Annotated in this window: 51 protein-coding genes and 2 pseudogenes (1 of these 53 cut by a window edge); 24 read left to right on the top strand and 29 right to left on the bottom strand. The window is 75.3% G+C overall.

What is annotated here, in order from left to right:
• The 4 genes from OO48_RS10680 to OO48_RS10665 form a co-directional block, all read left to right on the top strand.
• A protein-coding gene (locus OO48_RS10680) for a Zn-ribbon domain-containing OB-fold protein (RefSeq protein ID WP_051731986.1) crosses the window boundary here: on the top strand, window positions 1-263 show its 3' portion. 133 nt of this gene lie to the left of the window's left edge; only the last 263 of its 396 coding nucleotides appear in the window; its start codon lies beyond the left edge, outside the window; it ends in the stop codon at window positions 261-263.
• 240 nt (window positions 264-503) lie between these two features.
• Window positions 504-1,910, top strand: a complete 1,407-nt coding sequence (locus tag OO48_RS35035) for a hypothetical protein (protein WP_167346437.1) — start codon at window positions 504-506, stop codon at window positions 1,908-1,910.
• Window positions 1,911-2,010: 100 nt separating this feature from the next.
• Window positions 2,011-2,382 (top strand): tetratricopeptide repeat protein, encoded by a 372-nt coding sequence (locus OO48_RS10670; protein WP_051731984.1) that lies wholly within the window; start codon window positions 2,011-2,013, stop codon window positions 2,380-2,382.
• Window positions 2,383-2,522: 140 nt separating this feature from the next.
• The gene (locus OO48_RS10665) at window positions 2,523-2,948 is read left to right on the top strand and encodes an SRPBCC family protein (protein WP_033214567.1); all 426 of its coding nucleotides are present in this window, start codon (window positions 2,523-2,525) and stop codon (window positions 2,946-2,948) included.
• A 42-nt stretch (window positions 2,949-2,990) separates the two neighbouring features.
• Here OO48_RS10665 and OO48_RS10660 read toward each other — a convergent pair whose 3' ends face one another.
• Entirely contained in the window at window positions 2,991-5,012 is a 2,022-nt protein-coding gene (locus tag OO48_RS10660; protein ID WP_033214565.1) for a SpoIIE family protein phosphatase, read from the bottom strand.
• 547 nt (window positions 5,013-5,559) lie between these two features.
• On the opposite strand from OO48_RS10660, the gene OO48_RS10655 reads away from it, so the two are divergent.
• On the top strand, window positions 5,560-5,919 hold the full coding sequence (locus OO48_RS10655) for a 5-carboxymethyl-2-hydroxymuconate Delta-isomerase (RefSeq protein ID WP_033214563.1): 360 nt from the start codon (window positions 5,560-5,562) through the stop codon (window positions 5,917-5,919).
• A 100-nt stretch (window positions 5,920-6,019) separates the two neighbouring features.
• Here the strand turns inward: OO48_RS10655 and OO48_RS36105 are convergent, their stop codons facing one another.
• Together OO48_RS36105 and OO48_RS10650 are read right to left on the bottom strand one after the other, a co-directional pair.
• Window positions 6,020-6,370 (bottom strand): VOC family protein, encoded by a 351-nt coding sequence (locus OO48_RS36105; RefSeq protein WP_081952037.1) that lies wholly within the window; start codon window positions 6,368-6,370, stop codon window positions 6,020-6,022.
• A gap of 12 nt (window positions 6,371-6,382) precedes the next feature.
• Window positions 6,383-7,030: pseudogene (locus OO48_RS10650) on the bottom strand (TetR/AcrR family transcriptional regulator); the annotation flags it as partial.
• Window positions 7,031-7,223: 193 nt separating this feature from the next.
• Here OO48_RS10650 and OO48_RS38180 point away from each other — a divergent pair.
• Window positions 7,224-7,394, top strand: coding sequence for a hypothetical protein (locus OO48_RS38180; protein ID WP_157845424.1), 171 nt, complete (start codon window positions 7,224-7,226; stop codon window positions 7,392-7,394).
• A gap of 41 nt (window positions 7,395-7,435) precedes the next feature.
• Here OO48_RS38180 and OO48_RS10645 read toward each other — a convergent pair whose 3' ends face one another.
• From OO48_RS10645 to OO48_RS10635, 3 genes are all read right to left on the bottom strand, one after another.
• On the bottom strand, window positions 7,436-9,148 hold the full coding sequence (locus OO48_RS10645) for a DUF6297 family protein (protein ID WP_245194586.1): 1,713 nt from the start codon (window positions 9,146-9,148) through the stop codon (window positions 7,436-7,438).
• Entirely contained in the window at window positions 9,145-9,888 is a 744-nt protein-coding gene (locus OO48_RS10640; RefSeq protein ID WP_033214561.1) for an ABC transporter ATP-binding protein, read from the bottom strand. The genes OO48_RS10645 and OO48_RS10640 overlap by 4 nt, the downstream gene beginning before the upstream one ends.
• Before the next feature lie 83 nt (window positions 9,889-9,971).
• Window positions 9,972-10,820, bottom strand: coding sequence for an alpha/beta fold hydrolase (locus OO48_RS10635; RefSeq protein WP_033214560.1), 849 nt, complete (start codon window positions 10,818-10,820; stop codon window positions 9,972-9,974).
• A gap of 120 nt (window positions 10,821-10,940) precedes the next feature.
• Between OO48_RS10635 and OO48_RS10630 the strand changes: the two genes are divergently transcribed.
• Together OO48_RS10630 and OO48_RS10625 are read left to right on the top strand one after the other, a co-directional pair.
• Complete coding sequence (locus OO48_RS10630) at window positions 10,941-11,459, top strand: MarR family winged helix-turn-helix transcriptional regulator (RefSeq protein WP_051731983.1); 519 nt, start codon at window positions 10,941-10,943, stop codon at window positions 11,457-11,459.
• Window positions 11,443-11,820, top strand: a complete 378-nt coding sequence (locus OO48_RS10625) for a hypothetical protein (protein ID WP_051731982.1) — start codon at window positions 11,443-11,445, stop codon at window positions 11,818-11,820. The genes OO48_RS10630 and OO48_RS10625 overlap by 17 nt, the downstream gene beginning before the upstream one ends.
• A gap of 161 nt (window positions 11,821-11,981) precedes the next feature.
• Here OO48_RS10625 and OO48_RS10620 read toward each other — a convergent pair whose 3' ends face one another.
• Window positions 11,982-13,196 (bottom strand): glycoside hydrolase family 6 protein, encoded by a 1,215-nt coding sequence (locus OO48_RS10620; protein ID WP_033214558.1) that lies wholly within the window; start codon window positions 13,194-13,196, stop codon window positions 11,982-11,984.
• Window positions 13,197-13,429: 233 nt separating this feature from the next.
• On the opposite strand from OO48_RS10620, the pseudogene OO48_RS34350 reads away from it, so the two are divergent.
• Window positions 13,430-14,241, top strand: a pseudogene (locus OO48_RS34350) (questin oxidase family protein).
• A 98-nt stretch (window positions 14,242-14,339) separates the two neighbouring features.
• Complete coding sequence (locus tag OO48_RS10610; RefSeq protein WP_157845422.1) at window positions 14,340-14,777, top strand: hypothetical protein; 438 nt, start codon at window positions 14,340-14,342, stop codon at window positions 14,775-14,777.
• A gap of 527 nt (window positions 14,778-15,304) precedes the next feature.
• Here OO48_RS10610 and OO48_RS10605 read toward each other — a convergent pair.
• The 3 genes from OO48_RS10605 to OO48_RS10595 all read right to left on the bottom strand — a co-directional run bounded on the left by OO48_RS10605 (window position 15,305) and on the right by OO48_RS10595 (window position 18,776).
• Window positions 15,305-15,877, bottom strand: a complete 573-nt coding sequence (locus tag OO48_RS10605; RefSeq protein ID WP_425338530.1) for an isochorismatase family protein — start codon at window positions 15,875-15,877, stop codon at window positions 15,305-15,307.
• Window positions 15,874-17,253: an MFS transporter gene (locus OO48_RS10600; protein WP_063830656.1), complete on the bottom strand. Its 1,380-nt coding sequence runs from the start codon at window positions 17,251-17,253 to the stop codon at window positions 15,874-15,876. Before OO48_RS10600 ends, OO48_RS10605 begins: the two co-directional genes overlap by 4 nt.
• A 248-nt stretch (window positions 17,254-17,501) precedes the next feature.
• Window positions 17,502-18,776 carry a metallophosphoesterase gene (locus OO48_RS10595; RefSeq protein ID WP_033214556.1) on the bottom strand — a complete coding sequence of 425 codons (1,275 nt, stop codon included), beginning with the start codon at window positions 18,774-18,776 and terminating at the stop codon, window positions 17,502-17,504.
• A 527-nt stretch (window positions 18,777-19,303) separates the two neighbouring features.
• Between OO48_RS10595 and OO48_RS39200 the strand changes: the two genes are divergently transcribed.
• From OO48_RS39200 to OO48_RS39195, 3 genes are all read left to right on the top strand, one after another.
• Window positions 19,304-20,197 (top strand): aggregation-promoting factor C-terminal-like domain-containing protein, encoded by an 894-nt coding sequence (locus tag OO48_RS39200; RefSeq protein WP_051731981.1) that lies wholly within the window; start codon window positions 19,304-19,306, stop codon window positions 20,195-20,197.
• Window positions 20,198-20,434: 237 nt separating this feature from the next.
• Entirely contained in the window at window positions 20,435-21,430 is a 996-nt protein-coding gene (locus OO48_RS10585) for a glycosyltransferase family 2 protein (RefSeq protein ID WP_157845421.1), read from the top strand.
• Between the two features lie 194 nt (window positions 21,431-21,624).
• Complete coding sequence (locus tag OO48_RS39195; RefSeq protein ID WP_051731979.1) at window positions 21,625-22,461, top strand: hypothetical protein; 837 nt, start codon at window positions 21,625-21,627, stop codon at window positions 22,459-22,461.
• Between the two features lie 75 nt (window positions 22,462-22,536).
• On the opposite strand, the gene OO48_RS10575 is transcribed toward OO48_RS39195, so the two are convergent.
• From OO48_RS10575 to OO48_RS10560, 4 genes are all read right to left on the bottom strand, one after another.
• Window positions 22,537-23,064: a GNAT family N-acetyltransferase gene (locus OO48_RS10575; RefSeq protein WP_033214555.1), complete on the bottom strand. Its 528-nt coding sequence runs from the start codon at window positions 23,062-23,064 to the stop codon at window positions 22,537-22,539.
• A 127-nt stretch (window positions 23,065-23,191) separates the two neighbouring features.
• A complete protein-coding gene (locus OO48_RS10570; RefSeq protein ID WP_157845420.1) occupies window positions 23,192-23,626 on the bottom strand; it encodes a hypothetical protein in 435 nt (144 codons plus the stop codon).
• 66 nt (window positions 23,627-23,692) lie between these two features.
• Entirely contained in the window at window positions 23,693-24,691 is a 999-nt protein-coding gene (locus OO48_RS10565) for a Gfo/Idh/MocA family protein (protein ID WP_033214551.1), read from the bottom strand.
• Window positions 24,692-24,921: 230 nt separating this feature from the next.
• Window positions 24,922-26,025 (bottom strand): PP2C family protein-serine/threonine phosphatase, encoded by a 1,104-nt coding sequence (locus OO48_RS10560; RefSeq protein WP_245194585.1) that lies wholly within the window; start codon window positions 26,023-26,025, stop codon window positions 24,922-24,924.
• 99 nt (window positions 26,026-26,124) lie between these two features.
• Here OO48_RS10560 and OO48_RS10555 point away from each other — a divergent pair, with 99 nt between their 5' ends.
• Together OO48_RS10555 and OO48_RS10550 are read left to right on the top strand one after the other, a co-directional pair.
• A complete protein-coding gene (locus tag OO48_RS10555) occupies window positions 26,125-26,574 on the top strand; it encodes a PaaI family thioesterase (RefSeq protein ID WP_051731978.1) in 450 nt (149 codons plus the stop codon).
• Window positions 26,575-26,716: 142 nt separating this feature from the next.
• Window positions 26,717-27,643, top strand: a complete 927-nt coding sequence (locus OO48_RS10550) for an SGNH/GDSL hydrolase family protein (RefSeq protein WP_051731977.1) — start codon at window positions 26,717-26,719, stop codon at window positions 27,641-27,643.
• Between the two features lie 19 nt (window positions 27,644-27,662).
• Here OO48_RS10550 and OO48_RS10545 read toward each other — a convergent pair whose 3' ends face one another.
• The 5 genes from OO48_RS10545 to OO48_RS10525 all read right to left on the bottom strand — a co-directional run bounded on the left by OO48_RS10545 (window position 27,663) and on the right by OO48_RS10525 (window position 30,616).
• Window positions 27,663-28,538 carry a class I SAM-dependent methyltransferase gene (locus OO48_RS10545; RefSeq protein ID WP_033214550.1) on the bottom strand — a complete coding sequence of 292 codons (876 nt, stop codon included), beginning with the start codon at window positions 28,536-28,538 and terminating at the stop codon, window positions 27,663-27,665.
• Window positions 28,525-28,893 (bottom strand): VOC family protein, encoded by a 369-nt coding sequence (locus tag OO48_RS10540; RefSeq protein ID WP_033214548.1) that lies wholly within the window; start codon window positions 28,891-28,893, stop codon window positions 28,525-28,527. The genes OO48_RS10545 and OO48_RS10540 overlap by 14 nt, the downstream gene beginning before the upstream one ends.
• Window positions 28,894-28,895: 2 nt before the next feature.
• Window positions 28,896-29,084, bottom strand: coding sequence for a ribbon-helix-helix domain-containing protein (locus tag OO48_RS10535; RefSeq protein ID WP_033214547.1), 189 nt, complete (start codon window positions 29,082-29,084; stop codon window positions 28,896-28,898).
• 83 nt (window positions 29,085-29,167) lie between these two features.
• On the bottom strand, window positions 29,168-29,590 hold the full coding sequence (locus tag OO48_RS10530) for a CBS domain-containing protein (protein ID WP_033214544.1): 423 nt from the start codon (window positions 29,588-29,590) through the stop codon (window positions 29,168-29,170).
• 108 nt (window positions 29,591-29,698) lie between these two features.
• Window positions 29,699-30,616, bottom strand: coding sequence for a slipin family protein (locus OO48_RS10525; protein ID WP_106970290.1), 918 nt, complete (start codon window positions 30,614-30,616; stop codon window positions 29,699-29,701).
• A 108-nt stretch (window positions 30,617-30,724) separates the two neighbouring features.
• On the opposite strand from OO48_RS10525, the gene OO48_RS10520 reads away from it, so the two are divergent.
• Entirely contained in the window at window positions 30,725-31,489 is a 765-nt protein-coding gene (locus OO48_RS10520; protein ID WP_033214542.1) for a uracil-DNA glycosylase, read from the top strand.
• Between the two features lie 29 nt (window positions 31,490-31,518).
• Here the strand turns inward: OO48_RS10520 and OO48_RS10515 are convergent, their stop codons facing one another.
• Window positions 31,519-32,376, bottom strand: a complete 858-nt coding sequence (locus OO48_RS10515) for a CHAD domain-containing protein (RefSeq protein WP_051731976.1) — start codon at window positions 32,374-32,376, stop codon at window positions 31,519-31,521.
• Window positions 32,377-32,506: 130 nt separating this feature from the next.
• Here OO48_RS10515 and OO48_RS10510 point away from each other — a divergent pair, with 130 nt between their 5' ends.
• Together OO48_RS10510 and OO48_RS10505 are read left to right on the top strand one after the other, a co-directional pair.
• Complete coding sequence (locus OO48_RS10510) at window positions 32,507-33,193, top strand: MBL fold metallo-hydrolase (RefSeq protein ID WP_033214627.1); 687 nt, start codon at window positions 32,507-32,509, stop codon at window positions 33,191-33,193.
• Window positions 33,194-33,573: 380 nt separating this feature from the next.
• Window positions 33,574-33,798, top strand: coding sequence for a hypothetical protein (locus OO48_RS10505; RefSeq protein ID WP_033214540.1), 225 nt, complete (start codon window positions 33,574-33,576; stop codon window positions 33,796-33,798).
• Window positions 33,799-33,867: 69 nt separating this feature from the next.
• Here the strand turns inward: OO48_RS10505 and OO48_RS10500 are convergent, their stop codons facing one another.
• From OO48_RS10500 to OO48_RS10465, 8 genes are all read right to left on the bottom strand, one after another.
• Window positions 33,868-34,851 carry an acetylxylan esterase gene (locus OO48_RS10500; protein WP_033214538.1) on the bottom strand — a complete coding sequence of 328 codons (984 nt, stop codon included), beginning with the start codon at window positions 34,849-34,851 and terminating at the stop codon, window positions 33,868-33,870.
• 6 nt (window positions 34,852-34,857) lie between these two features.
• The gene (locus OO48_RS10495; protein ID WP_033214535.1) at window positions 34,858-37,047 is read right to left on the bottom strand and encodes a glycosyl hydrolase family 95 catalytic domain-containing protein; all 2,190 of its coding nucleotides are present in this window, start codon (window positions 37,045-37,047) and stop codon (window positions 34,858-34,860) included.
• Window positions 37,044-39,044, bottom strand: coding sequence for a beta-galactosidase (locus tag OO48_RS10490; RefSeq protein ID WP_033214532.1), 2,001 nt, complete (start codon window positions 39,042-39,044; stop codon window positions 37,044-37,046). Before OO48_RS10490 ends, OO48_RS10495 begins: the two co-directional genes overlap by 4 nt.
• Window positions 39,045-39,062: 18 nt before the next feature.
• Complete coding sequence (locus tag OO48_RS10485; protein ID WP_033214530.1) at window positions 39,063-40,547, bottom strand: glycoside hydrolase family 43 protein; 1,485 nt, start codon at window positions 40,545-40,547, stop codon at window positions 39,063-39,065.
• 6 nt (window positions 40,548-40,553) lie between these two features.
• Window positions 40,554-41,600, bottom strand: coding sequence for a LacI family DNA-binding transcriptional regulator (locus OO48_RS10480; protein WP_033214528.1), 1,047 nt, complete (start codon window positions 41,598-41,600; stop codon window positions 40,554-40,556).
• 105 nt (window positions 41,601-41,705) lie between these two features.
• A complete protein-coding gene (locus OO48_RS10475; RefSeq protein ID WP_033214526.1) occupies window positions 41,706-42,701 on the bottom strand; it encodes a carbohydrate ABC transporter permease in 996 nt (331 codons plus the stop codon).
• The gene (locus OO48_RS10470; RefSeq protein ID WP_245194584.1) at window positions 42,698-43,693 is read right to left on the bottom strand and encodes an ABC transporter permease; all 996 of its coding nucleotides are present in this window, start codon (window positions 43,691-43,693) and stop codon (window positions 42,698-42,700) included. Before OO48_RS10470 ends, OO48_RS10475 begins: the two co-directional genes overlap by 4 nt.
• The gene (locus OO48_RS10465) at window positions 43,690-45,372 is read right to left on the bottom strand and encodes a type 2 periplasmic-binding domain-containing protein (protein WP_063830655.1); all 1,683 of its coding nucleotides are present in this window, start codon (window positions 45,370-45,372) and stop codon (window positions 43,690-43,692) included. Before OO48_RS10465 ends, OO48_RS10470 begins: the two co-directional genes overlap by 4 nt.
• A 228-nt stretch (window positions 45,373-45,600) precedes the next feature.
• Between OO48_RS10465 and OO48_RS10455 the strand changes: the two genes are divergently transcribed.
• The 3 genes from OO48_RS10455 to OO48_RS10445 all read left to right on the top strand — a co-directional run bounded on the left by OO48_RS10455 (window position 45,601) and on the right by OO48_RS10445 (window position 52,029).
• On the top strand, window positions 45,601-48,453 hold the full coding sequence (locus tag OO48_RS10455; protein WP_033214622.1) for a glycoside hydrolase family 3 protein: 2,853 nt from the start codon (window positions 45,601-45,603) through the stop codon (window positions 48,451-48,453).
• A 144-nt stretch (window positions 48,454-48,597) separates the two neighbouring features.
• Window positions 48,598-50,868, top strand: coding sequence for an alpha-xylosidase (yicI, locus tag OO48_RS10450; RefSeq protein ID WP_033214519.1), 2,271 nt, complete (start codon window positions 48,598-48,600; stop codon window positions 50,866-50,868).
• A gap of 99 nt (window positions 50,869-50,967) precedes the next feature.
• The gene (locus tag OO48_RS10445; protein ID WP_033214621.1) at window positions 50,968-52,029 is read left to right on the top strand and encodes a helix-turn-helix transcriptional regulator; all 1,062 of its coding nucleotides are present in this window, start codon (window positions 50,968-50,970) and stop codon (window positions 52,027-52,029) included.
• Here OO48_RS10445 and OO48_RS10440 read toward each other — a convergent pair.
• Complete coding sequence (locus OO48_RS10440) at window positions 52,020-53,000, bottom strand: SDR family oxidoreductase (protein ID WP_033214517.1); 981 nt, start codon at window positions 52,998-53,000, stop codon at window positions 52,020-52,022. The two genes, OO48_RS10445 and OO48_RS10440, sit on opposite strands and share 10 nt — an antisense overlap.
• 118 nt (window positions 53,001-53,118) lie before the next feature.
• Between OO48_RS10440 and OO48_RS10435 the strand changes: the two genes are divergently transcribed.
• The 3 genes from OO48_RS10435 (at window position 53,119) to OO48_RS10425 (ending at window position 56,145) form a co-directional block, all read left to right on the top strand.
• Window positions 53,119-53,700, top strand: coding sequence for an MBL fold metallo-hydrolase (locus OO48_RS10435; RefSeq protein WP_051731975.1), 582 nt, complete (start codon window positions 53,119-53,121; stop codon window positions 53,698-53,700).
• 65 nt (window positions 53,701-53,765) lie between these two features.
• Window positions 53,766-55,307, top strand: coding sequence for an MFS transporter (locus OO48_RS10430; protein WP_033214513.1), 1,542 nt, complete (start codon window positions 53,766-53,768; stop codon window positions 55,305-55,307).
• 88 nt (window positions 55,308-55,395) lie between these two features.
• Window positions 55,396-56,145 carry a TetR/AcrR family transcriptional regulator gene (locus OO48_RS10425; protein WP_033214511.1) on the top strand — a complete coding sequence of 250 codons (750 nt, stop codon included), beginning with the start codon at window positions 55,396-55,398 and terminating at the stop codon, window positions 56,143-56,145.
• The last annotated feature ends 31 nt before the right edge of the window (window positions 56,146-56,176 follow it).

Here is a 56,176-nt window from a genome sequence, read left to right as displayed (position 1 = left end):
TGCTGTGCCCGGTGTGCGGCTCGGCCGACCTGACGCCCGCGCGGGCCTGCGGCCAGGGCACCGTGCAGCGCCTGCTGCGGCCGACCCGGCGCGGCGCGCAGCCGGGACGGCCCTACCTGATCGTGCTGGACGAGGGGTTCACCGTGCAGGCCGCGGTGCTCGGCGGGCTGCCGGGGGCGGTGCCGATCGGCGCCCGGGTGCACCTGGTGGCCAGCGAGGAGGGCGGCCGGGTGCTGACCTTCCGCCTCGCGTCCCGGCTCTGAGCGGCCCCCGCCCGCTCCCCCGGCCCCGGGCCGCCGCCCCACCGGCGCCCGGTCCGCGCCCCCGTCCACTGGCACCGGGTGCCACCGGACGGGGGCGCTCCTCCTTCGGACATCCGTGCCGTGCGCACGCTTTCGACATCCCGTGCCCCAGCTGTGCCTGCCTGGCGGGAACCGGTGCACGCACCGCCGCCGCGCGGGTAGGGTCGATGGCGTTTGTCGTTCCGGGGGAGGTACTCGCACGTGCTCGATCTGAGCGCAGATCAGTCGGCCGCCCGCTGGCGCCCGTTGTCGGGGCCGCCGCCCGCCCGGGCCTGGCGCAGCGGCCTGGCGGCCAATCCGGGGGCCCCGGCCGAGGTGCTGGGCCGGCTGCTGGAGGACGGCGCGGAGCCCGGCTGGCTGGCCCGCCGGCCCGAGCTGCCGGCGCCGGTGCTGGAGGCCGCCCGGCAGCACCCGCAGTGGACGGTGCGGGCCGCGCTGGCCGAGCGCCCGGGCCTGCCGGCGCCGGTGCTGGCGGCACTGGCGGGCGACCGGGAGCGCCGGGTGCGCCGGGCCGCCGCGTCGGCGGCGCACCGCACGGCGCTGCCGCCGGCCGCGCTGGCGGAGCTGGCCGCCGACCGCGACCCGGACACCCGCCGCCGGGTGCCGGGCTGCGCGGGCCTGCCGCCGGAGCTGCTGGTGGAGCTGGCGCAGGACACCTCGCCGCTGGTGCGGGCCGCCGCGGTGCGGGCGGACTCCTGGTCGCGGCTGCCGCCGCGGGTGCGCACCTCGCTGCGGGCCGACCGCGACCCCGCGGTGCGGGCGGCGGTGCGGCGGGCGCTGCGGGTGGAACGCGAGCTGCCGGTGTCGCTGGCCGGGTACATCGCGGAGAGCGACCCGGCCCGGCGGGAGCGGACGGCGGCCTCGGCCCCGCTGGACCGGGCGCTGGGCGAGTGGCTGGTGCTGGACGACGACCCGCGGATCCGGGCGGCGGCGGCGGGCAATCCGCACCTGCCCACCGATCTGGCGCTGGCGCTGGCGGCCGATCCGCACGAGTCGGTGCGGCTGGCGGTGTCGCTGCGGGCGGACCTGACGGAGGAGCAGCGCTCGGCGGTGGCGTACCGGCTGCCCGACGTGCCGCCGGAGCTGCCCTGGGTGGCGCGGCGGGCGGGCGATCCGGCGGAGCTGCTGCGGCTGGCCCGCTCCTCGCACCCGCTGGTGCGCTGCGCGGTGGCGTCGCTGGAGCGGCTGCCGGCCGAGGTGGTGGCGGTGCTGGCGGCGGACGTCGAGCTGATGGTGCGCCTGGCGCTGGCCGAGCACTGCGCGGACGCGCCGGGCGAGCTGCTGCGCTCGGTGTACGAGCAGCTGCTCGGCCCGGCCTCGCTGGTGGCGGACGACCGGTTCGCGGCGCCGGGCCTGGCCCGCTGGGCGCGGCGGGCGGAGCCGGCGCTGCGGTTGGCGGCGCTGCGCGACCCGGCGCCGGAGCCGGAGGTGCTGGCGGCGCTGGCGGCGGACGCGGACCCGGTGGTGGCGCGGGCGGCGGCGGGCGATCCGCGGCTGCCGCTGCGGGCGCTGCTGGGCGCCCTGGAGCCGGGGGCGCAGCCGGAGGCGGCGGCCGCGAACCCGGCGCTGCCGGTGCCGTTCATGCACCGCTTGCTGGAGCTGTCCTGAGCGGTGCGGCGGACGGCGGAATACCCGCCGATAGGTGAATGTTCAACCACCTGTCGGGCCATCGCGGCCCGGCAGGACCCGGAAACGGGAGGGAGCAGACATGACCACCGACCTCCGCCACCGCGGCGCGTCCGTCGTGGCCCCCGGCGAGAGCACCGCCGAGCGCTGGGCCCGCGCCCAGCTGTTCTTCGACTCCAAGGCGTACTCGGACGCCGCGCTGATCCTCGCCGGGGTCGTCGCCGAGGTGCCCGAGCAGGTCGGCCCGCGCCTGCTGCTGGCCCGCGCCTACTACCACTCGGCCCAGCTGCGCCGCGCCGAGGAGCAGCTGCGCGAGGTGATCGAGCGCGACCCGGTGGAGCACTACGCGCACCTGGTGCTCGGCCGCGTCCTGGAGCGCCAGGGCCGGGCCGCCGAGGCGGTCCCCTACCTGCGGCTGGCGGCCGCGTTCGACGGGGACTTCCCCGAGGTCTGACCACCACCGCCGACCGCACCGCCCGCACCGCCCCCGGCCGTCCGAACCGACGGCCGGGGGCGGTGTGCTGTCGTGGCCGGGCCCGGGCCCTGGCAGGCTGGAGGGAGCGCGCTGACGGAACCGACGCGGAGGTACGGCCGATGCGGACGCTGGAGGAGCAGATCGAGGTGACCGTCCCGGTGGGGACGGCCTGGTCCCAGCTGCACCGGGTGGCGGAGTACCCGCTGTTCGTCGCCGGGGTGGTGCACGCCAGCGCCCACGGGCGGCACCACGCGCACCTGGACGTGGAGTTCGGCGGCGAGCGGCACGCGGTGGACGCGGAGCTGACCGACCACGGGCGGGGCCGGGTGATGAGCTGGGAGACGGTGGACGGGCCGCCGCTGCGCGGCACCTTCGCGCTGCGCGCGCTGGACGCCGCGCACACCCGGGTCCAGCTGCGCCTGGAGTACGACCCGCAGGAACTGGCCGGGGCGCTGGGCGGCCCGCCCGGCCCCGCGCAGGGCCTGGCGGTGGAGGAGGCGGTCCGCACCGACCTGGAGCTGTTCAAGCAGCTCTGCGAGGAGTGAGCCCGCCCGGCCCGCTCCCCGACGGCGCCCCCGGCGGCGGCCCTACCGCCCCGACGGTTCCCCCAGCGGCAGCTCGGCCCAGATGACCTTCCCGCTGGCGGGGTAGCGGGTGCCCCAGCGCTCGGCGAGCTGGGCGACCAGGAACAGGCCGCGCCCGCCCTCGTCGGTGTCGGTGGCGTGGCGCAGGTGCGGGGAGGTGGCCGAGCCGTCCCAGACCTCGCAGATCAGCGCCCGGTCGCGCAGCAGTCGGACCCGGATCGGCGCGGCGGCGTGCCGGATGGCGTTGGTGATCAGTTCGCTGAGCACGAGTTCGGCGGCGAAGCCCTGCTCGGACAGGCCCCAGTCGTCGAGCCGGCGCAGCACCGCGGCGCGGATCCGGGCGACGGCGGCGGGGTCGGCGGGGACGTCCCAGTCGGCGACGTGGTCGGCGGGCAGCGCGCGGGTGCGGGCGACCAGCAGGGCGATGTCGTCGGAGGGGTCGGCGGGGGGCAGGGCGGCGAGCAGGTCCTCGCAGGTCCGCGCCGGGCTCCGGTCGGGGCGGGCGAGGGCGGCGCGCAGCAGTTTCAGGCCGTGGTCGATGTCCTGGCCGCGGGACTCCAGCAGCCCGTCGGTGTACAGCACGATCCGGCTGCCCTCGGGGAGTTCGAGTTCGGCGGTCTCGTAGGGCAGGCCGGTGACGCCGAGCGGCGGCCCGGCGGGCAGGTCGACGATCTCGACCCGGCCGTCGGGGTAGGCCACGGCGGGCGGCAGGTGGCCGGCCCGGGCGAGCGTGCAGCGGCGGGTGACCGGGTCGTAGACGGCGTACAGGCAGGCCGCGCCGGTGATCGGGCGTTCGGCGCCGGCGGGCGCGGGGTGCTCCTGGTCGAGCCGGTTGACCAGGGCGTCGAGGTGGCCGAGCAGTTCGTCGGGGGCGAGGTCGAGCGAGGAGAAGGTGTGCACGGCGGTGCGCAGCCGTCCCATGGTGGCCACCGCGTGCACGCCGTGGCCGACCACGTCGCCGACGACCAGGGCGACCCGGGCGCCGGAGAGCGGGATGACGTCGAACCAGTCGCCGCCGACGCCGGCCTGCGCGGGCAGGTAGCGGGAGGCGACCTCCAGGGCGTGCTGCTCGGGCAGGCCGGCGGGCAGCAGGCTGTGCTGGAGGGCGACGGCCATGGTGTGCTCGCGGGTGTAGCGGCGGGCGTTCTCGACCAGGACGGCGGCGCGGGCGGCGAGCTCCTCGGCGAGGCTGCGGTCCTCCTCGTCGAAGGCCGGGCGCGGGCGGGCCCGCCAGAAGGTGGCCACGCCCAGCAGCGTCCCGCCGACCGCCAGCGGCACGGTGACCAGGGTGTGCACCCGCTGCGCGCGCATCGCGTCGACGGTGCCGGGGCTGACCTCGTCCCAGACGGCCAGCGCGGCGGACAGGTCGGGTTCGACCACCGAGCACAGCCCGGCGACGGCCCTGGCCCTGGGGGTGCCGGGGACGAGCGGGACGGGCGAGCCCGGCGCCAGCAGCGGCGACAGGTCGGTGACGCCGGCCAGCGCGGCGCGGCGCAGCGGGCGGCCCCGCTCGGGGCGCGGTTCGCCGCCGGCCGGGACGCCCTCGTACAGGTCGACGCTGGCGAAGTCGGCGAAGGCCGGGACGAGGGCGGCGGCGAGCTCCTCGCAGGTGCGGGTGATGTCGAGGGTGGTGCCGATCGAGGCGCCGGCCCGGTAGAGCAGTTCCAGGCGCAGCCGGGCGGTGTCGGGGACGGCGAGCGGGGTGCTGTCGCGCAGGGTGGCGATCCGGCAGGACGTTCCGCCTGTGCCGTCGGCGGGGTGCAGGTCGACGGTGAGGGTGCGGCCGTGGACGGTGGCGGGGGCGTCGGTGAGTTCGCCGCCGCGCAGCAGGGCGGTGAGCGCGGGCGGCAGGCCGAGCGCGTCGAGCGGGCGGCCCTCGCAGTCGGCGGGCAGGTCGAGCAGGCGGCGGGCCTCGTCGTTGGCGTAGCGCACCAGCAGGCCGGCGTCGAGCAGCAGCACGCCTTCGCGGACCAGGACGGGTTCGGGAGCGCGGTGGCGCCCCGCGCCGGGGGCGGCGGCCGTCATCCGGGCCGTCCGGCGGGGGCAGGGGACCGGGGTGCCACGGGGACGGGGCGCGGGGCGGTGGACAGCTGTCGCGGAGGGCTCTGGTCCGCCACGCTGCGTCCACCGGGTGCTGCCCGGAACCGGGTCATACGCCCATTCCTACACTCCCGGCTCGGAGCGGGCCAATGGCCGCGCCCGGATTTCCCCCGCCGATGAGCCGGCTCCGACCGGCCCTCGTTCACCTGACGGGAGGTCAGGACCGGAGCGGAACGGGCCGCGTGGATGAGGACGAGGGGAAGTGGGTGCCCGTGCTGGGCCACCCGAACGTGGCGGAGCAGCCGTCACTGGACGAGTACCTGCGGGCTTGACCGCGGGCCCACGGCACTGCGCGGTACGGGTGCGCGTGGACGCGGCGGCGCCGGGGTGGTGGGGCCGCTGGTGACCGCTGTCCGCCTTGGGGCGTCCGGTCTCCGGACGTCCGGGGCACCCCCGGGGGCGGGGCCGGAACGGGCCGGGGAGAGGATAGGCGGATGTAGAAGCCAAGCATCTGCGCGAAGAGGTCTCCACCATGCCCCACATCACCGTCGACTACTCGCCGCAGCTCGCCGACGCCTTCGACCGCCCCGGTTTCGTCCGCGAACTGCACCCGCTGGTGCGCGAGTGGGTGGCGTCCCGGGGCGTGTGCAAGACCTTCTTCCGCCCGGCCGCCGAGACCTGGGTCGACACCGCGGACGGGCAGTTGGTCGCCTTCGTGCACATCGCGATCGGCCTGCTGCCCGGTCGGCCGGAGGGGCTCAAGGGCCGGCTGGCCGAGGAGGTGCTGCGGCTGCTGGACAAGCACCTGCGCCCGGTGCTGGGCCGCGAGGTGGTCCGCTCGGCGGAGGTCCGCGACCTCGCCGCCTCCTACCGGCTGCGCACCGGCTGGTAGCCCCGGGGCCGACGGCGGGCGCCCCGGCGGCGGCCGCCGTCAGTGGCGAACGCCCCGGCGGCGGACGCCCGGGCGGCGGACGCCCGGGCGGTGGACGCTCTCAGCGGTGGCCGAGGACGTTGACCACCCGGCCGTTCGGGTCCCGGACGAAGAACCGGCGCACGCCCCACTCCTCGTCGCACAGCGGGTGGACGATCTCCGCTCCCGCCGCCCGCACCGCCTCGTACGTCGCGTCCACGTCCTCGACCTCCACGCTGAGGTCCGGCACGACGGGCGCGGTGGCGTCCCGGGTGGCGAGGCTGAGCTGCGCGGTCGGGCTGCTGGGGGCGGCCAGCGTCATGATCCAGCCGTGGTTCATGGCCTCCTCCAGGCCGAGCAGGCGGTAGAACTCCCGGTTCCTCCGCTGCGCCCCCTCCCCCGCCACCCGCAGGTTCGGCACCACCCGCCGCACCCGGCCGCGCTCCGGCCGGGCCTGCTGCTCGGCGGCGTCGAAGGCGGGCGCGAGCGGGGCCAGCGCCGCCCGGAGCCGCCCGGGCAGCGCACCGGCGGGAACGACCAGGCCGCCGACCGCCGCCGTGCTGCCGGTCTCCGCACCGCCCGCCGGGCGGAGCCAGTCGTGCAGCGCGACGCGGACCGCCGCGGCGGTGCTCGCCGCGAGGACGCGGGCGGTCTGGGGCGCGGCGTCGCCGAGCCGGCCGGCGATCGCCTCGGCGAGCGGGGGCTCGATCCCGGCGGCGGTGTCGAGGAACGCCGCGCGCAGCGCGGGCCGGGCGACGACCATCAGCAGCGCCTCGGGGGCCTGCGCGCCGGTGTCCGCGTACTGCTCGACCACCGCGTCGGTGACGGCGTCGGCCAGCCGCACGTCCGCGGGCCGGGCGGTGACGGCCGCCGCGACCCGCTCCTCCCGGTCGGCGGCGACGGCGGAGGCGATCGCCTGCTCGCGGCCGGCGAAGTAGTTGTTGTAGGTGCGCGGGGAGACCCCGGCCGCCTCCGCGATGTCCTCGACCCGCACGGCGTCCGGGCCGCGCTCCAGGGCCAGGCGCAGCGCCGCCGCGCGCAGGGCTTCACGGGTGGCCCGCTTCTTCCGCTCCCGCAGCCCGGGTGTCGTCATGCCGCCAGCCTTCCATGCGGCTCTGCGCGCCCGCAAACTTGCGCATCCGAAAGCTCGCACGGAAGCAAACTTTCTCATCAGCAAATTTGCGTACCCGCATTTTCCCTGCCGGCCTCGACCGCGCACCGGGCAGTCCGAGGAGAGGAAGAGCGCCGTACGGGCCAGAGGAACGACCTACGACACCGGGTCCGTCGTGCACGGCCGGACGTTCCGTCCGGACTTCGACCCGGCGCTGGTGCGGCACGAGTTGGCCGTCATCCGCGACGACCTGCACTGCGACGCGGTACAGCTGATCGGCGGGGACATGGCCTGGGAGCCGGAGGCCGCCTTCGCGGCGGTCGCCCGGCGCTACCGGCGCCGCTGAACCCCGCCCCCGGCCCGCCCCGACGCTACCGGCTCCCGTGGCTAGGAGCGGCCGGGGCGGGCCTGGGCGGGCAGGGCGGCGGCCCTGGCCCGGGCCCACTGGAGCAGGACGGCGGTCAGCGCCGCGCTGATCAGCGCGGTCTGCGGCAGCGCGGCGGCCGTCCCGGCGCGCAGCGCCGCCGAGAGCGGCAGGGCCAGCACCGGCACGGCGACGGCCGGACCGGCCGCGTACCAGGCGACGAACAGGGGGACGCCGGTGCCCGCGCTGCCCGGCTGCGGGGAGCGGTAGAGCAGGTCGCGGCGGGCCCTGCCGCGGCAGGCGTTGACCAGCCCGGCCGCGACCAGCGGCGGCACCGCGAGGGGGGCCAGCCAGGCCGCCGCCCCGCCGCCGAGCGGCAGCACCGCCGCCGCGCCGGCCACCGCCAGGACCAGACCGAGCGCGGCGGGCACCACCGCGTGGCGCAGCATCAGCCCGGCGAACGGGTACGGGGACCAGGACGAGCGGCGCACGTCGTCGGTCTCGATCCGGGCGGGCTCCAGCAGCTGGGCGAGGGCCAGGTAGCCGAAGAGCAGCGCGAGCGCAGTGATCGCCCAGGACAGCGCGCCCCGGCTGCCGTGCGCCGGGACGGCACAGAGCAGGGCCGGCACGGCCAGCAGCACCGCGCGCCCGAGCCGGGCGGGCGTGCGCAGCAGGGCGAGGGTGTCGCGCCAGTACAGGGCCAGCCAGGGCTTGCGGGGCGCGGGCAGCCGTACCCGCACCCGGCGTCCGCCGTCGGAGGCGTCGGTCACGGCCAGCCGGGCGGCGCGCAGTTCGACCGTGCGCAGCGCGGCCAGCACTCCGGCGGCGGTGCGGGCCCGCTCCCGCAGCAGGGTCAGTGACACGGTGCCGATGGTCCGGTCCGCGAGCAGCAGGCCCAGTGCGGTCAGTACCGCCAGCAGGGCGGCGGCGACCGCCCCGCCGGGGACGGCGGCGGGCGTCGGGGCCAGCGCGGCGATCCCCGCCCACCCCCACGGGCCCGACCACAGCTCGATCCGCTCCAGCCAGTGCACCGGGTGCCCGGCGACGGCCAGCGCGCTCTGCGTGGCGAACGCCAGGACGAGCACGGTGGCGTACGGGGTGAGCAGGCGGGCCCAGCGGGCGGCCCGCGGGTCGCGCTGCACCAGCAGGCCGGCGCAGACGCCCAGCAGCGGCAGGCAGAGCGCGCCGGCCAGGCACCAGCCGAGGGCCGCGGGCAGGCCGGTGCGCACGGTCAGTCCGAGCGCGACCATGCCGCCGAGGGCGACCACCACTCCGGGGAAGGCGGCCAGGGCGCAGGAGAGCCAGAACCACGGCCGCAGGACCGGCCGGGGCCGCACGGGGTGGGCGAGCAGCCAGTCGGTGGTGGCACGAGGGGGGACGACCGGCCCGCGCCACAGCCCGTCGCGGACGGCCAGCAGCAGGACGGCCAGCCCGGCCGCGGCGGCACCGCTGGGCAGGGCGGCCAGCAGGCCGGGGCCGTAGTGGGTGTAGTCGGCGCCCATCGAGGCCTGCAGGAAGAGGCCGAGGCTGGGGACGCCGGCCCACGACAGCATGAGCAGCACGGTGCAGTAGAGCGCGAAGGCGACCTGCTTGGCCCGGTTGCGCCGGTGCGGGGCGCGCAGGGCGCGCAGCAGGGCGAGCGCCTCGTCGGTCCAGTCGTCGTCCGCCGTCCACTCGGCGGGCGCGGTGGCCCCGTCCCGTTCCCCGGGTTCGGCCGCGGTCTCCGCGCGGCTCACCGGAGGCCGGCCGTTCCGGTGCCGGCCGCGCCGACGCCGGGGGCGCCGGCCGCCAGGACCTGGGCGGGCGGGCCCTGCCGGAGGATCCGGCCGTCCTCCAGGACCACCGCCCGGTCGGCGACCTCCAGGGCGAGGTCGGTGTGGTGGGTGACCAGGAGCACCGCGACGCCGTCGGCGAGTTCGGCCTTCAGGAGTTCGGCGAGCCGGCGGCGGGCCTCCGGGTCGAGGCGCTGCTCGGGTTCGTCGAGCAGCAGCAGGTCGCGGGGGCGGACCAGGGCGCAGGCCAGCAGCAGGGCCTGCAGCTGGCCGGAGGAGAGGGCGGAGGGCAGGGCGTCGGCCCGCTCGGTGAGCGAGCGGGCCTCCAGCACCTGGTCGACCCAGTCGGCGGCGTCGGCGACCCCGTGCGCGACGGCGACCAGCAGCAGGTGCTCGCGCACCGTCAGGTCGGGGTAGTGGGCGACGGTGTCGCCGACGACCGCGACCCGGGCCCGGATCCGGGGGTCGTTCTCGTCCATCGGCAGGCCGTCGAACCGGACCGTGCCCCCGGTCGGCAGGTCGCGGCCGGCCGCGACCCGCAGCAGGGTCGACTTGCCGGAGCCGTTGTGCCCGAGCAGTGCCACGCACTCGCCGGCCGCCAGCGCGAGGTCGACGGGGTGCAGCACCTCCCGGCCGCCGTACGAACGGCTCACGCCGGTCAGTCGCAGCAGCGCCTTGCTCGGGGCGGTGGGGTTCTCGGCCATGCGGGCGGCGCCTCTCGACGAACGGATCGCCCAAGTATGGACCGCCGCCCGGCCCCCGTCCGCACTGCCCCCGGGCCCGGGTCTCAGCGGGTCAGGAAGGCGGTCAGTTCGGCGTTCAGCTCGGCGGCCCGCAGATGAGGGAGGCCGTGGTGGGAGACGCCCTCCAGGGTGTGGACGCGGGCCTGCGGGAGCAGGGCGGCGGCGCGGGTGGCCAGGGTGCGCGGGTCGTGGGTGCGGCTGTCGGCGGCGGGCAGCAGCAGGCAGGGCGCCTTCAGGGCGGCCAGGGCCTCGGCGGTGGGGCGGGGGCCGGTGACGGGGCGGGTGGCCGGGAAGGTCGCGGCCAGGCCGTACAGGCGGGTCCAGTCCGGGTCGAGGGGGACGCCGCCGGTCTCCCAGGCGAGGAAGGCCCTGGCCCGGCGCTCGCTGGGGCGGGCCAGCATCGGGGCGGCGTGCAGCAGGTAGGAGGGGCGGTAGCCGGTGAAGCAGCCGGTGGGGTCGAGCAGGGCCAGCCGGGCGGCCCGGTCGGGGCGGCGCAGCGCGTAGCTCAGGGCGATCCAGCCGCCGTAGGAGTGGCCGCACAGGTCGGCGCTCTCGGCGCCGAGCGCGTCCAGGACGGCGTCCAGCCAGCCGTGCAGGTCGTCGACGGTGCGCGGGGGCGTGTGCCCGTCCGCGCTGGAGCGCCCGGCCTCGCCGATCCGGTCGACGGCGAGGACCCGTGCGGTGCGGGCGAGTTCGGCGACGTTCTCCCACCAACTGGCGGCGGTGGCGCCGCCGCCGTGGAGCAGCAGCAGGGGCGGGGCGTCGGGCGGCCCGGCGGCGTTGACCCGGGTGGTGCCCCAGGGGGTCTCCAGGTCGAGCGTCTCGACCGGGACCGGCCAGCGGTCGAGCAGGGTGTCGTAGGCGGACAGGAAGGCGGAACGGTCGAATCCCATGCTGGGCTCTCCTGGAGAAAGTGTCTCGCTCGGCAATCTTCTCGCTGGGCGAGATAATATGCATGCCGTAGCCCCTGCGGACAACCGTCCCCGCGAGACACCCCACGAGAGGCCGAGCAGATGAACGATCCAGGGCCGGGCCTGCGCACCGTGCACACACTGCGCGCGCTCACCGTCGAACTCGACCTGCTGGCCGCCTCGTTCGCGCAGCGCCACGGCCTGCACCCGACCGACCTGCGGGCGCTGATCGCGCTGCTGGACGCCGCCCGGGAGGGGACGCCCGCCACGCCCGGCCGGCTCGGCCGCGAACTGGGCCTCAACTCGGCGGGCACCACCGCCGTCCTGGACCGGCTGGAACGGCTGGGCCACGTCCACCGCAGCCGCGACCCGCACGACCGGCGGCGCGTCCTGCTGGCGGTCACCGAGCGGGCGGTCGCGCTCGGCCAGGGCTTCTTCGGCCCGCTGATCGGCGAGGCGGCCGCCCTGGTCGACGGGCTGTCGGCGACCGAGCGGGCCACCGTGGAAGGATTCCTGGCGTCCGTACGGGAGATCGTCGCCCGGCACGCGAACGGGGACGGGGGCCCGGACGGGAACCGGGACGGGAACGGGGGAGCCGAACAGGATGCCGAAGCCGAGTGAACTGCTGGACGCGCAGGAGCGCGAGCTGCTGCGCCGCGCGCTGGGTGAGTGGGGCGGCCCGGCCCGCAGCGGCGACGCGATGGCCTACGCGCTGGGCTTCGCGGACGCCGCGGACCTGCTGACGGGGTGCGGGCGGCTGTCCGGCGCGCTCCGCGAGGACCTGCCGCTCTCCCCGGCCGACTGGGCGCGCGCCCTGCTCGCCACCGAGGTCGTCTTCGCCAGCGACCTGGTGGGCTCGGGCGTCGAGTGGTCCACCACCACGGGGTGGGACGACGCGGAGACCGTCCGGCGGCTGCGTTCGGTCCAGCGCAAGCTGGGCCCGGTGCTGCGGGGGCAGTACGGCGGACGCCCGGGCGAGTAGGTCCTCGCCCGGGCGTCCGCCGTCGGTGTTCCGTCATCGGTGTTCCGCCGTCGGTGTTCCGCCGTCGGTGCCTGACACGGGTGTCGCGGCCCCGGTGCGCCACCGTCAATGCGCCGGCACCGGTGTCCCGGCACTGACGCGCCGACCTCGGTGCGCCGTCGTCAACGCGGCAGCAGGCCGGTGTTGAAGGTGAGCTTCGGGGCGGCGTTCTCCGCCAGGGAGTGCGCCTGCTCGGGCCACCAGCCGCCCGCGATCGGGTCGACCGAACCGTACTCGGGGTCGGCCGGGCCGGCGGTGCCGCGGGTGCAGCTGCCGTCGGACTCGCCGGGGACCTTGATCCACAGGAAGGCGTCCAGCAGGGCCTGGCCGGTGTTCGCGGTGGGGCGGCTGCCCAGGCCGCGGGCGGGCGGGTTGCACCAGGTCTGCGGGTCGCCGGTGTACTTGCCGGGCTCCGGGGTCCACGGGCCCTGGCCGTTGCGGCTGCTGTCGATCACGAAGTGGGTGAGCTTGGCGTCGGCCGGGACGTGCTCGGCGTACCAGGCGTCGGCGTCCGCGGCGGGCCAGTACTGGTTGGCGCAGGAGTCGGCGGTGGCGCCCGGGGTGTTGCGCAGGTACCAGACGCACTTGGAGACCTGGGTGCCGTAGCGGATCAGCGAGGCGTCGGTCTGGTAGTTCGACACGTTCAGGAAGAAGCCCTGCGCGTCGGCGACGTCGGCGTCGATCAGCAGCTGCGCCTGGGTGCCGACGTTCTGCCAGGTGCTGTGCCCGGCGTCCAGGTAGACGATCGCGCCGCGCTGGCGCTCCAGCCGGGTCACGGCGGCGGAGATCTCGGCGAGCCGGTCCTGCTGCTGGGCGGCGGTGCCGCCGCAGAACGCGGGCGACAGGGCGAGGCCGTCCGGCTCCAGGATGACCACCGTCTTGCGGTCGCCGATGCCGCGGGCCAGGGCGTCGATCCAGGCCGCGTACTCGGTGCTGTTGGAGGCGCCGCCCGCCGAGTACTGCGAGCAGTCCCGGCCCGGCACGTTGTAGGCGACGGCGACCGGCACCTGCTTGGCCCGGGCGGCCTTCGTCTGCAGTGCGGCCATCGCGCTGGTGGTCTCCTGCGGGGTGGCCGTGCCGTTGAACCACTGGGCGACCGGCCAGGACGCCAGCTGGGCCATCGACTTGGCCCCGGCCAGGTCGTGCGCCTTGAGGTCGGTGAGCGCCTGCTGCGCGGCCTTGCTCCCCGGGTCGACGTAGAACCGGGTGTCCGGCGCGAGGGTCCGCGCCCCGGGCGCGGCGGGCGCGGCCTGGGCCTGGGAGGTGGCGAGGCCGAGGCCGGACGCGAGCAGCACGGCCAGCGAGAGCGCGGCTCGAACGGGGTGGGGTGGGCGCATGGCGGGTCTCTCCGGCGGGGATCGGCGAACGGAGCCGCCATGCAGCCAGCCCCGGCGACACCCCGTCAAGGCCCGCCCGGCCGGACCCGCCGAACCCGCAGCAGGACCCGCCACGAGGCCCCTGACCGGGTGAAACTTTCACGCCCCGGTGCCGTCCGTCCGGCGGCGCAGACCCCGGTCCTACGTCCACGGACCCTCACCGGGGCGGCCCGCGCCCGCCTACCGTCCCTCCCGTGGACACCACCGGCACCCTCGACGAGGCCCGGCAACGGCTGCACGCCTGCGGTCCCGAGCGGCTCGGACGGGAACTCGCCGACCGCCCGTGGCGCGAGGTCCTCGCCCGGTGGTGGCCCCGGCTGCTGCCCGGCCTGTACGGCGGTTCGACCCACCCCGTGATCCGGGTGGGCCACGCGGTCCGCACCCTGCCGGCCGGACCGGAGACCGGGCCCCGGCTCGCCGAACTCGCCCACGGCCCGGGCTACTGGGCCGCCCGCCACCGCCCGCTCGCCGTCCGCCCCGCCGCGCCGGTCGCCGGGGGCGCCGCCGCCGCGCTCGACGCGGTGGTGCCGGTCGCCGGACGGACCGGCGGCTTCCCCGAACGGCTGGAGCGCGTCACGGCCCTGCCCGACTGGACGTCCGCCGTCACCGATCCGGCCGAGGCGCACCGGCGGCTGACCGGGCTCGTCCGGACCGCGACCCACCGGTACGCGACCCACGGCCACGGCGAGGGGACCATGCTCGTCCACGCGGCCACCGCGCCCAACGCCGTGCTGCGCACGCTGCCCGCGCTCCCCCGGGAGCTGTGGGCGCCGAGCCTGCACGCCGCCTGGGCCGCCTCCGCCGCGTCACCGCGATGTACGCGCCCGACGCCCCGGCCGACCGCGTCCCGACGGTCGGGTGCACGCCCGAGGAGGTCGTCGAACGGGCGCTGGCCCACGGCGACGAGCACGTCCTCGAACCGACCGACACCGCCCTCGACGTCGGCGACGGACCGGCCCTCGCCGCCGCGCTGTACGCGATCGAGCTGAACCGCCCGCTGCGCTGAGCGGGCGGGTGCGGGCGGGCCGGCGGGTACGGTGGACGGCGAGGTGTCCCCCGCCCCGGCGGACGGGAGGGCACGGGGAGCGAGCCGCGGAGGCGGAGTTGACGGACTTTCCGGTCCTCGGAATCCCCGGCTGGGGCGGCTCCCGGGGCATGACCGTCACCGGCGGCACCGGCGCGGGGACGGACTCGGTGATCCACGGCTACCTCACCGGCGGGCCCCGCTCCGCCCCGCTGCTGGTCTTTGCCCAGTCCACCGTGCGCGACCAGAGCGCGGCGGCGCTGCGCAACCTGCTCGGCCACCACGGGCGGCCCGAGCACGCCGAACTGCTCGGACCGCCCCGGCTGGAGGAGACCATCGTCACCGTGACCGGGACGCCCCGGCCCGGCGTCCGGCACCGCTGGGCGGACGGGCGGGTCGGTCTGCTGACCTTCGACTGGGAGCGCGCCCACGTCTGCGTGGCGTCCTGGGAGCACCCGTTGGACGCGGCGTTCCTCGCCTCCCTGGGCCCGCTGGGCCCACCGCGCCCCGGCCGCTGAACGGGCGGGAGCCCGACGCGGTCGAGGAGCGGTTCGGCCTCCGGTTCGCCGCCGACCACCGGGTCCTACTCTCCGCCGGGCTGCCGCTGGGCTCGCGCCGCCGCCCCGACTGGCGCGCCGGTGACCCGGCGGACCTGCGGACCCGGCTGGACGCGCCGGTCGAGGGCGTGCTGTTCGACGTCCGCCGCACCGGCTTCCGGTATCCCGGCTGGGGTCGGCCGACCCGGCCCAGGCGCTGCGGGACGCTCGGGACGGGCCGGCGGACGTCCCGCAGCCGGTGCCGGTGTACGGGCACCGCTACCTGCCCGGCGCGACGGTCGTCGCCGGGCACCTCGGCGCGCTCCACCGTCGGCTTCTGGTCGTACCTCGTCGAAGCCGGGCCGGAGACCTGGTGCACCACCCCGCGCGACCCGTACGCGACCACCGCCGAGGAGGGGGTCGGGCACCTGCGGATGCTCGCGCCGGAACGGCTGGTCGGCCGGCGGGTCGACGAGTGGCTGCCGGCGCCGGCGCTCGGCGTCGGGGCTTCAGGGGCGCCGGGGCTCCAGGGGCGGGGGCGCCGTGAAGTCGACGGCGGCGGCGGGCAGGACCCGGATGCTGCGCTCGGGGAAGTCCAGGTGGCGGTAGATCTCGTTGTGGTGGGCGATGGCCGCGTCCGGCGGGACGAAGCCGGTCGGCTCGGGGCGGACGGAGGTGGTGTGCCCGTCCGCGACCAGTACCAGGTCGTAACCGCGGCTGAGGGCTTGGCGGGCGGTGGTCTCCACGCAGTTCTCGGTGGCGAAGCCGGTGACCAGGAGTTCGGTCGCGCCGAGCCGGGCCAGCGTGTCGGCCAGGTCGGTGCGCAGGAAGGCGTCCGCGGTGGTCTTGGTCAGCTGCGGTTCGCCGTCCGGCGGCGCCAGTTCGGGCAGGACGGCGCCGCAGCCCCGCTGCCGCACGGTGACGACGGGGACGCCGGCGGCGCGGGCCCGGCGGCTCAGGCCCGCGATGGTGCGGACGGTCGGGCCGGGGCGGTGCATGAAGGGTGCGGTACCGGCCTGCATGTCGATGACCAGCAGGGCCGGGCGGTGCGGCGGCGGCCCGCCGGGGTGGGCGGCCGTCACGTTCCGCTGACCGCCTCGGCGGCGGACGGCCGCGGGGCGGGCTGCCCACCGGTGGCCGCAGTCCTGACCCGGGTGCGGCCGGAGAGCGCGGCGGCCGTCCCGATCGGGACCGCCAGCAGCGCGAACGCACCGGCGAACGCCGGGAGTTCGCCGTCCGACAGCACCGAGAGGGTGGTGAACAGGGCCGAGGCCACGGCCAGCACCAGGGTCTGGCCGAGGTTCTGCGCGGTCTGCATCGCGCCGCTCGCGTAGCCCTGCCGGCCGGCCGGGGCGTGCGCGAGCGACAGCAGGGTGAGCGAGGGCGCCGCCAGCCCCATCCCGACGGCGGCCAGCACCATCGAGGACACCGCCACCGCCGCCGGCACCGCCGGGACGGTGCACAGCGCCGCCACCGCCACCGCGACCGCCATCACGGCGGCCCCGACCGCCACCAGCCGGTGCCGGGGCACCCGGTGGTGCAGCCGTCCCTGCACCCAGGAGGATCCGGCCCAGGCGAGCGTCGCCCCGGTGAAGGCGAGCCCCGTCACCGTGCCGGGCACCCGGCGCGCCGTGGTGAGCAGCAGGGGGACGAAGGCCTCCAGGGTGAAGTACGCGCCGGAGGTCAGCGCGCGCAGCAGCACGGTGGCGGGCAGCCCGCCGGCGGCCCGCCAGGTGCGCGGGGGCAGCAGGCGCGGGGCGAAGGCCGCCAGCAGCGCCGCGCCGCCCGCCGCGCACAGCAGGTGAACGGCGTCCCAGGCGGTGACGCCGTACTGGGTGAGTGCCGCGGCCGCGCTCACCGCCAGCGCGGCGGACAGCGCGGGCCGCCGCCCGGCCGAGCCGGGCTCCTCCGGTGCCTGCCCCGACCGGGCCGGCTGTTCGGGTCGGCCCGGTCGGCCGCGCAGGAGCAGCACGGCGGCCGCGGCGGGGACCGCGGTGAGCCCCGCGAGGGCGAAGAACACCGCCTGCCAGGACCACCACCCGGCCACCAGCCCGGCGAGTGGGGGCCCGACCAGGGACGGCACGATCCAGCAGGCGCTCATCAGGGACAGCACGCGGGCCCGCAGGCGGTCCGGGTAGGACTGTCCGACGGCCGCGTTGACGGACACCGCGACCAGGCCCGCCGCGATGCCGTCGGTGAAGCGGCCCACGCCCAGCTGCCAGACGGTGCCGCTGGTCGCGGAGACCAGCAGCGTCACGACGGACAGCACCACTCCGGCGGTCAGCGGCCGCCTGGCCCCGGCGCGGTCCGCCCACGAGCCGCCGAGCACGCCGCCGAGCAGGCCAGCCGCCACGAACGCCCCGGCCACCAGCGGGTAGAGGCCGACCCCGTCGAGCTCCCGGGCGGCCACCGGCAGCAGCGGCATCACCGCCATCGCCGCGAACCCGGTCAGGAACATCACCGCGGCGAAGCTCGCCGTGGTGGCCAGGTACGCCCGGGAGAACAGCCCGGGTGGTGGCGCGGGCGGGGACTCTGCGGGTTCACGGGCGTCGCGGGTCACCGGCAGCAAGGTAGGGCCTGACGCCGCGTCGGACCACTGGTTTTCCGGCGGCCGGACGGCGGCTGCGGAACGGCAGCAGCGGGACGGCCGCGGGACGGCTGCGGGACGGCCTCCCGGCCGCGCGCTTCCCGGCGCCGCACCCCGGGTCAGGTCTGGAGCGAGGCGAGCGTGACCACCGTGATGTCGGACGGGGCGCCGACCCGGACCGGCGGGCCCCAGGCGCCCGCGCCCCGGGTGACGTAGAGCTGGGTGTCGCCGTAGCGCTCCAGGCCGGCCACGGTGGGGTTGGCCAGTTCGGCGAGGTGGTTGCCGGGCCAGAGCTGGCCGCCGTGGGTGTGGCCGGAGAGCTGGAGGTCGACGCCGTGGCGCACGCTGTCGTGGATGGTGACCGGCTGGTGCGCCATCAGCACCGCGGCGCGGGCCCGGTCGCGGTCGCCCAGCGCCCGCCCGTAGTCCGGCCCCTGGCCCTGCGCGGTGCCGGCGATGTCGTTGACGCCGGCCAGGTCGAACCAGGGCAGCTCGACCCGGTCGTTCTCCAGCGGGTGCACGCCCAGCTCGCGGACGAACTCCACCCAGGGCCCGGCGCCGGAGAAGTACTCGTGGTTGCCGGTGACGAAGTACGCCCCGTCCTCGGCGCGCAGGTCGGCCAGCGGGCGGGCGGCCGGGCCGAGCTCGGGGACGGTGCCGTCGACCAGGTCGCCGACCACGGTGACCAGGTCGGGCTGGACGGCGTTGATGGTGTCGACGATCCGCCGGGTGTGCGCCTTGCCGAGGATCGGTCCGAGGTGGATGTCGCTGACCACCGCGATCCGGTAGCCGTGCGCGGCGCGCGGGAGCTTCGCCAGCGGCACCGTCACGTGCTTGAGCCGCGGTCCGCGCAGCACCCCGTACGTGCCGTTGCCGACCACCCCGACGGCCACCGCCGCCGCGCCGCCGGCCACCACGCGGGAGACGAACAGGCGCCGCGACGCCTCCACGGCGGGCCGCACCGGCCCGGCGGGCCCGGTCTGCGGCTCGTCCGCAGGGGGCGCGGAGGTTCCGGGAGTCGCGGGGACGGTGACGGGGGCGGCGGCGGTCGCGGCGGGGGCGGTCGCGGCCGTCCGGCCCCGGTGGAGGCGCAGCAGCAGGGGGCGCAGCACCTCGCCCGCCAGCAGGGCGAGCAGGAGGTAGAGGCCGACGGCCATCCAGAGGTAGCCGGGCCAGGCGAACCAGCGCTCCACGGCGAGCGGGAAGGCCCGTCCGCCGACCGCCGCGAGCAGCATCAGGGCGGGCAGCAGGAAGGCCAGGACGGTGCCGGCGCGGCGGTACCACCCGCCGGGGCGGGAGACGTCGCGGACCAGCCGCCGCCACAGGTACCAGTGCGCCACCCCGAGCAGTGCGATCAGCCCGAGGGCCGCCGCCGCCATCACCGCGATCTTCATCGGACAAGTATCCGTGCCGGGTCCGGCGGGCCGGACGGCGGGTCGGCGGGATGTCGACGGGGGGTGGTCGGCCGGACGCGGTGGGTGCCGGTCCCGGTTCGGTTCCCGGTCACCCCCTGTGAGCCCGAGCACATGCGGGTGGCGGTCTACGGCCCCCGGTAGTTGGTGTGCGGCGGATCGCGGGCACGGGGGGCGCGGGCGCCGCTCGGGCGTGTCGCAGCGGGCGGCGAACGCGCAGGTCAGCGACGCGTGGACAGACGCTCCGGCGGGGACGGGTTTGCAGTGCGGGCGGGTCGGGTAAACCGGGCTTTCTGCGCCCTCGCCACCGGGTCGGCTACTACGGCGAGTAGTTTCGAGGGCCATTGTTCGGGTCTCCGGCGTCTGCCAAGAATGTCTCGTCCGCCAGGCGGTCCGGCCGGTTCCACCGCCGGATCCCCTGCCACCGCGTGCGCCGCCCGCGCTCCGCGTCCCGGTCGGCGGCCACCGTGTCCGTCCGGCCGTCCGGCCCCGCGCGAGGAGAGGTCGCCGTGCACCATCGCAGGACCCTGACCCTTTCGGAGAAGCTCCACCGCCACCGGCACGCCCTGGTGACGGGCATCGCCACGCTCGCCGTCGCCGGCACCGCCACCCTGGCGCTCGCGCTGCCGCAGAGCGGGGACCCGGCCGCCGCCACCGCGAACCCGACGCTGGCCGACCGTCCGCAGCTGTCCTCGGACACCTTCGCCTCGCGGTCCGCCGCCGCGTCTCGGTCCGCCGTCTCGGTGTCCGCCTCGCAGCAGGCCCGGGCGGAGGCCGAGGCCGCCGCCTCGGCGTCGGCGTCCGCCTCCGCATCCGCCTCCGCGCAGGCCGAGGCGGAGGCCGCCGCCTCGGCGTCCGCACAGGCGGCGGAGGCCAGTGCGAGCGCGTCCGCATCCGCGTCCGCGTCCGCGCAGGCGGAGGCCGAGGCCAAGGCGGAGGCCGCCGCGAAGGCGAAGGCCGAGGCTTCGGCGAAGGCAGCGGCGTCCGCGGAGGCGAAGGCCCGGGCGTCCGCGTCCGCCTCGGCGGCGTCCCGCGCGCAGCAGCGGCCGTCGCTGTCCGCCACCGCCTCCCCGTCGGCGGCCGCCTCCGCCTCCTCGCCCTCGGCTTCCGCGTACAGCGGCACGCCGCAGCAGATCGCGGCGCGGATCGTGCCGGCGGGACAGTTGCAGTGCTTCTCCAACATCGTGGAGCGGGAGAGCAGTTGGGACGTGCACGCGACCAACGCGTCCTCGGGGGCGTACGGCCTGATGCAGGCGCTGCCGGGTTCGAAGATGGCCTCGGCGGGCGCCGACTGGCGGGACAACCCGGTGACGCAGATCAAGTGGGGCCTGCAGTACATGAACGAGACGTACGGCAGCCCGTGCGCGGCGTGGTCGTTCTGGCAGGCGCACAACTGGTACTGATCCGGTCGGCTGCGGGGGCCCGCTCGCACGGGGCCTCCGCAGCTCCACCACGGTGCGTACATCTGACGATACGTCAGCAAGTCGCGGCGTTCCGCCCCGTATCCGGACATTTCAGCGCACAGTCATGTCCGTTCGGTGAAGATTTCGCGAACTTCCCGTGGCTGATGTCCGGTATCGATGCTTTGGTGCGGCTTCCGACCTTTGCCTGGGGCTGTCCCCGCCCCTAGCCTCCCGGCCATGGCCCCACCACTGATCACCGTCGTGCTGCCCGCTTACGACGAGCAAGGACAACTGAAGGAGTGTCTCGACTCGCTGCTCGGACAGTCCTTCCGCGAGTTCGAGATCATCGTGGTGCAGACCCCCTCCGAGCACTGCCCCGAGCGGCTGGTCGAGGCGTACGAACTGCGTGACGCCCGGGTGCGGGTGCTGCGGCTGGAGGCCGAGACCGGCATCGGGCGGGCCCGGATGGCGGGGGCGGCGCACGCCCGCGGGCAGTACCTGCTGTTCCTGGACGCCGACCACCTGCTGCCGGAGGACGCCTTCGAGGCGATGGACGCCCGGCTCGCCGAGACCGGCGAGGTCGACGTGCTGCTGTTCGGCCACAGCCGGGAGTACCGGGGCAAGGTCTGGCCGGGCAACGCGGCCGAACTGCTGGCCGCCGCCGGGCCCGCGGTGTTCTCCCCCGCCGAGCGGCCCGAACTGTTCGGCGCCCCGCCGCTGGTCTGGGACCGGCTGATGCGCAGCGGGACCATCCCGGCGTTCCCGGACGGCTTCTACGAGGAGGTCCCGGCGGTGCACCGCTCGCTGCTGGCCGCCACCCGGGTCGCGGTGCTGGACCGCGAGTGCGTCACCATCCGCCGCCGCCACACCCTGCACCCGGCGGGCAGCGAGGGCGCCAGCCACTTCGACCTGTTCGACCGCTACGCGAGCACCTTCGAACTGCTGGACGCGCAGCCCGTCGAGGCCGAGCCGGTCACCGCCGCGGTGCGCCCGCACCTGTTCACCAGGATGATCCGGCACTACCTGTTCGTCTTCGACCTGCCGGGGTGCCTGACCCGGGCCGAGCGCCCGCAGTTCTTCCAGCGCGCCGCCGAGCACTACAAGCGCTTCCTGCCCAGCGGGTACCGGCGCCCCGAGGGCCGCGAGGGCATCAAGTTCTCGCTGCTGGCCTCGAATTCGTACGCCACCTTCGAGGTCGCCAAGTTCTCCCGGCTGGCGGGCGGCCGCCGCTGAGCCGCCGGGCGCGCGGGGGCGGTTCCGGTAGCCGGGCACGGTGAACGACACGGCAGGCACGGTGTCTTGACGCACCGTTCGCCGGGTCCGGGGGGTAGAGTCCGTGCCCGCGGACAGTTCGGGTCCGCTCCGTACCCAGCTCACCGCGCCCAGTTCCGTGCACGCACCCACCGGACCGGAAGGCGAACTCCCCGATGTCCTCCCCTGCTTCCCCGTCAGCGGCCCCGACGCCGGACCCGGCCGCAGACCCGTCGGCCGCCGACCCGACCGAGACCGCCGGCGGGCCGGGTCCGGAGACCGCCGGCCAACTCCCGCCGCAGCGGCTGATGTCCGGCTGGACACTGCTCCTGCTGGGGGCACTGCTGCTGGCCGAGGCGTTCGCCTGCATGGCCGTGCTGATCAGCGTCTGGACGCCGCTCACCACGCTGACCGCCGAACACGCCCCGACCGGCGACCCGATGCCGTGGACGGTGCTCGGCCTCGGCCCCTGGCACCTGACCTCCAACACGGCCATGCTGCTGGCCGTGCTCGCCGCCAGCGGCCTGGGCAGCTTCGTGCACGCCGCCACCTCCTTCGCCACCTACGCGGGCAACCGGCAACTGCTGCCCAGTTGGCTGCCCTGGTACCTGCTGCGCACCGCGATCGGCGGGGCGCTCGCCCTGCTGGTCTACTTCCTGCTGCGCGGTGGCCTGTTCGCCAACGGCACCGACGGCACGGCCACCAACCCGTACGGCTTCGCCGGGATCGCCGGGCTGTGCGGCCTGTTCTCCAAGCAGGCCACCGACAAGCTCCGCGAGGTCTTCGACACCGTCCTGACCACCAAGGACGGTGCGGGCGACGACGAGCGCGACGACAAGATCCAGGCCGCCGCCCCTGCCCCCGGCACCCCCGCCCCCGCCACCACGGCCCCGGCCACCCCGCAGACCGCCGCGCAGGCCGCCGTCCTGGCCACGCTCCCCCAGCCCGCGACGGCGGACCCGGGACAGCCGGTGATCCCGCAGCAGCACACCACCTCCCCCGAGAACCCCTGACGGGGCGTCAACCAGTCTCCGGGGGCGGCGGCCGGGCCTCCACCGTCCCGAGCGCCGCCCCCGGCGGGGCCGGTGTCAGGGGGCGAGGATCCGCTCCCACAGCAGGGCGTCGTGCCAGCTGCCGCCGAGCAGGATCGAGGAGTGCGCGACGCCGTACGGGGTGAAGCCGTTGCGGCGCAGGACGCGCTGCGAGGGCAGGTTCTCCAGGTTGGTGGAGGCTTCGACGCGGTGCAGGCCGAGTTCGTCCGCCATCAGCCGGAGGGCGAGCGCGACGGCGCGGCCGGCGTGTCCCCGGTTCTGGGCGGGGGTGGCGATCCAGTAGCCGAGGGAGGCGCGGCGCAGGTGGGGTTGCGGCAGGATGCCGCCGACGGTGACCTGGCCGACCACCTGCCCGTCGGCGAGCACCACGCCCGGCCAGAGCGTACCGGCGCGGTGCCCGGCCAGCAGGCGGTCGATCCGTTCCGCCTGGCCGGCCTCGGTGGAGAACCCGGCCGGCTGGTCCGGCTCCCAGCGGCGGAAGGCTTCGACGTCCCGGGCCCGGTGCGCGGCGATCGCGGCGGCGTCGGCGGGCTCGATCAGACGGATGCGGGTGCGGCCCGGCACGGACGGTTCCTCCTCGCGGTGGGGTCAAGGACGGGACGGCAGCCTACGCGGCGGCCCCCGACGTCCAGTCCTGGCCACCCCGCGCGGCCCCACCGGTGGTGGCGCCGCGCGGCGAGGGGCCGGGGTGTCAGTAGTCGCCGTTCGAGAGGATCGCCCCGCTCTCGTTGTAGACCGTGATCAGGCCCGCCCCAGCGGTGACCGGCTTGTGCTCCTGCGCCGCCCGGTCCGTCGCGGCGGAGACGACCAGCTTCGCGGTGTCGCCGTCGCTGGACCCGAGGCTGCCGGTCAGGTCGGTGTAGATGTTCACCGTGCCATGGGCCCCGCCGACCTTGGTCACGTGGTCGGCGACCGCGGTCTTCATCGCGGCGGTCGCACCGGACGAACCCGCCGCGGAAGCCTTCAGGGAGTCCGCCTCCGTCCCCACAGCCGTCGGCGTACCGCTGGAAGTGCCGCCCGAATCGTTCTTGCTACTCGAACAACCGGCGCTCGATGCACCGATGACGAGCGCGACGGCCACCGCTGCACCGATGAACGCGATCCTTCGTCCCAGTGTGTTCCTCATGGCCCGAGGCCGGTGGACGTCCATTTCGCGCGCGTCCGGTGACAGCCGTCCGGGCGGCCGCCCGGATCACTCGCCCGGGTAGCGGACCCCGATCCGCTCCCGGACGGCGTCCAGGGTGCGCATCACGGACAGCGTGGAGTCCAGCGGCACCAGCGGGGACTCCGTCTCGCCGGCCCGCAGGCAGCGCATCACCTCGGCCGCCTCCAGGCCGTAGCCGTGCCCGGCCTTCGCGGGGCCGGTGAAGACCTCCGGCTCGGCGCCGTCCCGGTGCAGGGTGAACCCGGCCGGGTGGAAGAAGTCCCGGTCGATCTCGATCCGGCCGGTGCTGCCCTGGACGGAGGCGCGCTGGCCGCACTGCACGTCGAGCGAGCAGGACAGCAGCGCGGTCGCACCGCCGGCGTGGCCGAGCAGGATGCCGGTGTTGGCGTCCACTCCGAGGTCGGTCAGCCGCGCCCAGGCCTGCACCGACTCCGGTGCGCCGAGGAGCAGTTGGGCGAACGCGACGGGGTACACCCCGAGGTCGAGCAGGGCGCCGCCGCCCGCCGCCGGGTCCCACAGCCGGTGGGTCGGGTCCTCCGTCGCGGTGAACCCGAACTCGGCCTGCACCGAGCGGACTTCACCGATCGCCCCGTCCGCGACCAGCTCGGCGATCCGCCGCACCGTCGGGTCCAGGTACGTCCACATCGCCTCCATCAGGAAGACCTCGCGCTTGCGGGCGAGCGCGACCAGCTCGGCGGCCTGGCCGGAGTTCAGCGTGAACGGCTTCTCGCACAGCACCGCCTTGCCCGCCTCCAGCAGCAGCGCGGTCGCGGCGTGGTGCGCGGCGTGCGGGGTGGCCACGTAGACCACGTCGACCTCGGGGTCGGCCGCCAGCTCCTGCCAGCTGCCGTGCGCGTGCGCGATGCCGTGCCGTTCGGCGAAGGTCCGGGCGGTCTCCTCCCGGCGCGAGGCCACGGCGAACGCCTCCGCCCCGGGGACGGCCGCCAGGTCCTCCACGAAGGAGGCGGCGATCCCCCCGGTGGCGAGGATGCCCCAACGGATCGGACGGTCGGTGATCGGCTGCACGGGAGGCTCCTCCGGTCCTGCGGCGGTACGGGCGGCCCCACCCTATCCACCTGGTGGGAGGCGGCATCAGGGGCCCGGGCGACGGCGGATCCCGGGCTGCCGACGGTTCGCCGCCGTCGCGCGGCACCGGGCTCCGGGTTCCGTTCCCCGGCCCGGATCCGCGCGGGCGTTCACCGGGATCCGGCCGTCGGCGGCGCGGACTCGCCGTTCCCGGGCCCCCGGTGGTGCCGCTACTCGCGCGCGACGGCGATCATCGCCGCGTCGTCCGGCAGGCGGCCGCCGACGTGGGCGAGCAGGTCGTCGCGCAGGGCGTCCAGCAGGGTGCCGGGGGTGCCGGCGGGGAGGGCGGCGGCGCGGGCCGGGAGGGGGTAGAAGGCGCCGGCGGTGTCGCGGGCCTCGGTGACGCCGTCGGTGTGGAGGAGCAGGATGCTGCCGGGCGGGAAGTCGAACTCCTCGGTGCGGCGCTCTACCGGGCCCAGCGCGCTCATGCCGAGCGGCGGGGCGGCGCGGCGCAGGGGCAGCGGGGCGGCGCCGGCGGGGGTGAGCAGGAGCGGCGGGGGGTGTCCGCAGTCGGCGACCCGGACGGTGGGGCGGTCGTCGGGGAGGTCGAGGACCAGGGCGGTGGTGAAGTTCTCCTGGACGTCCTGGCCGCCGGCGGTGAGCTCGGCGAGGTGGCGGCGGTAGGAGGCTTCGAGGGCGTCGGCCAGGGCGGCGGGGTCCTCGTGCTGGTGGGCGAGCTCGCGGAACGCCCCGAGCAGTGCGGCGGCGTCGCCGACGGCGGCCAGGCCCTTGCCGCGGACGTCACCGATCAGCAGCCGGGTGGCGCGCGGGGTGCGGGCGGCGGCGTACAGGTCGCCGCCGACGTTGGCCTCGTCGTCGGCGGCGAGGTAGCGGGTGGCGATCCGCAGCGGCCCGGCGCGGTCGGGCAGCGGCCGCATCACGACGCGCTGGACGGCGTCGGAGACGGTGCGGACCCGGTCGAGTTCGCGGCCGTGGCGTTCGTGGATGCGGGTGTAGGCGACGATGACGCCGGTCACCACGGCGAGCGCGGCCAGTTGGGCCTGGTGGTTGGGGGTGAGCAGGCCGCCGTGCAGGGCGGCGATGACGGCCTGGGCGATCAGGGCCAGGGCGCCGACCAGGGCGGTCAGCCGGGTGCCGGCGAAGGACGGGGTGATGGCGGGGGCGACGACCAGCAGCGGGCCGAGGTGGATGTTCGGGGAGAGCGAGATGTCGATGGCGGAGATCAGCACGATCAGGCCGAGCGGCAGCAGCACCATCAGGTGTCCGGTGCGCCACTCGCCCAGCAGCCCGGCCGCTCTCCGCCGCACTCCCACCCCACCACCATGCCCCGCGGACGCCGCGCCCACGACCCGGTGCACGCTGCGCGCGCGGACTGTGGCGCTGCGTCACCGCAGGCCCCTACCATCGGTTCCATGGCCACCACCCCCGCCACCGACCACGTGGAACGCGAGTTCACCCCCGCCGAGGCGGACGGGGTCCTCGCCGAGCACTTCGCGCCCTGGGTGCGGGAGCTGGGGCTGTCCGCCGTGGAGACGGGCGAGCGCCACGCGGTGCTCCGGCTGCCCTGGTCGGAGCGGCTGGCCCGGGAGGGCGGCGGCCTGTCGGGGCAGGCGATGACGGCGGCGGCCGACACCGCCGCGGTGATCGCGGTCTGCGCGGCGCTCGGCGGTTTCGCACCGATGACGACCGTCCAGCTGTCCACCACCTTCCAGCGGCCGGCCCGCGGCACCGACCTGCTGGTCACCGCGCGGCTGACCAAGCTGGGCCGCCGGGTCGCCTTCGCGGACATCGCGCTGACCGTCCCGGGCGCCCCCGACGAGCCGGTGGCCCACGCCACCGCCGTGTACGCCTTCCCCGGCTGACCGGCCGCCGGCCCCGCCCCTCGAAGCACCGGGCACCGGGCACCGGAGCGGCAGTCGAGCCGCGACCCCTACCCGTCGGCGGTACCGGGCAGTAGCCTCCCCTGGTCGATTCGATCCCGATCCGTCGCCGCCTGGAGGTCCCGTGCGCCCGATCGCGCGCCGCCGCACGCTCGTCGCCGCCGCTCTCACCGCCCTGACGCTCGCCGCCGCGGGCGCCGCCCCCGCGTCCGCGCAGGACGCCGGGCACGGCCCGGGCGGGAAGGGCGGGCCGGACGGGCGGGGCCGCACCGCGTACTACCTGGCGCTGGGGGACTCGCTGGCGGCGGGCTACCAGTCGACGCCGGACGGCGGGCACGTGGTGGGCCGGGGCTACGCGCAGGACCTGGCCGGGGAGCTGGAGTCGCGGGCCGCCCGGGGCCACCGGGCGCTGGAGTTCACCGACCTGGGCTGCCCGGGCGAGACCACCGGCACCATGGCGAACGGCGGCTGCCCGTACCCGCACTCCTTCACCGGCTCCCAACTGTCGGCGGCCGTCGCCTACTTGAAGGCGCACCGGAAGGACGAGGTGCTGGTGACCATCGACATCGGCGCCAACGACGTGCAGCGCTGCGCCGCCGGCGGGGCGCTGGACCTGCCGTGCGCGCTGGACGGCATCGAGCGGGTCCGCACCGGGCTGGACCGGATCCTGGGCGAGCTGCGGGCGGCGGCGGGCCCGCGCACCCGGATCGTCGGGATGAACCTGTACGACCCGTTCCTGGCCGCCTGGGTGACCGGCGATCTGGGTAAGCAACTGGCCACCGCCTCGGTGGAGTTGAGCGATTCGCTGAACGGCGTGATCGAGGGCGTGGACGCCCGCCACCACGTCCCGACGGCCGACGTGGCGGGCGCCTTCGCCACCGACGCCTTCGCGCCGACGGTGCCGCTGGGCGGGCAGCAGGTGCCGCTGAACGTGGCCCGGATCCTGCAGTGGACCAACATGGCGCGCGGCGACATCCACGCCAACGACGCGGGCTACCGGGTGATCGCGGACGCCTTCCTCGCCAAGCTGCCCGGGCGGTACCAGGGGTGACGGCCGGTGGGCTCCCCGCTCACACGGTGGCGAGCAGGAAGTCCTCGCCGCTGGAGGGGCGGAGGCCGTCCGGCCGATCGGCGAACCAGCGTGCGGCGAGGGCCCGGCCGGAGAGGTGGCCGACCTCCCGGAAGCCGCTCTCCCGGGCGAGGGCCAGCATCCGTTCGGGGGTGTAGAAGCTGCGGAACGGCGTCCCGGCCCGGGCGGCGCCCTCGCCGCTGGCGCGCAGGCCCGCCCGGTCGGCCGGGTCGAGCAGGTCGGCGGGCAGCAGGAAGGTCATCGCCAGGGTCGTTCCGGCGGCCAGTCCGGCGACCTCGCGCAGCACGTCGCGGGTGGCGTCCTCGGTGAGGTACATGCTGACACCGACCGAGGCGACCACGGCGCGGCGGCCGGGGTCGAACCCGGCCGCGGCCAGCCGCTCCAGCCAGTCCTCGCCGCGTTCGAAGTCGACCGGCACCAGGCGCAGCCAGTCGGGGACGCCGTAGCCGAGGGCGGCCAGGCGGTTGCGCTTCCACTGCTGCGGCCCCGGCTGGTCGACCTCGAAGACCCGGAGTCCGCCCGGGGGTTGGGGCCGTCGCTGAGCGAAGCTGTCCAGTCCGGCGCCGAGCAGGACGTACTGGTCGACGCCCTGCGCGGCCCGCTCGTCGACCAGCTCCTCGACCCAGCGGGCCCGGGCCACGATCGCGGCCCGGAACCCGGCCGTGCCCGCCGGGTCCATGTCGGGCCGCTGCCGCCACCGCCCGTCCGGGTCGGCCCGGCCGTCCGGGTCGGCCAGCCGCAGTCCGATCTCGTCCTCGAACACGTGCGGGGGCCGGTCCGCGGCCAGGTGCAGGGCGCGCCACAGGGCCGTCCGCACCGCCGTGTTGTCGGGCTCGGCCAGGTCACTGCCGCTCATCGTCGCCCTCCCCCCGCTCCGCGGGTGCCTGCAGGATCCACTCGCGGCCGTCGGGGTCGCGGACGGTCGCCTCGCGCGTCCCGTAGTGGGTGTCCTCGAACGGGGTGAGCAGTTCCACCCCGGGGCCGGGCCGGAACGCGTCGGCGTCCGGGACCTTGAGGACGATCCGGGCGTGCGGCTGCTCGCCCTCCGGGACCTCGGCGACGAACAGGTACGGCCCGTCGCCGTTGCGGAGCTGCCCCGAGGCGTGGTCGGTCTCGAAGTCCAGCCGGTAGCCCAGCGATTGGAAGAACCCGGCCGTCCGCCCCCAGTTGTGGGTGGTCAGGAACACGGCCTCGATGCCTTCGGTCGACACGGTCAACCCTCCTCCCCCGGCTCTCCGGCCGGATCCTGTCCGCGGTTCCGGTCGTCGTCGAGGTAGGCGTGGAGCGCCTCGGCCACCAGGGCCGACAGCGACATGCCCGATTCGACGGCACGGAACTTGACCTGCTTGATCAGCTCGACCGGCAGGTAGACGTTGAACTGTTTGACATCTCCGGTGGCCACACTCGGAGGCTAGCATGCTAGCAAGCTAGAACGAAGGCGGCCGGAGCCCGTGGGACGGGCTCCGGCCGTCGGTGCGGCGGGGTTCAGCGCGCGGTGATCGCGGTGACGAACTCGGCGAGCCGCTCCTGCGAGAGGTGGCGGGCGATGTCGGCCTCGCTGATCATGCCGACCAGCTCGTGGTCGGGGTGGTTGATCACCGGCAGGCGGCGCACCCGGTGCTCCTCCATGAGCTCCAGGACGAGGTCCGCCTCCTCGTCCTCCTCGATCACCTTCGGGCGTCCGGCGGCGAGTTCGACGCAGCGCACGTCGGCGGGGTCGCGCCCCTCGGCGACGCACTTCAGGACGATGTCCCGGTCGGTGAGGATGCCCAGCAGCTTCTGCTGCTCGTCGCAGATCGGCAGCGCTCCGACCCCCTGGTCGCGCATGATCCGGGCGGCTTCGGCGAGGGTCTGCCCGCCGGTGACGCACTCCGCTCCGTGGTGCATGATCTCTTTGGCGGTGGTCATGGCCGGACCTCCCGAGGTGGCTGGCGCACGGCGGCCCCGTGCACGGTACGTCCGTCCCTCCATGCTCGCCCCGGGCCGGTGCGGGGCGCCACCGCTGGCGTCGACCGCTCAGGCCGCGTGCGGCGGGGCTGCCCGCAACGGGCCCGCACCGTCGACGCGTCCGGCGGCGACCTCCGGGAGTTCCAGCTGCTCGACGCCCGGGGCGTCCGCCCCCTCGTCCGGGCCGGGCGCGTCGGCGGCCCGGACGGCTTCGGCGGCCTGGGCGGTGGCGCGTTCGGTGGAGCTCTCCAGGAAGCGCAGCAGTTCCACCGGGAACGGCAGCACCAGGGTCGAGTTCTTCTCCGCGGCGACCTCCACCACGGTCTGCAGCAGCCGCAGTTGGAGCGCGGCCGGCGTCGCGGACATCACCTTCGCGGCCTCCGAGAGCCGCGCGGACGCCTGGAACTCGCCGTCCGCGGTGATGATCCGGGCCCGCCGCTCCCGGTCGGCCTCGGCCTGCCGGGCCATCGAGCGCTTCATCGACTCGGGCAGCGCCACGTCCTTGATCTCGACCCGGTCGATCTGGATGCCCCAGCCCAGCGCCGGGCTGTCCAGCATCAGTTCGAGACCCTGGTTGATCGGCTCCCGGTTGGCCAGCAGTTCGTCCAGCTCGCTCTTGCCGATGATCGAGCGCAGCGAGGTCTGCGCGACCTGGGACATCGCGAAGCCGTAGTCCTGGACGTTGACGATCGCCTTCACCGGGTCGACCACCTTGAAGTACACCACCGCGTCGACCCGGACCGTCACGTTGTCCCGGGTGATGCCCTCCTGCGCGGGGATCGGCATCGTGATGATCTGCACGTTCACCCGCCGCAGCCGGTCCGCCACCGGCAGGATCCGGGCCAGGCCGGGGCCGCGCACCTGGTCCAGCACCCGGCCGAACCGGAACACCACCCCGAGCTGGGTCTGCTGCACCATCCGCACGCTCAGCCCCGCGTACAGCGCCAGCACCACCAGCAGCGCAATCACCACGTCGACCACGATCATCGCCGTCACCTCGACCCGCGTCCGCGCCCGGACCGCGCCCGGATCCGCACTCCCACGCTACTCCGCCGCCTCCCGTCCCGGGCCGGTCGCCGACCGTAGGATCGGGTCATGGAACCGCCCTCCCCCCGCTCCTCCGACGAAGCCGCCTCCCCCGCCGTCCTGGCCCCGCGCGTCCGCGACCTCGCCGAGCTGGACGAACTGGTGGTCCACTGCCGGGCCTGCCCGCGGCTGGTGGCCTGGCGGGAGGAGACCGCGCTGGTCAAGCGCAGGGCGTTCCGGGACCAGGAGTACTGGGCGCGGCCCATCCCCGGCTTCGGGCCGTACGACGCCCGGCTGGTGCTGGTCGGTCTCGCCCCGGCCGCGCACGGCGGCAACCGCACCGGCCGGATCTTCACCGGCGACCCCTCCGGCAACCTGCTGTACGCCTCGCTGCACCGGCTCGGCCTGGCCAACCGGCCCGAGTCCACCTGGCACGGCGACGGCCTGCGGCTGCACGGCGTCCGGATCACCGACCCGGTGCGGTGCGCCCCGCCGGAGAACAAGCCGACCAACGCCGAGCGCGACACCTGCCGACCCTGGATCGTCCGCGAGTTCGAGGAGCTGCGCCCCACCGTCCGCGCCGTGGTCGCCCTCGGCGGCTTCGCCTGGCAGGCCGTCCTGCCGGTGCTGGCCGCCGCGGGCTGGCAGGTGCCCCGCCCCAAGCCGGTGTTCGGCCACGGCGCCCACGCGGTCCTGCCGGCCGCCGACGGCGGCCCCGGGCTGCACCTGTTCGGCTGCTTCCACGTCAGCCCCCGCAACACCTACACCGGTCGCCTCACCCCGGCCATGGTCGACGACCTGCTGGGCACGGCGGCCGCGGCGGCGGGCCTGTAGGGGCCCGGGCCCCTGAACGCGCGGCCCCCTCAGCGGAGCTTCTTCGGCCGGCGGGCGACCTGCTCCCAGACCTGCGGCAGCAGCTCGCGGGCGAAGCCGAGTTCCGCGGCCTGACGGCCGTAGAGGGCGCCGTAGCCGAAGCCGCCGTCGGAGAGGGTGCGCAGGGTGTCGCGGGCGACCACGGCGTCCTGGTGGCGGCCGAGGACGTCCTGGAGCGCTTTCATCCGGCGGGTGAAGGCGCGGGCGGGGCGGCCGGCGGTCTCGCCGGCGTAGCGGGCGCGTTTGGCGGCCTTGCGGGCGTCGTGCAGGGCCCGTTCGAGGGCCGGGCCGTCGGGGGTGTGGCGGGCGAGGGCGAGGCGTTCGGCGGTGCGGCGGTGTTCGCGGCGCAGGGTGCGGGTGAGTTCGGGGCCGTAGGGCTTGGCGGCGCGGGAGTTGAGGGGCGGATCGGCGGCGAGTGCGGCGAGTGCGGCGAGCAGGCGGCGGAAGCGCTCGTCGTCGAGGGCGGCCAGGACGCGTTGGCGGGCGTCGCGGGTCTCGCGGGCGTGCCAGGCGGTGAGTTCGGCGAGGACGCGTTCGCGGTCGGTGCCGGGCGGCAGTTCGCGGGCGTGGGCGAGCAGGCGGGCGCCGAGCACTTCGGTGTCGCGGGCCGGGCCGAGGGCGCGGCCGAGCCGGCGCAGTCCGTTCTCGGTGGCGGTGTGGTCGCCGCGCAGGTGGCGCCGGTGGGTGCGCAGGGCGCTGCGCAGGCGGCGGACCGCGACGCGCATCCGGTGGACGGCGTCGGGGCGGTCGGCGCGGACGTCCGGTTCTAGTGCGGCGAGTTCGGTGGTCAGGGTGCGCAGGCGCGCGGTGATGGCGTCTCCCGCGCTGCCGCCGGTCCGGTGGGCCACGTCGTCACGTCCTTCCGTGCTCACCAAGGGTAGGACGGTCACGGACCGCGCGGCCGGTGCGGCGCGCCGGGGGGTCTGCCGTCGGCTGAACGAGGGGGTGGCGGGCGGGGCGGTCGCCCAGACTGGCGGCATGGATGTCATTGAGGTGCTGCCCGGTCTGCGCATGCTGGCACTCCCGGTCGGGGCGGCCTACCTGTGGTCGGACGGGCGGGAGTCGACGTTGGTGGACAGCGGGCCGGTGGGGGCCGAGGACCGGGTCGCCGCCCTGGTGGAGTCGGTGCCGGGCGGGGAGTTGGCGCGGATCGTGCTGACCCACTGGCACGAGGACCACACCGGCGGCGCGGCCCGGCTGGCGGCGCGTTACGGGGGTGTGCCGGTGGTGGCGCACCGGGCGGAGGCGCCGGTGATCCGGGGCGAGGCGGCGGGGGCGCCGCCGGTGCTGGAGGAGTTCGAGCGGCCGATCCGGGCGTCGGTGCCGGAGTTGCCGCCCGCGCCGCCGTGCCGGGTGGACGTCGAGGTGGAGGACGGGGACGTGCTGCCGTTCGCGGGCGGGGCCCGGGTGGTGGCGGTGCCGGGGCACACGGACGGTTCGCTGGCGCTGTACCTGCCGGGCCCGGACCTGCTGTTCACGGGTGACGCGGTGGCCAACGTGGGCCGGACGATGCTGGGGGTGTTCAACACCGACCGGGCACGGGCCATCGCCTCGCTGCACCGGTTGGCCGGACTGGGCGCCGCCAACGCGGTGTTCGGGCACGGCACGCCGCTGGTGGGGGACGCGGCGGCCGGACTGCGGGCGGCGGCGGCGGACTTCCGCTGAGGCCGCACGGCCGTACCCGACCGGGCCCGTCGGGCACATGGTCTGTACCAATGGCCGAAACCGGGGGGTCCGCGCGATCACCCGCCGGGGCGGGCGGACCGGGGCGGGTCGGGCCGGAACGGGGGTGCGGGCCGCCGGTGCGCCCCGGAGAACCGCGCGCCGGAGCCGGTCCTTCGCCGACGCACCCTCCGGCCGCCGCCCCGCGCTCCTGCTCCGCGCCGGGGCCCGGGGCCGCCGGGGCCGCGCCGGTCCCGGCGACTTCCGGCCGAATTGGTCTCGACCATTGCCGCACCGCCCGCCGCTGAAGGAAGCTGCTGCCCGGCACCGGATCATCACGACCGGAACGCTCTCCCCCGGAACAGGAAGGCAACAACCCACCCATGCGCAAAGCGATTTCGGCTCTCGGTCTGACCACCCTGCTGGCTTCGGCCGCCCTGCTGATCGCCCCGTCCGCCCAGGCCGCCGGGTTCGTCTACGTCGGCATGTACCCGAGCGGTGCCGCGTGCGAGGCGGCCGGCCAGGGCTACGTGGCCCGCGGCCAGGCGGTCACCTACTTCTGTGACGTCGCCCCGAACACCGCCCGCCTGTCGATCGTCCCGGCCTGAGCACCCCCGCCGCCTGCGGTCCCCCGACCGCAGGCGGCGCTCCCGGACCCGGGCCCCGTCGGCGACGGGTCAGCCGGCGTCCTTCGGGGCGAGGCCCCGTTCGGCGAGCCAGTCGAGCTGCTTGACGGCGGTGGACCCGTAGCCGCCGCCGTGGTCGGCGTAGGGCCAGACCTCGATGGCGGCCTGGCCGCCGTAGCGGTGGTAGGCGGCGAAGACGGTGGAGGGCGGGCAGATCGGGTCCATCAGGCCGACGCTGAACAGGGCGGGGGCGGTGGCCCGGGGAGCGAAGTGGACGCCGTCGAAGTGGTCGAGGGTGGCGAAGGTTCGCTCCTCCCGCTCCCGGCTGTGCCAGCGCAGGTACTTGGCGATCTCGGGGTAGGGGCCCTCGCCGGATATCCGCACGGCGCGCCGGAAGTGGCACAGGAACGGGACGTCGCTGAGCAGGGCGGCGACCTGGTCGGGGGCGAGCGCGGCGACGGCGAGGGCGAGGCCGCCGCCCTGGCTGGCGCCGGAGACGACCGCGCGGGCCGGGTCGGTGCCGGGCAGCTGCGGGAGGGCGTCGAGGGCGCGGACGCAGTCGGTGATCAGACGGCGGTAGTAGTAGTTCTCCGGGGAGTCGATGCCTCGGGTCATGAAGCCCTCGGCCCACTGGGTGCCGTCGCCCTCGCCCCGGTCGGGGGTGTCGTGGCCCTGGCCGCGGCTGTCGACGACCAGGTGGGCGTAGCCGGCGGCGGGCGGCAGCAGGTGTTCGCCGGGCAGGGCGCGGCCGCCGGTGTAGCCGATGTACTTGACGATGACGGGCAGCGGTTCGGTGGTGCCGCGGGGCAGGATCAGCCAGGCGGCGACGGGTTCGCCCCTCCAGCCGGGGAAGCGGACGTCGTACACGTCGAAGGCGGTCAGCCGGGTGTCGGTGCGCGGTTCGGCGGTGACGGGGCCGCCGGTGGCGCGGGCGGTGGCGAGGGTGTCGGCCCAGAAGGCGTCGAAGCCGGCGGGGGCGGTGAGGTCGGGGCGGTAGGTGCGCAGTTCGTCGAGGTCGAGGTCGGTGAGCGGCACGGTGGTTCAGCTCCGGTGGTGGTCGAGGTGGAGGGGGGTGGGTCGTCCGGCGCGCAGGTCGAGGTGGAGCGGGGGGCGGCCGGGGTCGGTGCCGAGGTGGACGGTGACGCTGCGGTCGGTGTCGGCGGTCAGGACGGCGTCGACCCGGCCCCGGGCGGTGTCCCAGCCGAGGGTGGTGAGCGTGGTGCGGCAGCGGGTGCGCAGACCGCGGACGGTGCCGCGGGGCAGGTGGGCGGGCGGGGCGGGGAGCAGGACGATCCGTTCGGGGGTGGAGTGCAGGAGGGCTTCGATCAGCACGCCGGGGAGGGTGTGGGCGGCGTCGGCGTTGTAGACGTCCAGGCCCGGGTAGTGCGAGCTCATCAGCGAGGGGTGGAAGAAGCGTCCGCGCAGGACGGCGTCGAGCGCCTCGCCGAGCAGGTCGGCGTCGCCGAGGCGGGCCGCGATCAGGGCGCGGTGCAGGTGGCCGTGGGCGGAGTGGTTCTCGCTGCCGCGCAGGCGCAGGGCGCGGTGGGCGGCGGCGGCCAGGTCGGGGGTGTCGAGCGGGTTGATCTCGCCGAGCGGCCAGACGGGGTGCAGGTGGCTCAGGTGCCGGTGCTCCTGGTCGTCGACGGCGGCGGGCCAGGCCCATTCGGCCAGCGCGCCGGAGGGGTTGACCAGGTAGGGGGGCAGTCGCGCGGCGAGCCGGTGGTGGCCGGTGGCGGTGAGGGTGTGGCGGGCGGCGGCGAGGTCCATGGCGGCGTTGACGCTGATCGGGCTGTCGGCGCCGAGCGGGGTGTTCTCGGGCGAGTAGGAGGGGACGAACAGCAGTCGGCCGTCGGGGCCGGTGCGGGTGAGGAAGGCGCGGTAGAAGTCGGCGGCCTCGGCGAGGGCGGGGCGCACCAGCGTCTCGGCCGTGGCGGTGTCGCCGGTGGTCTCGACGTGGTCGAGCAGGGGTTGCAGCAGCCAGTGGGCGCCGGCCGTCCACAGGTGCAGCGGGTAGTCCTCGCTGTAGTGGTAGGCGTGGCCGGAGCGGCCGTCGGTGTGGGCGGGGGCGACGATGCCGGGCAGGCCGAACAGGCGGCGGGCGTTGCTCCGCCAGTGGTCCAACTGGCTTGCGACGAAGGTGGCGTGGGCGTGGCTGACTTCGGGGAGGGCGGCCGCGGCGGCGGAGGAGACCTGGAGGTTGAGGTTGGCGTCGCAGGTGAGCGCGCCGCTCCAGGCGGTGTCCCAGGAGCCGGTCCACAGGCCGGTGAGCCGGGGCGGCAGGGTGCCGGCGGAGCTGAGCAGGTGGTACCGGCCGGCGTCGAACAGCCGCTCCAGCAGGGCGAGTCGGTGGGTGTCCGGGTCGGCGAGCAGGGCGGATCCGGGCAGGGCGCGGTGTTCCTCGGGCGCGCCGAGGTCGAGGTCGACGCGGTCGTAGGCCGGGGTGTGCCGGGCGAGGTGGCGTTCCAGCAGTTCGGGGTACGGGCGGTCCGGGAGGGCGGGCGGCTCCGGGTCCTCCCAGGGGTGGACGCGGGTGAGCAGCAGGACTTCGGCGCAGCCCTCGGCCCGGACGGCTCCCGCCTCGGCGCGCAGGGTGCCGCCGGTGGCCCGGACGTGCGTCCAGCAGGTGTAGCCGAAGGCGGAGCCGGGGCCGCCGGGGTGGCGGACGTCGGTGCGCAGCACGGCGCCGCCGGGTTCGCCGCTCGCGGTGGTGTGCGCGGCCAAGTCGGCCGGGGCGCCGTCGAGTTGCCAGTGGTGGGTCAACTCGACGGTGCCGGTGCCCACTTCGCGGTGGACGATCAGGTCGTCGGCGCGCGAGGCGAAGGTTTCGGCGCGTCGGCCGCTCCAGCGGGTGGTGACCGTGCCGGTGCGGTGGTCGACTTCGCGCCGGTAGTCCGTCGCGGCCTCCGGCTCCCGCCGCAGCCGGAGGGCGAGGGCGGGGTGGAAGGGGCGGACCCACTGGAGCGGCGTGGTGACCTGGCGGGCGACGGCCTCCCGGGCGCGGCCGGTCAGGACGGCGTCCCGCAGTTCCTCCAACTGCCCGGCCAGGTCCGGGGCGAGGGCGTCCTCGCCGCCGTTGGGGCGCAGCAGCAGGTGGTGGTTGACCACCACCAGTTCGTCGCGGGTGCGGCCGTGCACCATCGCGCCGTGGGTGCCGTTGCCGGTGAGGAAGGCGTCCTCCCAGCGGGCGGCCGGGGCGGGTTCCCAACTCCCGCGCGGGCGTGGGCGGTTCACTGGGCGACCGGACGCAGGACGGCGGCGCCGTGGCGCTCCAGGGCGACGGTTCCGGTGTGGTGCAGCCCGGTCAGCAGCTCGTCCCAGCGGCCGGGCAGGTCGCACTTCGCCGGCTGGGGGCCGTGGTTGAGCAGGAACAGCAGGTCGCCGCGGCGGACGGCCTCGACTCCGGCGGGCAGGCCTTCGACGGCGGGGCACAGGCCGGCTTCGCGGGCGGCGCGGGCCAGCAGGGCGCGCAGGGCTTCGGGTTCGGGGCGGGTGGAGAGGTACCAGGCGGTGCCCCGGCCGTGGGTGTGGCGGGTGACGGCGGGCTGTCCGGCGAGTTCGCCGTCCGCGTAGCGGGCCACCGTCTCGGCCCCGGCGGTCTCCAACTCCTCGGCCCACAGCGATCCTTGGAAGTCGTGGCCGTCGGCGCCGGTGCAGCCGACGGTCTCGCCCTCGTTCAGCGGCCACCACTGGTGGACGGCGGCGAGGCCGAGCACCTCGCGCAGCCGGGCGTCCACGCCGCCGGGGCGGATCCGGTCCTGGTGGTCGGCGACGCCGGTGAAGTAGCCGGCCACCAGGGTGCCGCCGGAGCGGACGTAGCCGGCCAGGTTGTCGAGGGCGGCGTCGGTGAGCAGGTAGAGCGAGGGGATGACGACCAGGCGGTAGGGGGTGAGGTCGGCGGCGGGGTGGGCCAGGTCGGTGGTGTGGTTGGCCTCCCACAGGGCGCGGTGCCAGGCGGTGACGTTCTCCTGGTAGTCGAGCAACTCGGAGGGCCGGCCGGGCTGTTCGCTCGCCCACCAGGCGTCCCAGTCGTGCAGCAGGGCGGCCCCGGCGGTGACGGGGGTGCCGGAGACGTGCGGGCCGAGCCGGTCGAGGTCGGCGCCGAGGGCGGCGGCCTCGCGGAAGACCCGGTTGCCGGTGCCGGAGTGCGGGAGCATCGCGGAGTGGAACTTCTCGGCGCCCTGCCGGGATTGGCGCCACTGGAAGAAGCAGATCGCGTCGGCGCCGCGGGCGACGGCCTGCAGCGACCACAGCCGCATCAGTCCGGCGGGCTTGGGCCGGTTGACGGGGCGCCAGTTGACGGCGCCGGTGGCCTGTTCCATCAGCATCCAGGGGCCGCCGGCCATCGAGCGGGCCAGGTCCTGGACGAGCGCGCCGTGCTGGGCGCCGAGGGCGGCGTCGGGGTCGGGGTAGATGTCGAGCGCGACGACGTCCTGCCGCTCCGCCCAGGCCCAGCCGTCCTGGCCGCGCCAGAACGGCATGTGGTTGGTGGTGACGGGTACGGCGGGGCTGTGCCGGGCGACGATGGCGTGTTCGGCGGTGTAGCACTCCAGCAGGGCGTCGGAGGTGAAGCGGGCGAAGTCGAGCAGCTGGGCGGGGTTGCGGATGTACTGGGCCTGGCGGGGCGGCAGGATCTCGTCCCACTCGGCGTAGTGCTGGCTCCAGAAGGCGGTGCCCCAGGCGGAGTTGAGTTCCTCCAGGGTGCCGTGCCGGTCCTGCAGCCAGCGGCGGAAGTGCGCGGCGGTCTCGTCGCACCAGCAGTGCGTGCCGTACTCGTTGTTGACGTGCCACATGGTGAGCGCGGGGTGGGCGCCGTAGCGGGCGGCGAGCCGCTCGGTGACGGCGGCGGCACGGCGGCGGTACTCCGGGGAGGAGGCGCAGAACTGGTTGCGGGAGCCGTACCAGACGGTGGTGCCGTTCTCGGCCCGGGGCAGCGTCTCGGGGTGGCGGTGGCCGAGCCACGGCGGCGGGGAGGCGGTGGGGGTGGCCAGGACGACGCCGATGCCGGCTCCGTGCAGCAGGTCGAGCAGGCGGTCGAGCCAGCCGAAGTCGTAGGCGCCGGGGGTGGGTTCGAGCCTGGCCCAGGAGAACACGCCGACGGTGACGCTGGTGACGCCGGCCTGCCGCATCAGGCGGACGTCCTCCGGCCAGGTCTCCTCGGGCCACTGTTCGGGGTTGTAGTCGCCGCCGTAGAGGATGCGGCCGCGGGTGGCGTCGTTCAGGTCGGGCATGGGGGTGTTCCTGTCCGTTCAGTCGCCCTGGCTGAGGGGTCGGAGTTCGAACCAGTCGAAGTGCGCGGTGCCTTCGGCGGCGTAGAGGCCGATGACGCGGCCGGTGAAGCCGCCGGCGACCTCGGTGGTGAGGTAGCGGCCGTCGAGGGTGGCGAGCGCGGTGAAGGTGCCGTCGGGCCGCTCGTGGCCGAGGGTGAGGGCGTCGGGGCCGGTGCGCGGGCCGCGCGGGGCGGCGGGGGCGGTCTCGACGCGCAGCACCACGTCGTGGTGCGGGAGTTCGCGTTCGGCGACGACGGTGACCTGTCCGCCGAGGTGGGAGACGACTCGGACGCGGCGGCCGTCGGCCTCGACGGTGTAGGCGTGCTCGTCGTCGAGGCGGACGGCGAGGCCGCCGGTGCCGGTGGCGGCGTCGAGGCGGGCGCGGGCCCGGACGGCGTGGTGCTGCTGGCGGCGGCCGGTGAAGGTGCCGTCGAAGTGGCCGCCGCGGGCCTGCAGGGTGAGCCAGCCGGGGCGCCGGCCGGTGGTGACGTGGGCGGCGGGCCGGTCGCGGACGGAGAGCCACTGCGGGGGCAGCGGGCCGTCGAAGTCCTCGCGGGTCGGCTCGGCCGGCCAGGGGTGCGGCTCCCAGGGCAGTGACGGTAGTTCGACGGGCACCTCGCCGATGACGGGCCAGTCGTCGACCCAGGTCACCGGGGTCAGGTAGGTCTCGCGGCCGAGCGGGTGCCAGCCGGGGGTGCCGCCGCGGGGGCGGACGCCGAGCAGCAGCGCCCACCAACTGCCGTCGGGGCCCTGGACCAGGTCGGCGTGGCCGGTGTTTTGGATCGGGCTGTGGCGGCCGGCGTGGGTGAGCAGCGGGTTGTCCGGGCAGGGCTCGAAGGGGCCGTCGGGGCGGCGGGAGCGGGCGACGGAGACGCTGTGGGCGCGTTCGGTGCCGCCCTCGGCGATCATCAGGTACCACCAGTCGCCGATCCGGTACAGGTGCGGCGCCTCCGGGGCCTGCCGGGTGCCGGACCACAGCGGGCGGGGGGCCTCCAGGGCCTTGCCGGAGGCCGGGTCGATCCGCAGCTGGGCGACGCCGGCGACGGTGCACCAGCAGGCGCCGTCCTCGTCCCAGGCCAGGTCGGGGTCGATGCCGGGGACGTCGGGCAGCCGGACGGGCGCGGACCACGGGCCGGCCGGGTCCTCGGCGGTGACCAGCAGGTTGCCGGTGCCGACCTCGGTGGTGATCAGGTGGAACCGGCCGTCGTGGTGGCGCAGGGTGGGGGCGTAGACGCCGCCGGAGGAGGGGGTGCCGGCCGGCAGCGGCAGGTCGGCGAGGGCGTTGCCGACCTGCCGCCAGTGGACCAGGTCGCGGCTGTGCAGGATCGGCACGCCCGGGTGGTACTCGAAGCTGGAGCAGGCGAGGTAGTAGTCCTCGCCGACCCGGCAGACGCTCGGGTCGGGGTGGAAGCCGGCGACCACCGGGTTGGTGGCCGGGCCGGTCGCCGGGTCGGTGGCCGTCACGGGACGCTACCTCCTGCGGGCGGGCGGGACGGGGGTGAGCAGCGGTCCGCTGCTCTGCCGGGGGGTGAGGACGGGGGTGAGCAGGACGATCTCGTCCTCGGGGTCGGTGCCGCGTTCGGCGGCAGCGATCCGGCGCATCACCTGGTCGACGGCGACCCGGCCGAGTTCCTGGGCGGGTCCGGTGACGGCGGTGAGGCCGGGGGCGTACTGCTCGGCGAGCTGTTCGGGGCAGAGCGCGACCACCGAGGCGTCCTCGGGGACGGTGCGTCCGCTGGTGGGCAGCAGTTGCAGCAGCGGGCCGATGGCGTTCTCGTTCTGGACGACGAAGCCGGTGGTGTCCGGGCGGTCGGCGATGATCCGGGCCAGGGTGCCGGCCGTGGATTCGTAGGTGCCTTCGCAGGGGCGGTGGAGGAATCTCAGGCCGCGTTCGAGGGCGCGCTCCCGGAATCCGGTCAGGGTGCGTTCGGCGTAGCCGGCGTGGCGGTGGTAGACGGCGGGTGCGTAGCCGATGAAGGCGACCTCCCGGTGGCCCAGGTCGGCGAGGTGGTCGGCGCACAGGGCGCCGGCCGCGGCGAAGTCGTGGTCGACGCAGGACAGGCCGGAGCTGTCGGCGGGCAGGCCGATCGTCGAGGCCTGGATGCCCTGTTCGCGCAGGACGGGGATGCGCTCGTCGTCGAGTTCGACGTCCATCAGGATGACCCCGTCCGCCAGGCCGCTGGCGGCGACCCGGCGGACGCCGTCGGGGCCTTCGTCGTTGGTGATCAGCAGCACGTCGTAGCCGTGCTGGCGGGCCGCCATGGTGACCGAGACGGCGATCTCCATCATGATCGGCACGTACACGTCGGTGCGCAGCGGCACGACGAGGGCGATGATGTGGGAGCGCCGTCCGGCGAGCGCGCGGGCGCCGGCGTTGGGGTGGTAGCCGAGTTCCTCGACGGCGTGCTGGACCCGGCGGCGGGTGGCCTCCGAGATCGAGCGCTTGCCGCTGAGCACGTAGCTGACGGTGCTGGGCGAGACGCCCGCGTGCCGGGCCACGTCGGCGAGTGTCACCATGGGTGGGGTTCCTGCTTTCCTGGTCGTGGGGGTCTGCGGCCCCTGTGGCGCCAGGTTACTGACGCCGGGTCGTACGCGGTTCCCGCCCGCCTGGCCGGGTCCGGTTCAGCCCTTGATGGCGCCGGTGAGGACGCCGGTGCGGAAGTGCTTCTGCATGAACGGGTAGACCAGCAGCAGCGGCACCAGGGTGAGGACCACGACGGCCATCTGGAGGGTGAGCGGCGCGGTCTGCGCGTTGGCGGCGCCGAAGCCGGAGTTGACCGATCCGGGCAGGCCGTTGCCGCGGTTGACGTAGGTCAGCAGCACGTACTGCAGTGGCCACTTCTCGGCCGAGGTCGGCATGTAGAGCATCACGTTGAAGAAGGAGTTCCAGTAGCCGACCGCGTAGAACAGCGCGATCACCGCGGTGACGGCCCGCGAGGTGGGCAGCACCACGGACCACAGGATCCGCCAGTCGCCGGCGCCGTCGATCCGGGCGGCGTCGATCAGGTCGGCGGAGGTGGTGGAGTAGAACGAGCGCAGCACCAGGATGTTGAACACCGACACGGCGCTGGGCAGGATCAGCGACCACCACTGGTCGTAGCCGCCGAGGCCGGTGACGACCAGGAAGGTCGGGATCAGGCCGCCGCTGACGAACATGGTGACGATCAGCAGGGTCAGGATCGGGCGGTGCGCGAAGGACTCCGAGCGGGACAGTCCGTAGGCGGCCATCACCGAGACCACCATGGAGACGACGGTGCCGACGACGGTGATGGCGAAGCTGACCATCAGCGCGGTGCGGACGGTACCGTCGCCGAGCATCTGCCGGTAGGCGTCGAAGGTGACGCCGTCGGGCCAGATCACCAGCCCGCCGGCCCGGTTGACGGCGCCGGGGGTGGAGACGCTGGTCAGTCCGATGATCCAGAGCGGCACGGCGACGGCGGCGATCACGCCGGCCAGGGTGATGCCCTTGGCGCCCTGGCCGATGACGGTGGGCGGCTCCTCCCAGGGGGCCCGCCCGGCCCGGGCGCGGGGGCGGCCGGTCCGGGCCGGGCGGGGCGCGGGGGCGGCGGGCGCCGGCTGGGCGGCGCCCTCGCGGACGGTGGTGGGTGTCTGGCTCATCTGCGGTACAACCCGTCCTCGCCGAAGGCGTGCGCCAGCTTGTTGGCGCCCCAGATCAGCAGCAGCGAGATGACGCTCTTGAAGAGGCCGGCCGCGGCGCCGAAGCTGTAGTTGCCGGTGGCGATGCCGTAGTAGAAGGAGAAGGTGTCGAGCACGTCGGCCGATTCGTGGCCGACCGCCTCGCGCTGGATCAGGAACTGCTCGAAGCCCACGGTCAGCGCGTTGCCCAGGCGCAGCACCAGCATCAGCACGATCACGCCGCGCAGCCCGGGCAGGGTGATGTGCCACATCCGGCGCCAGCGCCCGGCGCCGTCGGCCGCGGCCGCCTCGTACAGCTCGGTGCTGATCGCGGCCAGCGCGGCGAGGAAGACGATGATGCCCCAGCCCGCCTCCTTCCAGATCGCCTGCGAGGTGACCAGGAGCGCGAAGGTGTGCGGGTTGGTGGTGATGTCCCAGGGCGCCATGTCGTTCTGCCGCAGGAAGTGGTTGAGGATCCCGGCGCCGCCGAGCATCTGCTGGAAGATCGTGATGGCCAGCACCCAGGAGAAGAAGTGCGGCAGGTAGACCACGGACTGGATGAAGTTGCGCAGCCGTTCGCTGAGCACCGTGTTGAGCAGCAGGGCCAGCGCGATCGGAACGGGGAAGAACAGCACCAGCTGGACCAGGCTGAGCCAGAGGGTGTTCTTCAGCGCCCCCCAGAACAGCGGGTCGTGGAACAGCTGCTGGAACTGCGCGAGGCCGGCCCATTCGCTGTCGCGCACGCCGACCAGCGGGTCGTAGTACTGGAACGCGGTGACCAGGCCGAACAGCGGCGCGTAGTTGAAGACCAGCAGCAGGACCACGGCGGGGACGGTCATCAGCAGCAGCGTCCGGTCGCGCCGCAGCCTCGTCCGCCAGTTGAGCCGGACGGTGCCGTTCCTGCCGGTGGTCCTCCGGCCGGCGGCGTCCTCGCCGGTGGTGCTCTTGCCCCGCTCCGATCGCGCCGTGCTCACTGACCCGTTCCGTACTTGCTCAGGACGTTGTCGGTCATCCACTGCTTGAGGCGGTCACCGCCGTTGGACTTCCAGGTGGAGATGGCCGCCTGGACGTCGGACACCTTCTTCTTGCCGTGGTAGCAGTCCTTGACGGTGTCCTCGACGGCCTGCGCGGTGTCGACGGTCGCGATGTTCTGCGGCATCGAGATGTTCATGTTCCAGAACAGCGGCTTGTAGAGGTACTTGACGTTGGCGGCCTGGAAGGCGGCGATGTCCTTGGTGACCTGGTCGGCGCCGGGGTTGGAGATCACCGAGGAGGCGGTGGCCAGGAAGGGGTAGGTCTGCGCCTGGACGTCCTTCTTGCCCTCGTCGTTGGCGGTGGGCACGCCGTTGACCCGGGTGTAGTGGGTGCCCTCGACGCCGAAGTTGACCATCGTGTACTCGGCGCTGCCGTACGGCGCGGCCAGGTAGTTGGCGACGGCGAGCAGTTCCTCGATCTGCTCGGGCTTCAGCTTCGCGTTGAGGTAGCTCATCATGTTGGTGGAGGAGCCCATGAACAGCGAGGGCGTGGCGCCGGCCTTCGCGGTGAGGAAGTCGAACGAGCCGCGGCGGAAGCCGGGGGTGGCGGCGGTGCCGGACAGGTGGTCGGCGAGGTTCCAGACGCCGGGGCCGCCGCCCTGGATCAGGGTCTTGCCGGCGTAGAAGCGGGTGTTGGCGTCGGCGTTGTTGCCGGCGATGGCGTCGGGGTGCAGGTAGCCGGCGGTGGCGAGCTTGTAGTGCCAGTCGAGGGCTTCCAGGAACTCCGGCATCTCGTACTTGTGGACCAGCTTGCCGTCGGCGAGCTTCCACTTGTTGGGGAGGCCGAAGAACGGGAAGAGGTAGGTCCACACGTCGTCGAAGGCCCAGGTGCCGGACTTCTCGTCGGTGAGCTCCTTGCCCAGGTTCATCAGGTCGTCGAGGGTCTTGACCTGGTCCGCGGTGATGCCCCTGGCCTCCAGGAGGTCACGGCGGTAGAAGGTGGTGCCGGCGATGGAGAAGCCGGTGGAGAAGGAGGGGATGCCGTAGAGCTTGTCGCCCCAGATGCCGGCCTGCCAGGCACCGGTGGGGATGGCGGCCAGGTTCGGGTACTTCTTGATGTTGTCGCCGGCCAGGTGGGGGGTGAGGTCGGCGAACTGGCTGGCGGCGAGCTCGCCGACGTTGAAGTTCGAGTTCCACCAGGTGGGGAGCTGGATCCAGTCCGGCAGCTTCTTGGCCGCGGTCATGGTGGGGATGATGGTGTTGTAGTTGTTGCCGTCGGCCGGCTTCATCTCCATCGTGATGCCGAGGGCCTTGTTCATCGCGGCGTAGAAGGAGTTGTCCGCGGGCGGGACGGTGCCCCAGAGCGGGGTGACGGCGGTGTAGCTGCCGCCCTTGCCCGGCACACCGGTGACGGTGGCGACCGGGTTGGCCGGGTAGGTCAGGAAGGCCGGGTCGGTCATCGCGCCGTCCGGGCCGGGGACCGAGGGGATGTCCGCGGCCACTGAGGTACTGGCGGCGAAGGCCGGCAGGGCCGACTTGACGCCCTCGGCGGAGTTCGCGCCGGTCTTGTGCTTCGAGCCGCCGCCCCCGCAGGCGGCCAGCAGGGGGGTCATCACCGCTGCTCCGGCGACGGAGACGGCAGCGGTGACGAAGGATCTGCGGTTCAGCTCGGTTCTCATGGTGGGGAGGCCCTTCCGCGGCGCCCTGCACTGGGCGCTGTCGAAGCGCTTGACTGTCGAAGCGCTTGATGTTGCGGCGACACTAACGGCGTGTTTCCGGTTAGACAAGTGCCCGGACAAATTCATTTTCCGCGTTGCTACTGGGAGTTGACAGGGGTGATGCTTCGTGTCAGCGTCGATTCGCTTCGACGACCGACCGCACCGCACGATCACCCTGGGGTGAGCCTGTTGAGTTCCCCGTCCCCGTCCGCCGCCGCGACCCCGGCCGAGCGGTACCCGTTCCACGACTCCGCGCTTCCGCTGGACAAGCGCGTCGATGACCTGCTCTCCAGGCTCTCCCCCGCCGAGCGCCTCTCGATGCTCCACCAGTACGCCCCCGCCGTGCCCCGCCTGGGCATCGGCGCCTTCCGCACCGGCGCGGAGGCCCTGCACGGCGTCTCCTGGCTGGGCGTGGCCACCGCGTTCCCGCAGGCCGTCGGCCTCGGCGCCAGCTGGGACGAGGAGTTGGTCCGCGAGGTCGCCGAGGCGGTCTCGACCGAGCTGCGGGCCTTCCACCACCACCGCCCGGCGGCCATCGCGCCCGACCGGGGCCCCAACAGCCTGCAGGCCTGGGCGCCGGTGCTGAACCTGCTGCGCGACCCGCGCTGGGGCCGCAACGAGGAGGGCTACTCCGAGGACCCGGTGCACACCGCCCGCCTCGGCGAGGCGTTCTGCCGCGGCCTGGCCGGCGACCACCCGACCTACCTGCGGGCCGCCCCGGTGCTCAAGCACTTCCTCGCCTACAACAACGAGGACGACCGCTGCACCACCTCCTCCGGGGTGCGCCCGCGCGTCCTGCACGAGTACGACCTGGCCGCCTTCAAGCCCGCGATCGCCTCCGGCGCCGCGACCGGCGTGATGGCCGCGTACAACCTGGTCAACGGCCGTCCCTGCCACGTCTCCCCGCTGCTGGAGGCCGAACTGCGCCGCTGGGCCGAGCCGACCGGCCGCGAGCTGTTCGTGGTCTCCGACGCCGAGGCCCCCTCCAACCTGGTCGACCCCGAGCACTACTTCGACGACCACGCCGAGGGCCACGCCGCCGCGCTGAAGGCCGGCATCGACTCCTTCACCGACCACGGCGAGGACAGCGAGACCGTCATCGGCCGGCTCCGCGAAGCCCTGGAGCGCGGTCTGATCGACCAGGAGGACGTCGACCTGGCGGTCCGCCGACAGTTCGAACTCCGCTTCCGGATGGGCGAGTTCGATCCCGAGCTGGACCCGTACGCGAAGATCGGCGCCGAGGTCGTCGACAGCGCCCCGCACCGGGCGCTGGCCCGCCGGGCCGCCGCCGAGTCGACCGTCCTGCTGAAGAACACCGGCCTGCTGCCGCTCACCGACCCGACGAAGAAGATCGCCGTGATCGGCCCGCACGGCGACGCCCTGTTCGAGGACTGGTACTCCGGCACGCTGCCCTACGCGGTCACCGTCGCCGACGGCCTGCGCGCCCGACTCGTTCCCGCCGGCGGCGAGTTGGCCGTCCACGAGGGCCTCGACCGGATTCTGCTGCGGGCCGCGACCAGCGGCGAGCCGCTGAACGGCACCGCCTTCGACCTCGGCGACTGGGGCCTGGGCGTGCTCACCCTGCGCGCCGTCGACAGCGGCGGGTTCCTCTCCGTCAAGGAGGACGGTTCGCTGGTCGCCGACCAGGCCGTGATCAAGAGCTGGGACGTGCACGAGACCTTCCGCCTGGTCGAGGCCGACGGCGGGGCGCTGCTGCTGCAGTCCGTGCTCACCGGCAGGTACGCGGCCGCCGGCGCCGACGGCGCCGTCAAGGTCACCGCCGAGGACGCCGCCGGCGCCGAGCGCTTCACCCGCGAACTGCTGCGCGACGGACGGGCGGAGGCCGTCGCCGCGGCCGCCGACGCCGACCTCGCCGTGGTGGTGCTCGGCAACCACCCGCTGATCCACGGCCGCGAGACGCTGGACCGCCAGGGCCTGGCCCTGCCGCCCGCCCAGGAGGAGCTGCTCAAGGCGGTCGCCGCCGTCCGCCCGGAGACCGCGCTGATCGTGATGAGCAGCTACCCGTACGCGGTGGACTGGGCCGACGAGCACCTGCCCGCCGTCCTGTGGACCTCGCACGGCGGCCAGGAGACCGGCCACGCCCTCGCCGACGTCCTGTTCGGCGACGCCGACCCCGCCGGCCGCCTCCCGCAGACCTGGTACCGGGGCGACGACGAGCTGCCGCACCCGCTCGACTACGACATCATCCAGGCCGGTTGGACCTACCAGTACCACCAGGCCCCGGCGCGCTACCCGTTCGGCCACGGCCTGTCCTACGGCACCTTCCGGTACGGCGGGTTGGAGGTCGAGGAGGGCGTCCTCGGCCAGGACGGCACGGTGCGGGCCGCGCTGACGGTCAGCAACACCGGCACCCGCGGCGGCACCGAGGTGGTGCAGCTGTACGTGCGCCCGCTGGAGGCCCGCTACCAGGCGCCGCGCCGCCGGCTGGCCGACTTCCGGAAGGTCACCCTGGCGCCCGGCCAGAGCCGCCGCCTGGTCTTCGACCTCCCGGTCGCCGCGCACCTGGCCCACTGGGACGTCGCCACCGGCACGTTCACCGTCGACCCGGGCAGCTACCAACTGCTCGCCGCCGCCTCCGCGGAGGACGTCCGCGCCACCGCGCAGGTCACCGTCGAGGGCCCGGCCCCCGCGCCCCGCGCCGTCCTCGGCCGGCGCACCGGTGCGGCCGACTTCGACGCGCACCGGGGCATCGCCCTGGTCGACGCCACCCGGACGGACGGCGACGCGGTCACCCCCGCCGGGTCGGATGCCGAACTCGTCTTCTCCACGGTCGAGTTGACGGGATCGAGGGAGGTCTCGGCGGAGGTCGCGCTGGACGGCGCGCTGGACGGCCCGGACGCCGCCGAGCTGGAGTTCTCGGTGGACGGGCGGGTGCTCGCCACCCTCGCCGTCCCGCCGACCGGCGGCCGCTACGCCTGGACGACCGTCACCGCCGCGCTGGACGGTGCGCCGCACGGCGTGCACGACCTGCGGGTCGCCCTGCGCGGGCCGGTCCGGCTCGCCGCCTTCACCGTCGCCTGACCGCGCCGGTGAGCCGACCGCCCCGGGAGCGCGACCCGCTTCCGCCCCCGGGGCCGGGCGGGGCCGCGCCCACGCGCACCTGACAGCCGTGGGCGCGGCCCCGCCGCACCCCGCCTTCCTGCCCTCCCGCTTGGAGATCCCCCGATGAAGTTCACCGACGGCTACTGGCTGATGCGCCCGGGCGTGACCAACCGCTACGCCGCCGAGGTGGCCGATGTCCGCACCGAGTCGGACCGGTTCACCCTCTGGGCGCCGCTGCGCCGGGTCACCAACCGGGCCGACACGCTCAACTCCCCGCTGCTGACGGTGGATTGCCACTCCCCCGCCGAGGGCGTGATCGCCGTCCGGTTCACCCACCACGCCGGATCGGTGCGCCCCGGCGGCGGCTTCGAACTGGTCGGCCGCACCGACGGCGCGGGCAAGGTGGTCCGGGACGGCTCGGTGGTCGAACTCCGTTCCGGCGCACTGACGTTGCGGGTGGACACCGAGGGCCCGTGGCGGGCCGACTTCCTCGCCGACGGCAAGCCGGTCACCTCACTCGGCGAGCGCGGCCTCGGCTTCGCCGTCGACGCCGAGGGCAGGCACCACATGGTGGCCCAACTGGCGCTCGGCGTCGGCGAGTCGGTGTACGGCCTGGGCGAGCGGTTCACCCCGTTCGTCAAGAACGGCCAGACGGTGGACATCTGGCAGGCCGACGGCGGCACCAGCAGCGAACAGGCGTACAAGAACGTCCCGTTCCACCTGAGCAGCCGGGGCTACGGCGTGCTGGTCAACCACCCCGGGCGGGTCTCGTACGAGGTCGCCTCCGAGGCCGTCGGGCAGGTGCAGTTCAGCGTCGAGGACCAGTCGATGGAGTTCCTGGTCTTCCAGGGGCCCACCCCCAAGGAGGTGCTGGCCCGCTACACCGGCCTGCTCGGCCGTCCCGCGCTGCCGCCCGCGTGGTCGCTGGGCCTGTGGTTGTCCACCTCGTTCACCACCGACTACGACGAGGCGACGGTCACCCGGTTCACCCGGGGCATGGCCGAGCGCGGCATCCCGCTGAGCGTCTTCCACTTCGACTGCTTCTGGATGCGCGGCTACCACTGGAGCGACTTCGTCTGGGACCCGGACACCTTCCCGGACCCGGCGGGCATGCTGGCCCGGCTGAAGGAGCAGGGCCTCAAGCTCTGCGTCTGGATCAACCCGTACCTGGCGCAGCGCTCCGAGCTGTTCGAGGAGGGCATGCGCCGGGGTTACCTGGTGCGCCGCACCGACGGCACGGTCTGGCAGTGGGACCTGTGGCAGCCCGGCATGGCGCTGGTGGACTTCACCAACCCGGAGGCGACCGCCTGGTTCACCGAGCGGCTGCGCCGGCTGCTGCACCAGGGCGTGGACTGCTTCAAGACCGACTTCGGCGAGCGGATCCCCACCGACGTGGTGTGGCACGACGGCAGCGACCCGGAGCAGATGCACAACCTGTACACCCAGCGGTACAACGAGGCCGTCTTCGAACTGCTGCGCGAGGAGCGCGGCGAGGGCGAGGCGGTCCTGTTCGCCCGGTCGGCGACGGCGGGCGGGCAGCAGTTCCCGGTGCACTGGGGCGGCGACTGCGAGTCGACGTTCACCGCGATGGCGGAGTCGCTGCGCGGCGGCCTGTCGCTGGGCCTGTCCGGGTTCGGGTTCTGGAGCCACGACATCGGCGGCTTCGAGGGCACCCCGACCGAGGCGCTGTTCAAGCGCTGGGTGCAGTTCGGCCTGCTGTCCTCGCACAGCCGCCTGCACGGCTCCAAGTCGTACCGGGTGCCGTGGGACTACGGCGAGGAGGCGGTCGAGGTCACCCGCGCCTTCACCCGGCTCAAGCACCGCCTCGCCCCCTACCTCCAGCGCACCGCCCAGCAGGCCCACCTGCACGGCACGCCGGTGATGCGGGCGATGCTGCTGGAGTTCCCCGACGACCCGGCGGTGGCGGCGCTGGACCGGCAGTACGTGCTGGGCGACGACCTACTGGTGGCACCGGTGTTCACCGAGGACGGCACGGTCGAGTACTACGTGCCCGAGGGCGTCTGGACGAACGTGCTGACCGGCGACGAGGTCACCGGCCCGCGCTGGGTCCGCGAACGGCACGGCTTCGACACCCTGCCGCTGCTGGCCCGCCCGGACTCGGTGCTCCCGCTGGCCGCCGACGACTCCCGCCCGGTCTCCGACTGGGCCGACGGCGTCACCCTGCTGGTGCACTCCTTCGCCGACGGCGCCGTGCGCGAGGTGGCCGTCCCGGAGGCTTCCGGCACCGGCACGGCGGCCCTCTTCACGGTGCGCCGCGAGGGCGACCGGCTGCTGGTCTCCACCGACAGCACCAAGCCCTGGAACCTCCGGCGCGCGGGCCGCGAGCACGCCTTCCCCGCCGGCACCACCGAGGTCGAACTCCCGCTGGACTGACGGCGGTCCACCCTTCCCCGGGGGCGGGGCCGCGCCCCCGGGGAGCTCCCCGTCCGGCCCCCGCGACCGTCCGGCCGCGGATCGGCGATGCTGGTACGCATGCGCGCCGCCCGCCTGATCCGCATGGCCCTCCTGCTCCAGTCCACCCCCGGCCTCACCGCCGCCGAACTGGCCCGGGAGCTGGAGGTCTCCGAACGGACCGTCATCCGCGACGTCCAGGCGCTCCAGGAGGCCGGGGTGCCGGTCCGCTCGGAACGCGGCCGGGCCGGCGGCTACCGGCTCGCTCCCGGCCACCGCACCCGCCTCACCACGCTGCACCCCACCGAGGCCGAGACCCTCTACCTCTCCGGCCTGCCCTCCGCGCTGCGCGACCTCGGGCTCTCCGACGCGGCCGACACCGCCCGGCTGAAGCTGTCCGCCACCCTGCTGCCCTCCCTGCGGGCGGCCGCCGAGTCCTCGGCCCGGCGCTTCCACTTGGACGCCCCGGCCTGGTTCCGCGAGCCGTCCACCCCGGAGCTGCTGCCGGAGCTGGCCCGCGCCCTCTGGGCGGACCGCGCGGTCGAGTTCGCCTACGCCCGCCCCGGCCGCGAGCCCGGAGCCGCCCGCCGGGTGGAGCCGTACGGGCTGGTCCTGAAGGCGGGCGTCTGGTACCTGGTGAGCCGGGTCCCCGACGCGGCGGGCAGCACCTTCCGCACCCACCGCGCCGACCGGATCACCGCGCTGCGCACGCTCCCCGAGGAGCCGTTCGACCGCGACCCGTCCTTCGACCTGGCGTCGTACTGGCAGGAGCACAGCGCCCGGTTCGCCCGCTCCCTGCTGCGCGCCGCCGTCACGGTGCGACTCACCCCGGAGGGCGCGCGCCGCCTGCCCGAGGTGACCGACCGGGGCGCGGCCGGACGGGCGCTGGCCGCCGCGCCGCCCCCGGACCCGGACGGCCGGGTCACCCTCGAACTGGCCGTGGAGTCCGAGGAGATCGCGTTCGTCGAACTGGGCTCGCTCGGCACGGAGGCCGAGGTGCTGGCCCCGCCCGCGCTCCGCGCCCGCTTCGCCCGGCGCGCCCGGGGCCTCGCCGCGCTCTACGCCGACGCGGAGCCGGGCGCCGGGCCGGGCACGGAACCGGGCGGGGCCCCCGGCGGGGGCCCCGCCGGGTCTCAGCGGTAGTCGTCCGCCGAGACCGGAGCGCCCTGCTCGCCCTGCGCCGCCAGCGCGTCGAAGTACGCCCAGGCGTCCGGCCTGCTGCCGTCCGCGTCCGTGACGCCGTAGACCCGGGCGAGTTCGGCGCTGGAGGTCGACTTCCGGTTCCACCGCTCGGCCCGCCGCGGGTCGGCGGCCAGCGCGGCCACCCCGCGCGCCAGGTACTGCGGCGATTCCGCGATCGCGAAGGTCGGCTCGACGGCGGTGACGTCCCGCCAGTTCTCCTCCGCCGCACCGAAGTGCGCGAGCATCTGCTCGGAGCGCAGGAAGCCCGGCGTGACGCACACCGCCGTCCCGCCGTACTCCGCCAACTCCTCCCCCAGCCCGAAGGCCATCCGGATCGGCGCGTTCTTCGCCAGGTCGTAGTAGAGGTTCTCCCGGTACCGGCGGTTGTAGGCCGCCGTGCCGTCGGTGACCTCCACCAGCAGCGGCCCGTCCGACCGCACCAGGAGCGGCAGGCCGAGCGCCGCCGTGATCACGTGCGAGCGCACGCCCAGCTCCAGGACCCGCAGCCCGTCGGCGAGCGGCGTCTCCCAGCTCCTCTTCCCGAAGATCGACCCGGCCATCAGGTGCTCGCCACCCCACAGGTCGTTGACCAGGACGTCGAGGTGCCCGTGCTCCTCCTCGATCCGCCCGAACAGCGCCCGCACCCGCTCCTCGTCCAGGTGGTCGGTGGGCACCGCGATCCCGACCCCGCCGGCCGCCGTCACCAGCTCGCCGGTCTCCTCGATCGTCTCGCTCGCCCGGCCCACCTCGCTCACCCGCTCGCGCGTCGTCCGCCCGGTCACATAGACCGTCGCCCCCGCCCGGCCCAGCTCCACCGCCATCGCCCGGCCCGCGCCCCGGGTCGCGCCCGCGACCAGGGCGATCCGACCCGCCAGCGGGAGGGCGGGGAGGCTGTCGCGGAGCCGGTCACCGGCGTCGTTCATGTTCTCCATGCCTTCCACGATGCACGCCAAAGGTGACAGAACCCGTCACCTTTCATTCCTTCACCGTTCGATCACACCCGCGCCGACCGCGGGCCGCGATCCCTTCCCGCTGCGGATCTCCGCGCACGTGCACCTGTGCGGGCACGACTCGACGCGCACCGCGGGAGCCGACTCCCACCTGCTGCGCCGCCCGGCCGGGAACCTGATGATGGTCGACACCCCGCGCTTCAGCCCCGCGCCGGCCGCCGGGTACGCCGTGCTCGGCCCGGTCACCGACGTCCTGCTCACCCACCGCGACCACGCCGCGCACGGCCGCGCGCACGCCGACGAGTTGGCGCCCTGCTGTGGATCCACGAAGGGGGACTCGGACGCCGCGCCGGACGCCGACCGGGTCATCCGGGGCACCGAACCGGTCGGGGTCGCCGAGGGCGTGCACGCGCACCCGCTGCCCGGTCACACCGAGGGCAGCGTGCCGTACCTCGCCGACGGCACCCACTGCTTCAGCGGCGACAGCTTCTGCTGGTCCCGCGGCACCGGGGGCCTCGGCGTCGCCGAGTTCACCCGCCGCCTGCACGACCTGGCCGACCGCACCGCCCGGCTCCGCCCCCGGACGCGCCCCGCGTGCCGCACCACCGAGGCGGCGAACAGCGGCGTCCCCCGTCCGACGGTCCGCCGAGGGCCTCTCCCGGGAAATGGTTGTACGCCGTAGAAGAACTCCTCTACGCTGTAGAACGAGCGGCTGTCCGGCCGTCCCGCCCCGATCCAGGAGCCCCCTTGTCTCAAGACTCCGTCCACACGCCCCCCGCACCGGACCCGCGGCGGTGGGTCATCCTGGCCGTGGTCTGCCTGGCCACCCTGGTGGTGCTGCTCGACAACACCGTGCTCAACGTGGCCATCCCCTCCCTGACCGAGGACTTGGGCGCGGGCACGGCCGACATCCAGTGGATGATCAACGCCTACTCGCTGGTCCAGTCCGGCCTGCTGCTGACGGCCGGCAGCCTGTCCGACCGGTACGGGCGCAAGCGCGCGCTGACGATCGGCCTGGCGCTGTTCGGCCTCGGGTCGGCGGCGGCGGCCCTGGCCCAGTCCTCCGGGCAGCTGATCGCCGCCCGGGCCGGCATGGGCGTCGGCGGCGCGCTGCTGATGACCACCACGCTGGCGGTGGTGATGCAGGTGTTCCAGGGCGCGGAGGTGCCCAAGGCGATCGGCGTCTGGGGCGCCGTCAGCTCGCTGGGCTTCGCGGGCGGCCCGCTGCTCGGCGGCGTGCTGCTGGCGCACTTCTGGTGGGGCGCGATCTTCCTGATCAACGTCCCGGTGGCGCTGATCGGCCTGGTCGCGGTCGCCCGCCTGCTCCCCGAGACCAAGGACCCCCCGGGCCGCCGGCCGGACGTACCGGGCGCGGCGCTCTCCACCGTCGGCATGGTCGGCCTGGTGTACGCGATCATCTCCGGCCCGGTGCACGGCTGGGGCTCCGGCCCGGTGCTGGTGTCGGCCGCGGTCGGCCTGGCCGCGCTGGCGGCCTTCGTCGCCTGGGAGGCGCGCACCCCCACCCCGATGCTGGACCTGGCCTTCTTCCGGAACCGGCGCTTCAACGGCGCGGTGGCGGGCGGCGTCCTGGTCGCCTTCGGCATGGCCGGTTCGCTGTTCCTGCTCACCCAGTACCTGCAACTGGTGCTCGGCTACCGGCCGTTGGAGGCGGGCCTGCGGATGTCGCCGCTGGCCCTGGTGATCGTGCTGCTCAACCTGTCGGGCGTCGGCGCCCGGCTGCTGCCGAGGATCGGCTTCGCGGGGGCCGTCGCGATCGGCATGGGGCTGCTGGCCGGCGGCCTGGCGCTGGTCGCAGCGCTGGGCTCGGGGCACGGGTACCCGGGGCTGCTGGCCGGCCTGCTGCTGATGGGCTGCGGCATCGCGGTGGCCAACCCGGCGATGGCGGCGGCCGTGATGGGCGCGATCCCGCCGGAGCGGGCCGGCGCCGGCGCGGGCGTGCAGGGCACCGTCACCGAGTTCGGCGGCGGCCTGGGCGTGGCGGTGCTCGGCGCGGTGCTCGGCTCCCGGTTCGCCGCGGGCCTGCCGGGCTCCGTCCCGGCCTCGGCCGCGAAGTCGCTGCCGGAGGCGCTGGCCGCCGCGCCGGACGGCGCCGCGCGCGGCGCCGTCCGGGACGCCTTCGCCCACGGGCTGACGTCCAGCCAGCTGATCGGCGCGGCCGCCGTCCTGCTCGGCGGGCTGCTCTCCGCCGCCCTGCTGCACCGGGCCGACCGCCCGGCCGCCCCGTCCCCCGCCGACACCGCCCCGGAGCCCGTCCCCACCTCCCGCTGACCGCCTCCCCCGCCCCCTTCGGGCCCGCGCACGCCGCGCGGGCCCGAACCCGTACGGTGGTGGCACCCCGTCGAAGCGAAGGAGCAGCGTGGCCAGCAAGCGAGCCTCGCAGGTCAAGAAGAGCGTGTGGCTCACCCCCGGCCCGGTCCGCGGCCGCCGTTCCCCGCGGGCGGGCGAGGGCGGCGCGGGCAGCCTGGACCGCGAGGTGATCGTCGCCGCGGCGGTCCGGCTGCTGGACGAGCTGGGCGAGGCGAAGTTCTCGATGCGCGCGCTGGCCGCCCGGCTCGACGTCACCCCGATGTCGCTGTACTGGTACGTCGCCGACAAGGACGACCTGCTGGAGCTGGCGCTGGACGTGGTGGCCGGCGAAATGGTGCTCCCCGAGGCGGGCGACGGCACCGACTGGGAGTCCGGCCTGCGCGCCCTCGCCGTGACGTGGCGCGCCGCGATGCTGGCCCACCCCTGGGCGATCCGGATCTACGGCGACTACCTGAACATCGGCCCGAACTCGGTCCGCTACTCCGCCCGCGCCCTGGAGATCGCCCGCGCCTCCCCGCTCTCCGGGACCGACGCGATGGCGGCCCTCTCGGCGATCTTCCAGTACACCTACGGCTTCACCGCCACCGAGGTGAACTGGGCCGAGAAGGCCGGCCAGGCCGGCGGCACCACGGACGAGCTGATCGAGGAGATCACCGAGGCCGTCCGCGACCTCCCCGGCGTCACCGACTCCGGCGTCCTCCTGGAACGCCCCCGCGAACCCGACCACCTGATCCGCGAACGCGACTTCCACCGCGCCCTCGACTGGCTCCTGATCGGCATGCGCTCCGGCCTGCGCTGAGTCCTCCACCCCGCCCCGCCCCGCCCCGCCC

It is taken from the genome of Kitasatospora phosalacinea (genome assembly GCF_000716545.1).
GTDB lineage: Bacteria > Actinomycetota > Actinomycetes > Streptomycetales > Streptomycetaceae > Kitasatospora > Kitasatospora phosalacinea.
Note: the sequence above shows the minus strand (reverse complement) of the source record. Positions and strands in the feature narration are given on the sequence as shown.

Bases quoted from the DNA above. Each gene is read 5' to 3' on its own strand.
- OO48_RS10670 (WP_051731984.1), top strand. From the start codon at position 2,011: ATGACCACCGACCTCCGCCACCGCGGCGCGTCCGTCGTGGCCCCCGGC.
- OO48_RS10665 (WP_033214567.1), top strand. From the start codon at position 2,523: ATGCGGACGCTGGAGGAGCAGATCGAGGTGACCGTCCCGGTGGGGACG.
- OO48_RS10660 (WP_033214565.1), bottom strand. From the start codon at position 5,012: ATGACGGCCGCCGCCCCCGGCGCGGGGCGCCACCGCGCTCCCGAACCC.
- OO48_RS10655 (WP_033214563.1), top strand. From the start codon at position 5,560: ATGCCCCACATCACCGTCGACTACTCGCCGCAGCTCGCCGACGCCTTC.
- OO48_RS10640 (WP_033214561.1), bottom strand. From the start codon at position 9,888: ATGGCCGAGAACCCCACCGCCCCGAGCAAGGCGCTGCTGCGACTGACC.
- OO48_RS10635 (WP_033214560.1), bottom strand. From the start codon at position 10,820: ATGGGATTCGACCGTTCCGCCTTCCTGTCCGCCTACGACACCCTGCTC.
- OO48_RS10630 (WP_051731983.1), top strand. From the start codon at position 10,941: ATGAACGATCCAGGGCCGGGCCTGCGCACCGTGCACACACTGCGCGCG.
- OO48_RS10625 (WP_051731982.1), top strand. From the start codon at position 11,443: ATGCCGAAGCCGAGTGAACTGCTGGACGCGCAGGAGCGCGAGCTGCTG.
- OO48_RS10620 (WP_033214558.1), bottom strand. From the start codon at position 13,196: ATGCGCCCACCCCACCCCGTTCGAGCCGCGCTCTCGCTGGCCGTGCTG.
- OO48_RS10600 (WP_063830656.1), bottom strand. From the start codon at position 17,253: ATGTTCCTGACCGGGTTCGCGGCGATGGCGGTGATGCCGCTGCTGCCG.
- OO48_RS10595 (WP_033214556.1), bottom strand. From the start codon at position 18,776: ATGAAGATCGCGGTGATGGCGGCGGCGGCCCTCGGGCTGATCGCACTG.
- OO48_RS10585 (WP_157845421.1), top strand. From the start codon at position 20,435: ATGGCCCCACCACTGATCACCGTCGTGCTGCCCGCTTACGACGAGCAA.
- OO48_RS39195 (WP_051731979.1), top strand. From the start codon at position 21,625: ATGTCCTCCCCTGCTTCCCCGTCAGCGGCCCCGACGCCGGACCCGGCC.
- OO48_RS10570 (WP_157845420.1), bottom strand. From the start codon at position 23,626: ATGAGGAACACACTGGGACGAAGGATCGCGTTCATCGGTGCAGCGGTG.
- OO48_RS10555 (WP_051731978.1), top strand. From the start codon at position 26,125: ATGGCCACCACCCCCGCCACCGACCACGTGGAACGCGAGTTCACCCCC.
- OO48_RS10545 (WP_033214550.1), bottom strand. From the start codon at position 28,538: ATGAGCGGCAGTGACCTGGCCGAGCCCGACAACACGGCGGTGCGGACG.
- OO48_RS10530 (WP_033214544.1), bottom strand. From the start codon at position 29,590: ATGACCACCGCCAAAGAGATCATGCACCACGGAGCGGAGTGCGTCACC.
- OO48_RS10525 (WP_106970290.1), bottom strand. From the start codon at position 30,616: ATGATCGTGGTCGACGTGGTGATTGCGCTGCTGGTGGTGCTGGCGCTG.
- OO48_RS10520 (WP_033214542.1), top strand. From the start codon at position 30,725: ATGGAACCGCCCTCCCCCCGCTCCTCCGACGAAGCCGCCTCCCCCGCC.
- OO48_RS10510 (WP_033214627.1), top strand. From the start codon at position 32,507: ATGGATGTCATTGAGGTGCTGCCCGGTCTGCGCATGCTGGCACTCCCG.
- OO48_RS10505 (WP_033214540.1), top strand. From the start codon at position 33,574: ATGCGCAAAGCGATTTCGGCTCTCGGTCTGACCACCCTGCTGGCTTCG.
- OO48_RS10490 (WP_033214532.1), bottom strand. From the start codon at position 39,044: ATGCCCGACCTGAACGACGCCACCCGCGGCCGCATCCTCTACGGCGGC.
- OO48_RS10480 (WP_033214528.1), bottom strand. From the start codon at position 41,600: ATGGTGACACTCGCCGACGTGGCCCGGCACGCGGGCGTCTCGCCCAGC.
- OO48_RS10475 (WP_033214526.1), bottom strand. From the start codon at position 42,701: ATGAGCCAGACACCCACCACCGTCCGCGAGGGCGCCGCCCAGCCGGCG.
- OO48_RS10465 (WP_063830655.1), bottom strand. From the start codon at position 45,372: ATGAGAACCGAGCTGAACCGCAGATCCTTCGTCACCGCTGCCGTCTCC.
- yicI (WP_033214519.1), top strand. From the start codon at position 48,598: ATGAAGTTCACCGACGGCTACTGGCTGATGCGCCCGGGCGTGACCAAC.
- OO48_RS10445 (WP_033214621.1), top strand. From the start codon at position 50,968: ATGCGCGCCGCCCGCCTGATCCGCATGGCCCTCCTGCTCCAGTCCACC.
- OO48_RS10440 (WP_033214517.1), bottom strand. From the start codon at position 53,000: ATGGAGAACATGAACGACGCCGGTGACCGGCTCCGCGACAGCCTCCCC.